The sequence below is a fragment of the Microbacterium sp. GW823-FHT02G05 genome, from assembly GCF_058797175.1.
Genome location: NZ_JBXAJK010000001.1, coordinates 851,755 through 908,749 on the forward strand (window position 1 = coordinate 851,755; position 56,995 = coordinate 908,749).

Sequence of the window (56,995 nt, forward strand, 5' to 3'; positions counted from 1 at the left end):
CCCGCCGCCACAGCTGCGGCAGCTTCGGCGGCCTTGATCGACGAGAGGTGCTTGCCCGAGGGGAAACCCACGACGGCGGCAAGATTGAGATCGCCGCGCTGCGCGTCGACAGGCAGCATGTTCGGTGAGAAGCACACGGCGTAGGTGCCGAGTTCTCGCGCCTCGGCGATCGCCGCAGCGATGTCTGCGGGACTCGCATCCGTCTTCAGCACGGTGTGGTCAATGTACTGCGCGAGCTGCGCGGGGGAAAGATCGCTCATGGCGATGCGTCTCCTTCAAGTGAGAAAGTGGGCGTCACCATCGACACGAGCAACCTCTATGGTTTCACGGATTGCTCGACGAAGGATGTGAGACGCCTACTTCTGGGGTGGCGTGACCCGCACGAGAACCCCGTCACCCTCGCCGCCGATCGCGACGATCCAGGCATCGTCCACCCAGTTGGCGGCGTTCGCGCCGCAAAGGAAAGGCAGCGGATGCGTGGCTTCTGCCGTTCGCAGCGTGAGGGCGTCCTTGCGGAAGGAGTCGGCGCAGTCCGTGTGACCCTCGATCGTCCTGCGCGCATCGGCTGATCCACCGACGAGCACGAAGGACTCGGATGACGCCTGCGCGCTGCCGCCCCACCACAGGGTCGAGCCGTCGGGGCCGGCGGCGACGATCGGCCGCTTGACGGTCTGGGAATCGCGCCACAATTCGGCGCCGGCCGCGTCGAGGGCGAACTGTTCGGAGAGAGTCGCGACGAAGATCGTCCCGTCCGCTCCCGTGGTGATAGACACGACGGGAGCGTCGAGAACCTCCTGAGGAAGGTCCGGCACGAAGGGCTCGCTGTGAAGGACGGCGGCGGGAGTGCCGTCGAGCGGAACCTTGAAGATGTCGAGCGTGGGTTCGCTGCCGGGCGTCGCGGCGACCTGCTGCAGGGCGAGGAACGCGGTCTCGTCGTGCACGGCCAGGTCGAGCACCCGGGCGAAGAGCACGTGCGGATCCTGCATGAACGGCGTGGGGATCGTGCGGATCTGCCGCGTCGTCGTATCGAGCACGCCGAGCGACGGTGGCCTGATTCCGGACGCGGCGCCAGCGTTGGACGCATCGTGCGCGATCCCCGCGCCACCGAAGGCCACGACGAGCGTGTCTGATCTGTACGCGGCGATGTGATCGACGGTTCCGAGCAGGGTTTCGGGTTCCGCGTTGAAGAAGTCGCGCGTGTCTCCCTCGATGTCAATGTTCATCCAGGTGATACCGGACACCGCCCAGAAGCCGCCGCGACCATCGTCGGCAAGCTCGTGCATCCCGAACACGAAGTCCGTCGACTCGCCATTCGGGAAGAGCATCATGATCGGTTCGAGTGTCCAGTCGCCCGGATCCGGCTGCGCGGTGCATCCCGCCAGCAGCAGCGCTGCGCCGGCGACGGCGGTTCCGCGCAGCATCCGCCCATGTCTCATGCCTCGACCCTAGAGCTCCGGGGTGCGCATCTGTCGGGCGATTGCACAGATGTAGGGCACACGCGCGTGAATCACCCTGCATCCGTGCATCCGCCCGGCAGACGTGCGCGAGAGTCAGTGCGTGGTTGTGACGCCGATCGTGTCGTGCACCATGACAGCGGCAGCGCGGGCGCCGGTGCCGGCGGCGACGATGAGCTGCTGCGGTCCGGGGGCGGTGGCATCCCCAGCGGCGTACAGGCCGGGGATGCTGGTTCGCCCCGAACCGTCGGTGATGAGGTGTCCTTCGACGTCACGCTCCGGATCGATGCCGAAGAGGAACGACAGATCCAGCGTCCAGTGCGGACGGATGAATCCGCCGGATGCGGCGATCACGCGCCCGTCGACGAGACGGACGCTCTCCAGACGCCCCTTCTCACCGACGAGATCTGCGACGAGTTCGCGTTCCACCGTCACCCCGAGCGTCGCGAGTTCGGCTTCGGCGACCGCGTCGATCACCTCGGCACCGTGTGTGAAGACCGTGAGATCGTCGCTCCACCGGGCGATCAGGCGGGCGCGGTCGGCGAGGTCCTCGCTCTGACCGAACAGCGCGAGCGGCTGGCCGCGCAGCTCCCATCCGTCACAGGCCGCGCAGCTGAACAGGGTCACGCCGTAGAAGCCGAGCAGATCCGGCACGGGTGGCAGGGTCTCGCGCAGCCCCGTCGCCAGGAGGACGGCCCTGGCCTGCACGGTCTCCGTCGCCTGGCTGCGACCGATCTCCGCGACGAAGACGTCACGGTCGTCACGACGCAGCGAGAACACGCGCTGCCGCGTGCGCACCTCGACGGTCGAGTAGGCCGCCACCTCCTCCCGGGCGAGCTTGCGCAGCTCGCTCGGGGGGACTCCGTCACGAGTGAGGAACCCGTGCGAGAACACGGTCGCCGCATTGCGCGGGCGATCCGCATCCACCACGAGCACGTCGACGAGCGAGCGCCCCAGGTTGAGGGCGGCGGACAGCCCCGCCGGGCCACCGCCGATCACGAGAACGTCGTATGGCTCGCTCATTCGTGCCCCTGCGGGGGGAGCGCGACGATGACAGGGTGGTCGAAGTCCAGGACGCCGGTCTTCGCGGCGCCGCCGGGGGAGCCGATCTCATCGAAGAACTCGACGTTCGCCTTGTAGTAGTCAGCCCATTCTTCCGGCAGGTCGTCTTCGTAGTAGATCGCCTCGACAGGGCACACCGGCTCGCAGGCGCCGCAGTCGACGCACTCATCCGGGTGGATGTAGAGCGAACGCTCGCCCTCGTAGATGCAGTCCACCGGGCACTCGTCGATACAGGCCCTGTCCTTCACATCGACGCAGGGCAATGCGATCACGTAGGTCATCGGACGACGGCCCCCGCGGATGCCTCGGAGATCTCGACCTGCTCGTCGCGGGGAACGACCTTGACGCGCTCGCGGGCGTACACGTGCGTCTCGCCCAGGGCGCGTTCGTGGGCGTCCAGCTGCAGCCAGCCGTCCCACGTGGTGACCGGGTGCTCCGCCAGCAGCTCCAGAAGATCGGATGCCTCGGTGGGCTCGGCGAGCAGGCCGGCCTCTGCATCGGCGACCAGGTGGGTGATCGTCTCGAGGGCGTCGGACTTCGTGTGGCCGATGAGGCCGACCGGGCCACGCTTGATCCATCCGGTCGCGTAGAGTCCCGGCTCGCCGTCGACGCGCCCGCCCGCATTCGGCACGACACCGCGCGCCTCGTCGAAGGGCGCATCCACGACGCGCGAGCCGAAGTACCCGACGGCGCGGTACACGGCCTGCACGGGGTAGTCGCGGAACTCGCCCGTGCTCACGGGACGGCCGTCTGCGCCCGAGGTGGTGCGCTCGAAGCGGATCGCCTCGACGCTCTCATCGCCGAGGATCTCGGACGGTGCGTGCCAGAAGTGCAGGTGCAGACGGCGCGACGCGGCCTCGGTGCGCTCGCCCTGCTCGGCCCGCCATGCGTTGAGGGTGCGCAGCATCACCTTCAGCTGGTTGGTCTCGGCGGCCGTGATGTCGACACCCTCGAAGTCCTCGTCATGCAGCACGATGTCGACATCGCGCACCTCGCCCAGCTCGCGCAGCTCGATGGGCGTGAACTTGATGTCGGCCGGGCCACGGCGACCGAAGACGTGCACATCGGTGACGGCGGATGCCTCCAGGCCAGCGAGCACGTTGTCGGGAACCTCGGTCGAGCGCAGGTCTTCGCCGTGCTTCGCGAGGATGCGGGCGACGTCGAGCGCGACGTTGCCATTGCCGATCACAGCGACGGACTGCGCCTCCAGCGGCCAGGTGCGCGGCACATCCGGGTGTCCGTCGAACCACGACACGAAGTCGGCGGCGCCGTACGAGCCGTCGAGCTGCACGCCGGGGATGTCGAGCTGCGCGTCGCGCACGGCACCCGTTGCGAGGATCACGGCGTGGTAGCGGCTGCGTAGCTCGTCGAGCGAGACATCACGACCGACCTCGATGTTGCCGAGGAAGCGGATGACCCGACGCCCGGCAGACGGATCGGCAGAGGGACGGTCGAGCATCTCGTGCAGCGAGTTGACGATGCCCTTGATGCGCGGGTGATCAGGGGCGACACCGTAGCGGATCAGACCGTAGGGGGCGGGAAGCGACTCGATCAGGTCGATCTCGACGCGGCCGCCCGCACTCGTGACGGTGGTGTTCAGGATGTCACCCGCGTAGATTCCGGCGGGGCCGGCGCCGACGATCGCGACGCGCAGGGTGGCAGGGGCAGAAACGGTCACGAGAGCGGAGCCTTTCGGTGGGTCGTGCGAGAAACGGGGACGGTCACGAGCACGCCGGTGTCGACGGCGAGGCCGGCGTCGAAGGCGTCGGCGAGACGGCTGCGAGCCGACAGCGGGGCATGCGCGGGCTCGGGAGTCGCATCGTCGAAGAGGACATCAGTCGCAAACGGACTGAGGCGCACCACATCGCCGATCACGATGACGGCAGGGTTGCGCACCTCGCGCTCGGCCGCGCGGGCGGCGATGTCCGACAGTGATCCGATGGTCACGCGCTCGCCGCTGCCGAAGCCGTCCTCGATGATCGCGACGGGGCAGTGCCCGCCGCGGGTGCCACGGGCGAGCGTTGCGGAGACCTGCGGCAGCGTGTTGACGCCCATGAGGAGCACGAGCGTGTGGTCGGAACCGCCCGGAACCTGCTCAAGCGGATCATGCGCGCTCGCGACGGTGAAGGCCGTCGCGACCCCGCGATGCGTGAGCGGAATGCCGGCCAGCGCAGGCACCGAAATCGCGCTCGTGACACCCGAGACGACGATGGAGGAGATCCCCTCGGCCTCGGCGTACAGCTGCTCTTCGCGCCCGCGGCCGAGGATGAAGGGGTCGCCTCCCTTGAGGCGTACGACGTTCTTGCCCTCACGCGTGAGGCGTACGAGCAGCGCGTTGATCTCAGTCTGCGATACGGGGTGATGCCCGGGGTTCTTGCCGACGTCGATCACCTCGGCGCGGATGGCGACGCCGTCGGCCGCAAGCTCTTCCAGTACGGCACGTGCGCCGAGACGGTCGGCGACGATGACGTCCGCAGCCTCGATCGCCCGCAGCGCGCGCAGGGTGAGCAGGCCGGCGTCGCCGGGACCTGCCCCCACCAGAGTGAGTGTTCCGATCATGAGGATGCCTCCGAGAGAAGTCCGCGACGGCGCAGCATCCGCCGTTCCAGCGGGCCGAAGAAGACCAGTTCGATGAGGATGCCGATCGCGAGGATCAGGATGATCGTCGAGAGGACGCCCGAGAGGTCGGCCAGTTCGCGCGACTGCTGCAGCATCGTGCCGAGGCCGAAGCCGATGGATCCGCCGATCGTGATGATCTCGGCAGCCATCAGCGATCGCCAGGAGAACGCCCAGCCCTGCTTGATGCCGGCGAGGTAGCCGGGCAGTGCCGCGGGCAGGACGATCCTCGTCGCCGCCTGCCAACGGCTCGCGCCGAGCACCGTCCCGACGCGGTGCAGCTGCGGCGGGACCTGGTCGATGCCGGCGAGGAGCCCGTTCACGATCGAGGGGATCGCGCCCATCAGGATCACGAAGTACACCGTGGCATCCGACAGGCCGAACCAGATGATCGCGGCCGGAACCCAGGCGACCGACGGCAGCACCTGCAGACCCGAGATCAGTGGACCGGCCGCACGGCGGAGGAACTTCCACTCGGCGAGCAGCAGCCCGATGGGTGTTCCCACCACGACGGCGATCGCGAAGCCGAGCACGCCGCGTTCGAGGCTCGTGAGCACAGCCTCCTGCAGACGCCCGCTCGACCAGGCCTCGCCGAACGCGCCGATCACCTGCGCCGGGCCAGGGATGATGTCCGGTCGGGGCTGAGCGATCACAACGTAGGCCTGCCACGCGGCGATCAGCACGAGCAGCAGCACGATCGGCGGCAGCGCCTTCGAGAGGATGTCGCGGGTGCGCGGCGTCGCCACGCGCTGCTCGGACTGCAGGCGATCGAGCCCCTGTTCGAGATCGCGCAGGTCGTCGGCCGGTGCCTCGCGGGTGACGGTGAGTGTCGTGTCACTGGGCATTGCGGCGGATCTCCTTGCGCAGTTCAGCGGTGATCTCGGTGGCGAGCGCCGCGACCTCGGGGGACTCGATGCGTCGGCCTGAGGTCGATGCGACCCGCCACTCGCCCGCGATCCGGCCTGGGCGGCTGGAGAGCAGGATGACGCGCTGCCCGAGTCGAGCCGCCTCGCGCACGTTGTGCGTGACGAACACGATCGTGCGTCCGGTCGCTCGCCAGACCCGTTCGAGCTCTTCGTGCAGCAGGTCGCGGGTGATGGCGTCGAGCGCTGCGAAGGGCTCGTCCATCAGCAGCACGGCGCGCTCCTGCGCGAGGGCGCGGGCGAGCGCGACGCGCTGGCGCATGCCGCCGGAGAGCTCGTGCGGACGCTTCTCAGCCGCATCCGAGAGGTTCACCGTCGCCAGCAGCCGCAGCGCCTCCTCGCGACGCTCAGCCCGCGCCACGCCACGCAGACGCAGCGCGAGCTCGATGTTGCCGCGTGCGCTCAGCCAGGGCATGAGCGCAGACTCCTGGAACATGACCGCTGCACCGCCATCGGGAGTGGTGATCTCGCCGGCACTCGGGCGCTCGAGCCCCGCGATGAGGTTCAGCAGGGTCGACTTGCCGCAGCCTGAAGCCCCCAGCAGGCAGACGAACTCACCCGGCGCTATATCGAGAGAGATGTCGTCGAGCACGACGGGTCCCGTCCCGTAGCGCTTGGAGACGTGGGAGATGCGCACCGAGGGATCGACCGGCTCCGACGGCGTCGCCGGGAGGGCGATGCCGTCGAAGCTCGGCGCGATCGGGACGGCGGTCCGCGGAGCATCCGTCGTCTCGACGCCTGTCATTTCTTGGCTCCCAGCCCCGCATCGTCGACCTCGTCGGCACCGGCCGCGGTGAGCAGACCGTTGAGTGCCCGCAGATCGAAGAGACCCTCGATAGAGCCGTTCTTCTGGGTTCCCGCGGCGACGCCGTTCTCGACGAGTGCGGCGAATGCCTCGGCGTGCGGGTCCGGAGAGAAGGTGACGTTCTCCAGCGCCCGGGCGAGCACATCGTCGGCGAGCGGTTTGCCGGTCGCGGCGTCGAGCGCGGCGTTGATCGTCGCCGGAAGGGCGTCGGGGTTCTCGTCGATCCAGGCGAGCGCGGCCAGATGGGCCTCGAGCAGGTCTTCGACGACATCCGGATGCTGCGCCGCGAACTCGGCACGAACCAGGAGCACCGTCGTGGGGAAGGCGCCGTCGGGCCACAGTTCGCGCTCATCGACGAGGACATGCGCACCGCCCTCGATCACGAGACGAGACACCCACGGCTCGGGGAGCCAGGCGCCGTCGAGCTTCCCCTGCTGGAAGAGGGTCAGCGTCTGCGCGTTCTCGGTCGGAGTGACCTGCACATCGCCTCCACCGGAGGTCGTCGTCTCGAAGCCCTCATCCTTCAGCCAGCTGCGCAGCGCGACATCCTGGGTGTTGCCGAGCTGAGGGCTGGCGAGCGTGGTGCCCGCGAGGTCCGCGGGGCTGTCGATGCCGTCGCGCACCACGAGCGCCGCGCCGCCGGACGTCGCACCCGCGATGACGCGGGCGGATGCGCCGCCGGACTGGATGAAGGTATTGATCGCCGGATTCGGTCCGATGTATGCCGCATCGATGGCCCCCGCCGAGAGCGCCTCGATGACCGCAGGACCCGCGTTGAAGACCTGCTCCTGCACGGTCACGTCTCCGAGAGCCTCATCGAACAGCCCTTCCTCGACGCCGACCAGCGCGGGCGCATGGGTGACGTTCGCGAAGTAGCCCAGGCGCAACTCAGAGACGGCGGTGGGCGCCGCATCCGCAGAGGTCGACGCGCACCCCGCGAGCATCGCCATGGCCAGTCCGAGCGTGACAGCGGTGGTGGTGATGCGGGTGGGGGTGTTCATAGTCGCCTCCTTAGGCGGTTGTGGGGATGTCAGTCGAGATCGACGACAGTGGCGGCGGCGAGTGTGGCGCCGTCGACAGGGTGGATGATCAGAAGGGCTCCGGACTCGCGGTTACGCGCGTACGGCTCCAGCGGCAGTTCGGCCGCGAACCGCAGGCGGACCCGACCGATCTCGTTGACGGCGAGAGCGTCGGCGCGCTCGTGCGACAGCGTGTCGAGCTCGCGGCGCGACAGGACCTCGGAGACCAGCCCCTGGACCGTCGCGGTGCCGTGCTTGACGAGCACACGATCGCCGCTTCGCAGCGGACGGGCATCGAGCTGGAACACCTCGACCTCGGCCTCTCGCAGGCCGACCGGCAGCGTCCCGGCGGCGGCGATCACAGCGCCGCGCGCCGCATCCACCTCATCCGCGAGGGTGAGCGCGACAGACTGCCCGGCGCGCGCAGCGGATGCTTCGGCACCGGCGACCCGGATGCCGGTGACGGTCGTCTGCCACCCGCCCGGGAACACGGTGACCGTCTCGCCCACCGTCACCGTGCCGGAGGCGATGCGCCCCGCGAAGCCGCGGTAGTCGCGCAGACGCTCGGCCTCGTCTGGGTCTGCCGCGTACTCGGGCGAGAGCCCTCCCTGCGGGCGGATGACCGACTGCACCGGCAGGCGGAAGTGCTCATCATCGCGCGCACCGATCGTGGGCAGCGTCTCGAGCAGGTCGAGCAGCGTGGGACCGTCATGCCAGGGCGTGCGCGGCGAGAGCTCGACGATGTTGTCGCCGTCGAGCGCCGACACCGGTAGGACGTGCGGAGCGTCCAGGCCGAGCGAGGTCGCCACGCGGTAGACATCATCCTCGATCTCGCGGAACGTGGTCTCGTCGAAGTCGATCAGGTCGATCTTGTTCACGGCCACGATCACGTGCGGAACGCGCAGCAGCGACACGACGGCGAGATGGCGGCGCGTCTGCTCGGAGACGCCGCGGCGGGAATCGACGAGCACGATCACGGCATCGGCGGTTGCGGCGCCGGTCACCATGTTGCGCGTGTACTGCACGTGTCCGGGGCAGTCGGCGAGGATGAAGCTGCGGGTGTCCGTCGCCAGGTACCGGTAGGCGACATCGATCGTGATGCCCTGCTCGCGCTCCGCCCGCAGGCCGTCGGTCAGCAGCGCGAAGTCGAACTCCCCGTGCGCGAAGCCGCGCTCGGCGGACGTGCGCGCGATCTGCGCGAGCTGATCGGCGAGGATCCCCTTGGTGTCGTGCAGCAGGCGTCCGACGAGCGTTGACTTGCCGTCATCGACCGAGCCGGCGGTGGCGAAGCGGAAGAGCGTGCTCTGGGTGGTGGTGCTCATCAGAAGTACCCGTCCTTCTTGCGGTCTTCCATCGCGGCCTCGCTGATGCGGTCATCTGCACGCGTGGCGCCGCGTTCGGTCAGTGTCGACTGGGCGATTTCCGCGACGATCGCGGCGATGTCGGCAGCATCCGATTCCACCGCCCCGGTGCAGCTCGAGTCGCCCACCGTGCGGTAGCGGACGCTGCGTGTGACGATCTCTTCGCCCTCGCGTGGCTGAGAGTGCTCGGTCACCGCCCACCACATGCCGTCGCAGCGGAAGACCTCGCGGTCTGCGGCGAAGTACAGCGGGGGAAGGGCGATGTTCTCGCGTTCGATGTAGCGCCAGATGTCGAGCTCGGTCCAGTTCGAGATGGGGAAGGCGCGCACATGCTGGCCCGGCAGATGACGACCGTTGTAGAGGCTCCACAGCTCGGGGCGCTGATTGCGCGGATCCCACTGCCCGAACTCATCGCGCAGCGAGATGATGCGCTCTTTCGCGCGGGCCTTGTCTTCATCGCGCCGCGCACCGCCGAAGACGGCGTCGTGCTTGCCCGCCGCGATCGCATCGCGCAGCGGCTGGGTCTGCAGGGTGTTGCGCGTGCCGTCCGGGCGCTCGGCGAGGCGGCCGTCGTCGATGTACGACTGCACGCTCGCGACTTCGAGGCGCAGACCGAGGCGGGCGACCGTCTCATCGCGGAAGGCGATGACCTCCGGGAAGTTGTGGCCGGTGTCGACGTGCAGCACCGGGAACGGTATGCGACCGGGCGCGAACGCCCGCGCGGCGAGATGCAGCACGACGACCGAGTCCTTGCCGCCCGAGAACAGCAGCACCGGGCGCTCGAACTCGGCGACGACCTCACGGATGATGTGGATGGCTTCTGCCTCTAGAGCGTCCAGCGTGCTGAGGCCGGGGCCTGCGTCGAGCTCGTCGGTGAGGGAGGCGATGTCGATGAGGGTCATACGTGGAGTCCGCATTCTGTCTTGGCCTGGCCTGCCCAGCGGCCGGAACGAGGGTCTTCGCCCGCCGCGACGGGGCGGGTGCAGGGCGCGCATCCGATGGACGGATATCCCTGGTCGATCAGCGGGTTGATGATGACGTCGTGAGCGGCCGAGTAGTCGGTGAGGTCATCGAAGCTCCAGGCGGCGACCGGGTTGACCTTGACCAGGCCGTTGCGCTCGTCCCAGACGACCAGGGGTGTGTTGGCGCGCGTAGGGGCCTCATCGCGACGGACGCCGGTGAACCACAGTTCGTAGCCGCCGAGCGCACGCTGCAGCGGCGCGACCTTCCGTCGGGCGCAGCAAAGTGCAGGGTCGCGCTCGAACAGGTTCGCGCCGAACTCGGCGTCCTGCTCGCGCACGCTCTGCTCGGGGAGCACGTCGACGATGCGCACGTCGAGCGTTCGTGCCACCTCGCTGCGCGTGAAGCTGGTCTCGAGGAAGTGGTATCCGGTGTCGAGGAACAGCACGTCGACGCCGGGCAGATGCTCTGCGACGAGATGCGGCAGCGCCGCATCTGCCATCGAGCACGCCACAGACACCTGCCGCACGTCGAAGTTCGCAGCGACCCAGGCCACGACCTCGGCGGGGCTCGCCTCATCAGGCTGGCCGCTGCGCAGCTCGTCGTTGCCGCGCGCAGCGAGCGCGCGCAGCTCTTCGGCGCTGCGGCGGGCGGGCGTGATCGCGATGGCGTTCACTGCAGGGCCTCTTCGTCTGCGCCGTGCGCCCAGACCGCGAATGATTCGCCCTCGGCACGGTCGGCGAGATAGCGGCGGATGACGCGCTCGGCATAGTCCGCGATGCCGGTCGCCTCGACCTTCAGGCCACGGACGGTGCGGCCGAGGCCGGCCTCTGCGCGCCCCTCGCTGGCGAGACCGCCGCCGAGGTGCACCTGGTAGCCCGGCACCTGCTCGCCGGCGGCGTTCGTGATGAGCTGACCCTTGAGGCCGATGTCGGCGACCTGGATGCGGGCGCAGGAGTTGGGGCATCCGTTCACGTGCAGCGTGATGGGGCGGCCGATCTCGGGCTCCAGGTGACCGAGTCGCTCTTCGAGCTGGGTGATCGCGTCCGCCGCGTTCGCCTTGGTCTCGACGATCGCGAGCTTGCAGTATTCGATGCCCGTGCACGCGATCGTGCCGCGGCGGAACAGGCTCGGACGGGCGGCGAGGCCCAGGCGATCGAGGCCTGCGATGAGTGATTCGACCCGATCTTCTGCGATGTCGAGCACGAGCAGCTTCTGGTGCGGCGTGGTGCGGATGCGCTGCGACCCGTGCGCCTCGGCCAGGTTGGCGAGGGCGGTGAGGATCGAGCCCGAAACGCGTCCGACGGCCGGTGCGGCGCCGACGTAGAAGAGCCCGTCCTTCTGGCGGTGCACACCCACGTGGTCGCCCTGACCGATCGGCTTGGGGGCGGCAGGACCGTCGGGAAGCGGGGAGTCGAGGTACTCGGTCTCGAGCACCTCACGGAACCGCTCGACGCCCCAGTCCGCGAGGAGGAACTTCAGCCGCGCCTTGTTGCGCAGGCGCCGGTATCCGTAGTCGCGGAAGATCTGTGTGATGCCGTGCCACACTTCGGCGACGCGCTCCGGCGGCACGAACGTGCCCAGACGCTCAGCCAGACGGGGCACGGTGGAGAGCGCACCGCCGACCCACAGGTCGTATCCGATGCCGAGTTCGGGGTGCTCGACGGCGACGAACGCGCAGTCGTTGATCTCGTGCACGACATCCTGGCTGGGGTGCCCGGTGATGGCGGTCTTGTACTTTCGGGGCAGGTTCGACAGCGACTCGTCGCCGATGAAGCGCTCGGCGATCTCGTGGATCTGCGGCGTCGGATCGATGATCTCGTCGGCCGCGATGCCGGCGACGGGGGAGCCCAGGATGACGCGGGGCACATCGCCGCAGGCCTCGGTCGTGCTGAGTCCGACCTCTTCGAGGCGACGCCAGACCTCGGGCACGTCCTCGATCGCGATCCAGTGCAGCTGCACGTTCTGGCGATCGGTCACGTCCGCGGAGTCGCGGGCGAACTCGGTCGAGATCTCACCGATCACGCGCAGCTGCTGTGTCGTCAGCTGGCCACCGTCGATGCGCACCCGCAGCATGAAGTACTCATCTTCGAGCTCGTGCGGTTCGAGCTGCGCTGTGCGTCCGCCGTCGATCCCGGGCTTGCGCTGCGTGTACAGACCCCACCAGCGGAAGCGGCCGTGCAGGTCGGTCGGATCGATGGATGCGAAGCCACCCTTCGCATACTCGTTCTCGATGCGCTCACGCACGTTGAGACCGTTGTCGGCGAGCTTGAACTCCTCGTTGCCATTGAGCGGCTCGGTGCCGTCGACGGCCCACTGGCCGTGCGGCTTCGTGGGTACGCGGGCGGTGCGGGTGCGGGCACCCCGCACGGCGATGGTGGGTTCGAGCGTCATGTCGCCACGCTAAAAAACGTGACGAGCGTGTGCATTCGGGGGTGACGTCGGAAGTCACGCACCGTCATACGGCGTCACACAGCGTGGACGAGCTCCGATTCGAGCAGTGCGACGCCCTCGAGGTAGCGCGCAACGATGAGGTCGACAAGCGCCGTCGGAGGTTCGGTGGGATTCGCGACCGTGCCGTCGAGAAGCGGGTCGCTGAGGAGTGCAGGACCGGCGAGGCGGCGGGCGACGTCGAAGAAGAAGCCGCGGCCGAGCAGATACGTCGCCACGACAGCATCCGGATGCTGCGCCCGCACGGCATCCAGTCGCGGTGCGCGTGCTGCGAGGAATGCCGGTATCACGGTGCGTCCGAGCTGTGCGCCGAGCAGCGCGGTCATCTGCTCGGCATCGTCGAGGGACGCGGGGTCACGGGAGCCCGCGATCGCGAGGATCACGGGAGCAGCCATGTCGTGGGGGATATCCGCGATGCGTGCTGCGAGCACTTCGGCGAGCCTCGGATCCGGGCCCAGCGGTGTGGTCGCGACGACCCCGCGGCGGTCGCGCACCGCGCGCCCGAGGTCGACGCGCACGTGGAAGCCGCGCGACAGCAGCAGCGGGATGACGACCGTGGGGCCGTCCATCTCCGCGAGAGCCGCCTCGGGATCGGGCTGCTGCACGTCGACGAATGCCGCCCGCACATCGACGTCGGGCAGCCGCTCGGCGACGCGGCGCACGAGCAGATCGATCGCGGCGGCGCCGTCCGGATCGGACGTGCCATGCGAGACGGCGAGAAGCGACGGGGACATGGCCACGGAGTCTATGGCGCAGCATCCTGAGCCACCATCATCGGCGTCATCCGGCGAAACGACCCGCAGTTCGCCCGACGTCGTGGGGCAGCGGGACGGATGGCGGGAGAAAGCACGGATGGCGGGGCGAAACAGCGTTTCGCGCCCGACATCCGGCAAGGCTCCCGCCATCCGTCCCTCGTGGGATGGCCGCCGCGCGGACGGTTACGCCTTCCGGGCGACCGCATCCTCCCAGCGCTGCGACGGAAGGTGCAGCAGGACGAGCCCGATGCCGGCGAGCACCGAGTTGCGGAATGCGGGGTCGAGCCCGTTCCACGCCTGTGAGCGCCACATCTGGAACCATTCGCCGCCCATCGTGATGAACCCGCCCACGAACAGCAGGATGATCATCACGAGACCGATCGACGACCACACGCGGGCGGCGGCGAAGCCATGGCCGAGGAATCCGCGCACGAAGAAGACCACCGCGGTGATGAGGACGAGCGCCGCTGCCGATTCCCAGATGATGATGCCGATGTAGCCGAGGTTCCAGATCACAGGGTTCGTGATCGCCCGCCACATGACGTCGGGGTCGAGGCCTTCGCCTGCGGCCTGACCGAAGTTGGTCGTGTCCATCGACAGCACATGCTGCACGAACGCGAAGTTGGTGTCGTAGTCGGTGATGTTCCCGAGCGCGACGAGGAAAATGTAGAGCCCGTTCACGAGAACGAGTGCCGCTGCTGCGAACGGGAGAGATCCGAGCAGGTGCCAGCGGGGCGTCTTTGCATCCGAAGCTGTCATGGCCACACCGTAGCGGCCTTCTCCACCTTTCGATGGATCTTCGCGCCCAGACGCGCGAGATGGCGCAGAACCATAGGCGCGCTGTCCTAGCGTGGAGGCAGACAACCCGAGGAGACCCGTGTTCACCCAACCTGCCCGTCTGTACCGAGTGCTCGCGATCGCCGAGGCGATCACCTGGACGATCCTGATCGGCGCGCTCATCGCTCGTGCGCTGGGGGCGAACCCGCTCGTTGTGACGATCGGCGGAGGCATCCACGGATTCGTCTTCCTCTCGTACGGGGCGACGGCGATCCTCGTCGCGCTCAACAACCGCTGGAAGCCGGGGGTTGCGATCGCCGCGGTCGCCAGCGCGATCGTCCCCTATGCGACGATCCCCATGGAGATCTGGTTGCACCGTACCGGCCGTCTCGCGGGCGAGTGGCGACTGACCGAGACCGATGACCCCCGCGACCGCACGTGGTTCGACCGGCTCATGCGCTGGTTCCTGCGCCGCCCGTGGGTGCTCGGCGCTCTCATCGCCGCGGCGATCATCGCGCTCTACACGATCCTGCTGATCCTGGGTCCTCCCGGGGGCAAGTAGGGAGCGACAGAGAGGAGGGCCGGATGCTGCGCAGCATCCGGCCCTCCTTGCTTCCCGCCTCAGAAGCTCGTCACCAAGTCGCCCAGAATCGCGGTCACCTTCGTCGGGTCCGTGGCGTCGTAGAAATGCGCCCCCGTCGTCGACGAGATCGCCCGCAGCGTGTTGACATCGGCGTTCGCGCCGTACGCGAGCGTGAATACGAGCACCGGCGAGGAGTGGTGCAGCTCGCTGAGCTTCGCGAGCAGCCCTGCCTGGTCGATCGTCGGCTCGGCTGTCTCGTTCGCTCCGTCGCTCAGCAGGACGACCGCGTTGATGCGGTTCGGATCGTGCTGGCTGGCATGCTGCGCCGTGAACTGATCGACCGCCGCGTACAGCGGTGTGAAGGTCAGCGGCGTCAGCCCCTGCACTCCCGAGAGCAGGGCATCACGGTTCGTGCCGATATCGGCGACGGGGGCCACGAGGCCCGGCGCGATCTCTGCGCCGCCGGCGGAGGAGAACGCCGCGAGCCCGACGGAGTCGCCCGGCGTGAAGTGATCGAGCGCCGCGATGATCGCCGACTTCGCCGCATCCAGCTTCGACTGCCCGCTGGGGATGGTCTCGGCCATCGAGCCCGACACATCGATCAGGAACAGCACCGACGCGCGCTTGCGCACTTCGGGGAAGGCGTAGTGCAATCCCGCGATGATCTCCTGCGCGGGCAGGTTGAGGGGCTGCGGGATGCGCCGCGGCAGGATCCCGATGTCCTGCACGGCGGGCGCGAGGCGTCCGTGCAGATCGCGATACCCCGAGTCCGTCACGATCTTCTGCCCCTCGGCGGTGCCCGCGAAGCGGATGAAGTCTTCCGCCGCCGCAGCCTCCTGCGGGTCGACCCAGTCGCCACTCAAGACGACGGCAGGGTTGTCGGCGACGTACACCCCCTCCTCCGGGTAGATCGCGACGAGCTCATCGCGCGGGGCGTGGCCCTTCGTGCGAGTGATGCCGTCATTGCTGGTCATTCCGCGGTTGTAGTCCCACACGGATTTCTCGTCGACGATGACGGCGGACAGGAAGTCGGCCGACGAGCCGCCGGCGTCCTCGGCCTGCCGGGCGTGCCAGAGGAAGTGCTCCGGAGTGGCCATGTAGTGACTCGTGGCGAGCTCGTTCTTTGTCACTCGCTCGATGATCTCGGGGTCGGCGAGGTCGCTGACGGTCGTGGTGCCGAAACCCGATCCGGATGCTCCGAAGGAGGCGAGCAGCGCTGCCTCTCCGGATGTCGCCACCAGAGGGCTGGTCTTGCCGAGCTTGAACTCACCCCATTCGGGGTGACCGAGGGCGCTCCAGATATCAGGATGATCTGCGGCTTCGAAGACCTTCTCCCAGGTCGGAGGATCGGTGTACCACCCGATTGCGAACGCCAGCGGCGCGGGCATCGCGAGGACGATCGCGGATTCGGCGATGCCGATGCCCTTGGCAGGAACGGCCGTAGCCCCGCTCGCATTGGCCATCGAAAGCCATGACGTCGAGTCGGGAATCCACACTGTCGGGCGCAGTTCGGGCGCGCTCTCGGTGAAGCCGTTTGCGGCACGCAGCGCTGCGTTGCCGGACTTGTCCTTGCTCGCGACCACCGTCACGCACTGCCCGTTGATATCGCGCGGCATGTCGTTGTAGCCCTTCGCGAGACGTTCGACCATCTCGGCGTTCTCGAACGACGACACCACGGTCACGACCGTGCAGGGGCCTGCGCCCGCTGCCGCGGCGGTAGTGTCAGCGGGGAAAGGTGGTGGGGGCGGCGTCGAAGGGTCGAGTTCTTCCTCGGCGTGCGAAGCATCAGGCTTGTTCGTCACGATCGCGAAGCCGAGGGTGCCCAGCGACACGGTGAAGACGGTGATGATCGACAGCAGCGTCCACAGCAGCGCCCGCCGTGGGGTTCTCGGCGGGGCGGCGTCGGGTTGGATGAGGCCGCCGGCAATCGGAAGGTTCGGGTTCTCCTCGGGCGGACGAGGGGCGATGCTCCCTCGAAACCTGATCGGGGGGTCGTCGGACATGGGTCTCCTCTTTGTCGGTGTGCCCCCTCATAGGCTCCTGTCACTGAGCAGCCCACACGGTACTGCCTGGCGAGCCCCGTGTGGCAGGTCCGCATCGCAACTGTGGATAACCCGTCGACTACGCGCCGCGGCTCGCCGTGTTGAGAGTGCCGAGGAGAACGGCCGACCACCAGGCCAGCTGCGAGACAAGGCCCGTCGCGAGCGACCAGCTGCGCAGCCGCCACGGCGCGCGTCGGAAGGGAAGGTCATCGGGCAGGCCGTGCAGGACGACCGTGAGCCGCGCCGTCGCCACGGCGTTGAGGCCGATCGCGAGGACGGCGATCATCTTGAGAGCGGTCAGCGGATTGGAGACGTCGGGGGAGAGGAACGTGCCCGTCAGGAGCATCCCGCCGAATCCGAGCCAGGCGAGGGGCGCCAGGCGCTCCTCGGTCGCGCGGACCTCGTGCAGGGTGCCACGGCCGATGGTCCACAGGAACCCGGCGTACTCGATCATGACGGCGGCGCCCAGCCCGACGACGAGCGCGGCAAGGTGGCCGACGAGCCAGATCCAGCGCAACTCTCCGGCTGGGAGGATTCCGCCGATGATGACCGAGGCCGCCCAGAGGATGGTGACGGTGATGCCGCGAAGCGCGAACGTGCCGCGCCCGACAGCGCGACGGTGAGAGGCAGGGCTGGGGGAGCGCAGGTCAGGCGCGACAGGCGCCCGTGTCGAAGTCTCTTCCACGGTTTCTCCGGTGTTCGTCGAATGCCGCGACATGCTGTCGGTCCCCCGGCACTGCGGGTGATCCGCGCTGGAACAGTAGCGGTTCGCTCGGGCGCTGCGCGGGGAGCATCCGTCACATGTGGAAAACCTTTGAAGTTGAGTCAAGTGATATCAAGTTTTTGACAGACTTGACGAAGCGAGGTACAGTTGAGTCATCGCGACTCAGGTTCTGTGGAGTCGCCCCCGAACTCAAAGAATCCGCCTCGGCAAAAGGAGAAAACATATGTCACGTGCTGTCGGTATCGACCTCGGTACGACGAACTCTGTCGTCAGCGTCCTCGAAGGTGGCGAGCCCAAGGTCATCGCCAACGCCGAGGGCTTCCGCACCACCCCCTCGGTGGTCGCATTCACCAAGGACGGCGAGGTGCTCGTCGGTGAGACCGCCAAGCGCCAGGCCGTCACCAACGTCGACCGCACGATCGCATCGGTCAAGCGCCACATGGGCACCGACTGGTCGTTCGACGTCGACGGCAAGAAGTGGACGCCGCAGGAGATCTCTGCGCGCATCCTCCAGAAGCTGAAGCGCGACGCCGAGGCCTACCTCGGCGACACCGTGACTGACGCCGTCATCACGGTGCCCGCGTACTTCAACGACGCTGAGCGTCAGGCCACGAAGGAAGCCGGCGAGATCGCAGGCCTCAACGTCCTGCGCATCATCAACGAGCCCACCGCTGCGGCTCTCGCCTACGGCCTCGACAAGGGCAAGGAAGACGAGCTCATCCTGGTCTTCGACCTCGGTGGCGGTACCTTCGACGTCTCGCTGCTCGAAGTGGGCAAGGACGACGACTTCTCCACCATCCAGGTGCGCGCCACCGCCGGTGACAACCGCCTCGGCGGTGACGACTGGGACCAGCGCGTCGTCGACTACCTGATCAAGCAGTTCAAGGAGACGACGGGTGTTGACGTCTCGGGCGACAAGATCGCGCTGCAGCGCCTGAAGGAAGCCGCAGAGCAGGCGAAGAAGGAGCTGTCGAGCTCGACCAGCACCTCGATCAACCTGCCCTACCTCTCGCTCACCGAGAGCGGCCCGGTCTCTCTGTCGGAGACGCTGACCCGCGCGAAGTTCGAGGACCTCACCAAGGATCTCCTCGACCGCACCAAGAAGCCCTTCGAGGATGTCATCCGCGAGGCCGGCGTCAAGGTCAGCGACATCGCCCACATCGTCCTCGTCGGTGGCTCGACCCGTATGCCCGCCGTGGCAGAGCTCGTCAAGCGCGAGACCGGCAACGAGCCCAACAAGGGTGTCAACCCGGATGAGGTCGTCGCGGTCGGCGCTGCCCTCCAGGCCGGCGTTCTGCGCGGAGAGCGCAAGGACGTGCTGCTGATCGACGTCACCCCCCTGAGCCTCGGCATCGAGACCAAGGGCGGCATGATGACCAAGCTCATCGAGCGCAACACGGCCATCCCGACCAAGCGCAGCGAGACCTTCACCACGGCCGACGACAACCAGCCGTCCGTCGCGATCCAGGTCTTCCAGGGTGAGCGCGAGTTCACCCGCGACAACAAGCCGCTCGGCACCTTCGAGCTCACCGGCATCGCCCCGGCTCCCCGTGGAATGCCGCAGATCGAGGTCACGTTCGACATCGACGCGAACGGCATCGTGCACGTGTCCGCCAAGGACAAGGGCACGGGCAAGGAGCAGTCGATGACGATCACCGGTGGCTCGTCGCTGTCGAAGGACGACATCGAGCGCATGGTGCGCGAGGCGGAGGAGAACGCCGCTGAGGACAAGAAGCGCCGCGAGGCGGCTGAGGTCCGCAACCAGGCCGAGTCGCTCGCGTACTCGATCGAGAAGCTTCTCAAGGAGAACGACGAGGCGCTCGCCGCAGACGTCAAGCAGAGCGTGCAGGCGGATGTCGACGCCCTCAAGACGGCCCTGGCCGGCGAGGACGACGACGCCGTGAAGACGGCCTTCGACAAGCTCAACGAGAGCCAGTCGAAGATCGGCGAGGCGCTCTACGCCAAGTCGCAGGCGGATGCTGCCGCTGGCGCCTCCGCAGAGGGCGACGCCCCTGCCGGTGACAGCGCCTCGGATGAGGACGTCATCGACGCAGAGGTCGTCGAGGACGAAGACGAGAAGAAGTAACCATGACAGACAAGAACTTCGACGAGAACGCCGAGGTTCCGGGCGAGGGGTCGGGTGCGCATGCACCCGGCCCCCAGCCGCAGAACCCGGCTGCCGCAGACGCGCAGGCCGCGGAGGGCTCGGACGACGAGCTCACGATCGACGACATCCTCGGCGCTGCACAGACCGCAGAAGCGGCCGGCGCGGAGGAGACCGACCCGATCCTCGCCGCCGAGAGCGCTCTGCTCAACGACCTCAAGCGGCTGCAGGCCGAGTACGCCAACTACCGTCGGCGCACCGAAGAGCAGCGTGGCGTCGAGATCGAGCGCGCGAAGGGCGAGGCCGTCAAGGGTCTGATCCCCGTGCTCGACGACCTTGACCGCGCCGCCCAGCACGGCGATCTGCAGGAGGGTACGCCCTTCTTCGTGATCGGCGAGAAGGTGCGCGCTGTGGTCGAGCGGCTCGGCGTCGTCGCGTACGGCACGGCGGGCGATGACTTCGACCCGCAGCAGCACGAGGCGATCTTCCAGCAGCCCACGCCGGGCGCCGAGAAGGCGACGATCCTCGAGGTCGTCGAGGTCGGCTACCGACTCGGAACGGTCGAACTGCGCCCTGCGAAGGTCGTCGTCGCCGTTCCCGCAGAGTAATCGGAGGAGGCCTATGGCAAGCCAGGACTGGTTCGACAAAGACTTCTACAAGACGCTCGGTGTCGACAAGAACGTCACCGACGCCGACCTGAAGAAGACCTACCGCAAACTCGCGCGCAAGTACCACCCGGACTCCAACCCGGGTGACGCGAAAGCCGAGGCGACGTTCAAGGAGATCAGCGAGGCGTACGCCGTGCTCTCCGACAAGGAGCAGCGCGCGGAGTACGACCAGATCCGTGCGATGGGATCGGGTGCCCGCTTCACTTCGGGCGCTTCCGGTGCCAACGGTGGCTTCGAAGACGTCTTCTCGATGTTCAATCAGAGTCGGGGTGGGCAGCAGTCCGCAGACTTCGAGGACATCTTCTCGATGTTCAACCAGGGTGGCAGCTCGTTCGGCTCGGGTCGTTTCGGCCAGCCGACGGGCGGCTACCGTGGACGCGGAGGTCCCCGTCGCGGCGCGGATGTCACAGCGCGCACGACGATCGACTTCATCACCGCGGTGAAGGGCGAGACGATCTCGCTGCAGGGCGAAGACGGCAAGCCGTTCAAGATCAAGATTCCCGCCGGTGTCGCCGACGGGCAGAAGATCCGCCTGCGTGGTCGTGGTCGTCCCTCGCCGGACGGCGGGGAGAGCGGCGACATCGTCGTTCAGGTGACCGTGCGTCCGCATCCTGTGTTCACCCGCGATGGGCTCAACCTTCGCGTCACCGTCCCCGTGACTTTCACGGAGGCAGTGCTCGGCGCGACGATCGAAGTGCCGACTCTCGGCGGCGACCCGGTGAAGCTGCGCGTGGCGGCGGGCACTCCCTCGGGGCGCGTTCTGCGCGTCAAGGGGCGTGGCGTCGAGACGAGCAAGGGTACGGGCGACCTGCTCGCCCAGTTGGAGGTGGCTGTGCCCAGTCATCTCGACGAGGCAGCGCGTGAGGCGCTCGCGAAGTTCCAGGAACTGGAGCCGAAGGAGAACCCTCGCGCCGACCTGATGGCGAAAGCACGGGCATGAACACCCGTTTCCGGCCGTTGAGCGGGGCGCGAGGCGTCTCGCTCAACGACCGCACCCAGGAGGTGATCTGAATGGCTGATGCGCGCATGAACGCGGACACTCCGGTCTTCGCGATCGCCGTCGCCGCGGAGCTTGCCGGCATGCACCCGCAGACGCTGCGCCAGTACGACCGCATCGGTCTCGTGGTGCCGGGGCGCACTCGCGGCGGTTCTCGCCGCTACTCCACGCGCAATATCGAGCAGCTGCGCGAGGTCGCGCAGCTCTCCGCAGAGGGCATGAGTCTGCCGGCGATCGCGCGGCTTCTCGACCTCGAGGACGAGGTGCGGATGCTCCGGCAGCGCGTCGCCGAGCTCGAGGGCGCCCTTCGTGTGGAGCGCGAGAGCCGCCCGGGCGTTCGTGTGTTCGCCGCCGGCTCGAGTGGCCAGGTGACTCCGGTCCCCTCGGGGCGCCGCATCCGCCGTTCGACCGAGGTGGTGCTCTGGAGCCCCCGCGCGGGCGGCTAGCTCGTTTCCGGGCCCAGCACGGTATCGTGGCGACACCATGAGGATGACGCGGCGCACTCTGCTGATCGGTGCCGGAGCCGGGTTCGTGGGGGTTCTTCTCGCCTCCTGCACACCCGAGCCGGTGCCGACGCCCACGCGTACCCCCTCGCCGTCGCCGCAGCCGACGGGCGACACGATCACGCCCCTCGCCTTCGCGCGCAGCGCCTGGACGACCGATCCCTTCTCGCTCGGAGCCGCCAGCTTCACTCCGGTCGGCGTGCAGAAGAGCGTTCGGGGGGCACTGGCGCAACCCGTCGTCGACCGGGTCTTCTTCGCCGGCGAGGCGACGGATGACGAGCTGCCGGGAACTCTGGAGGCTGCCCTCCGCTCCGGGCGACGCGCCGCCGCGGAGGTGCGGGACGCGTCGGGGCCGGGTGAGCGCATCGCGGTCATCGGCGCCGGGTTGGCCGGTGCGGCCGCGGCGTCAGTCCTGGGCGGCACTGATCTTGAGGTGACCGTCTTCGAGGCGCGCGAGCGCGTCGGAGGGCGCATCCTGTCTCACGTCGACGAGAAGAAGTGGCCGTTCCCGGCTCAGCTCGGCGGATGGCTGCACAGCGCGCAGGACGCCGAGTGGATCGAGCAGTTGAACTCCCTCGACATCCGCAGTGCGGTCCTCGCGTCGTCGGCCTGGCGTTCGAGACAAGGCGCCGTCGAGCCCGCATCCACGGAGGCGGTCGCATCGGCGGTGGTCACGGCCCAGGAGCTGCCGGGCGACGTCTCGCTGGCTCAGGCGCTGTCCGACGCCGGATCCGACCTTGAAGATCCGGCACTCGCGACGCTCCTCGCAGCGGTCGCAGCGGCAGCGGGAGCGGATGCCGACGAGCTGTCTTCGTGGTTCCCGCCATCTCTTCCGGCAGCGGAGCCGATCGCGCCCCTCGCTGATCTCGACGCCGTCGTGCGCGACCTGCTCGGCGACGTGCGGGTCAGTCTGTCATCACCGGTCGCCCGCATCGTCTACGACGACGCAGGTGTGAGCCTGGCGATGGCGACGGGGGAGTCCCTGTCCTTCGACCGCGTGATCGTCACGGCTCCCCTTGGCGTACTGCAGAGCGAGGGCATCGAGTTCTCGCCCGCCCTGCCATTCGGTCACCGCGGCGCGATCGCGACGCTGGGTATGGGACGCATCGAGACGGTGTGGCTGCGTTTCGAAGAGCCGCTTGTCGAGAGCGAGGCGGAGATCTGGCATGTCGTCGGCGGAGATGCTCTGATCCGCACGTGGATGAATCTGGCCCCGGCCACCGGGGAGACTGTGCTGGTCGGCGTGGTCGGCGGCACCGCTGCAGAAGAGTTCGCTGCTCTCGATGATGACGGCGTCCTCGAGGCGGCGATCGCCTCGCTCGCCCCGTTCATGCAGGCCGACGCACCCGGCTGATCACGACGAGAACTGCGGCGACGACGGCGAAGATCAGAAGCGCGAGGGCGCTCGTCAACGCGAACTCTGCAGGACCGGAGACCTGCCGCGGGTCGAGGAAATAGTACGGGTACCAGCCGACGCGAGGCCCTCGCCACAGGGTGACGACGCCCCAAACGATAGGGAAGGCCAGGGATGAGGGGACCACCCACCACGGGACTCCGCGGTGTCCGGGTGTGAGGACCCAGGCGATGGCTGTGCACGTCGGCAGCCAGAAGTGGAGCAGATGATCGGACCAGGGGACGTCGACGCGGATGCCGCGAAGTCCTGCCTGCCAGACGATCAGCGCGAAGGCGAGCCCTGCCGTGACCGTCCACGTGAGCACGAGTGCGAGCGCGACGCTGAACCACCGCGGGTCGACCGGGCGGAGGAAGGCGAGAAGCGCCCCCAGGGTGAGCACCGCGACCAGTGCGAGGTTCGACTGCACTGTCAGGTAGGCGAAGAAGTTGTCTCCCGCGATGCTGCGTGAGCTCAATCCCCATAACAGCCGGTGCACGAGAGCGATCACGCAGACGACCGCGGCGGCCAGACGCAGCACACCGAAGATCGTCCGAGCCTTCACAAGCCGTCTGCTCTCCTCTCTGCGCGGAGCCCGCGCCATCCGGTGAGTCTACGGAGTCGCGTGAGGAGAAGGGCGCGCGGTCGGAGGGCGTGCCGACATCATCGCTCGCTCCCGGATCCCCGACCGCGGCAGCGGTCAGGTAATCCCGAAAGCGCGGCGCAGTGACTGCTCGACCTGGGCGGGCACATCGATCGCACCAGGATGCAGTGCGCTGTAGACCTGCAGCCCCTCCCAGGTGGCGATGATCAGACCGGCACCCTGTTCCGGGGTGAGTCCGTCATCGAGCACCGCGCCCTTCTCGCGCTGCGTGCGGATCATCGAGCCGATGATCTCGATGAGCGCCTCATGCCGGGTTCGAAGCGCGTCGCGAGCGGGATGACCCGGTGTTCCCGCCTCGGCGGAGAGCGTGGACAGCAGAGCCACGAGCCCGGGGGATTCCTCGTTCTGCCTGGCGACTTCCGTGAATCCGGCGACCAGGAGTTCAGGAGTGATCTCGGTGGGCAACTCGTCCGGCATGCTCTGGAGATCATGCCATTCGAGCACGGCGAGCAGCAGGGCGACCTTGTTGCCGAAGTGGTGCAGCAGCGTCGAATGATCGACGCCCGCTTCGCGGGCGATCGCCCGCATGGATGCGCCGTAGAAGCCCTTCTTTGCGAAGGCCTCTGAAGAGCGCGAGACGATTAGCTGCTTCGTGGCGTGTCCTGTTGCGTATCCCTGGGTGCGCCACGACGCGGGCAGTTCGGTCATGATCCTCCTTCGGCGCGGACAAACCAGCGTATCGAGGCAATACTCGTTCAACTTCCACCAGGTGGTGGAAGTTGGGCTAATGTAGCCAATCATGGCTACTTCCCGCAATGCTGCGCGCACGATCGAGGGCATGACGCTGGCCGAGAAGGCGTCGCTCACCTCGGGAGCGAACTTCTGGAACACGAAGGCGATCGACCGTCTCGGCGTGCCGTCGATCATGCTCACCGATGGACCGCACGGTCTGCGTAAACAGGGCGGTGCCGCCGACCATCTCGGCCTCAACGCGAGCATCCCCGCCACCTGCTTTCCCACCGCTTCAGCGCTGGCGAACAGCTGGGATCGTGCGCTGGTCTCTCGTGTGGGGGGAGCGCTCGGAGCCGAGGCTGCCGCAGAGAGAGTCAGCGTCCTGCTGGGGCCGGGTCTCAACATCAAGCGCAACCCGCTCGCGGGCCGCAACTTCGAGTACTTCTCGGAAGACCCGCTGCTGTCAGGCGCACTCGCTGCGGCGCTGATTCGCGGCATTCAGTCCCAGGGGGTCGGCGCGAGTGTGAAGCACTTCGCGGTCAACAGCCAGGAGAAGCACCGCATGAGCATCGATGAGATCGTCGATGCTCGGGCACTGCACGAAACGTATCTCGAGGGATTCCGCATCGCGATCACCGAGGGCGGCGCCTGGACGGTCATGAGCGCCTACAACAAGGTCAACGGCGTCTACGCGAACGAGAATCAGCCGTTGCTCGATGACATCCTTCGCACGCGCTGGGGTTTTGACGGGCTGATCGTCACGGACTGGGGTGGCAACAATGACCGCGTCGCCGGGCTCATCGCGGGCAACGCGCTCGAGATGCCGTCAACCGACGGTGTCACCGATCGCGAGGTCGTCGCCGCCGTCGAAGCCGGCACGCTCGATGAGGGCGTGCTGGATGAACGGGTCGGCGAGGTGCTCACCCTGATCGAGCGATCACTGCCGGGCAAGGCATCCGCCGTCGATCACGATGCGCACCACGAACTCGCCATCGAAGCGGCCCGGCAGTCAATCGTGCTGCTCGAGAACCGTGGCGGCACTCTGCCGCTCGACGCGAGTTCCGGACGGGTCGCCGTCATCGGCGACTTCGCCGCCACGCCGCGATACCAGGGCGCGGGCAGCTCGCTCGTGAATCCGACCAGGGTCGACTCCGCGCTCGATGCACTGCGGGCGACGGATCTTCGCATCGTGGGCTATGAGCCCGGGTTCGCGCGGATGGACCGCCCCGCGAAGCGCCGTCGTCGACGCGCGGTGCGCCTGGCGCGGCAGTCCGATGTCGTCCTGCTCTTCCTCGGCCTTGATGAGTCGGCTGAGGCCGAAGGTGTTGACCGCGCGCACATGCGTCTGGCCGACAACCAGCTCGCACTGGTACGCGATCTCACGGCGCTCGATGTGCCCGTCGTCGTCGTGCTCGCGGGAGGGGCGCCGGTGGAGCTGCCCTTCGCCGATGATGTCGCAGCGATCGTCCACAGCTACCTCGCGGGTCAAGGCGGTGGGCGCGCAGTCGCCGATGTGCTCACCGGACAGGTCAACCCCGGCGGGCGTCTGGCCGAGACCTACCCGATCCGCTACGAGGATGTCTCCTCGGCCCGCACCTTCGGTCTCGCCGATGCCACCTCAGAGCATCGCGAGCATCTCTACATCGGCTACCGCTATTTCGACAAGGTGGGCGCCGCCGTGCGCTTCCCCTTCGGGCACGGTCTCAGCTACACGTCGTTCGCGTACTCCGATCTGCACGTGGGTCGGGATTCGGCGCGGGTCACGGTGACGAACACCGGCGATCGCGCAGGCACCGAGACAGTGCAGCTGTACGTCGAAGCTCCGGATGCTGCCGCGAACACGATTCGCGCACCACGCGAGCTGCGCGGCTTCACTAAGGTCGCGCTTGCGGCAGGAGAATCGGCGTCGGTCGAGATCGCCTACGCGGACCACGCGTTCGACGTCTTCGACGCCGATCTCGACGACTGGAGAGAGGTCGGCGGCGCGTACACGGTGCTGGTCGGTGCGTCATCGCGCGACATCCGACTTCGTGCGCCTCTCGACGTGGATGCCGCGCCGCTGGGCGTGCCAGAGGAATCCGCTCTCTCTCGCTACGTGAGCGGGCAGGTCACCGAGGTCACGAGCGATGAGTTCGCCGCACTTCTCGGCCGCGAACTGCCCGACTCCGCATGGCTGACGGGTCGGCCGCTCACGCGCGACGACATCGTCGCCCAGACGCGCGGGCGCGGTGGTTTCGCCAGCGTGCTCTACGGGGCGATCGATGGAACGAGTCGCCTGCTCATGCGCCTCGGACGCCCACTCGCCGCGAACAACACCCGGTTCGCCCTCGACCTGCCGTTCCGATCGATCGCTCGGCTCTCGGGCGGATCCGTGACCGACGACATGCTCGAGGGCCTGCTCCTCATGGTCAACCGACATTTCTGGCGTGGGGCGCGACACTTCGTGCGCGCATGGATCGCCCAACGACGAACCGCTCGTACGCGGAGGAAGGACTAGGTCGTGGCAACACGCAAAGAGATCAAGCAGGAGGCGCTCGTACGCGTCGCCGCGGAGCGCGAGCAGGCGAAGCAATGGCGTGCCGAGCTGAAGGCGATGACGCCGGAGGACCGCAAGGCCGCCAAGGCGCAGCGTCGCGCCGAGGAACGCGCGGCGAAGCGCGAAGCGAAGCAGCAGCGTGCCGAGGCACGGGCCGGGATGACCCGGGCGGAGCTCCGTGAGGACAAGCGTCGCGAACGCGTCTACCGCAAAGTCAAGCACCGTCCTCGCCGCATCGTCGGCTGGAGCATCGTGGTCGCCCTCATCACGGTCATCGCCGTACTGCTGGCGCCGATCGTCTCGGACATCAGCCGCCTGATGTCGATCACCATCGACTCGTCGTCGAAAGCAGGCGTCGCCGCTCGCGAGCACGGCGGCGTCGTCGCAGAGCAGATCAGCGATGAAGGTCTCGTGCTGCTGAAGAACGACGGTGCGCTGCCGCTGGCAGACGAGAACGTCAATGTGTTCAGCTTCGCGTCGTTCAATCTGCGTTTCGGCGGATCGGGGTCGGGCTCCTCGGACCAGTCGCGCTCCGTCGGCCTCTACGAGGCGCTCGAAGACCAGGGAATCCGGTACAACACCGACCTCTACGCAACGATGCAGGATGCGGGCGCGAAGACCGAGCAGGCCAGCGCCAACGGTCTGTTCGCGATCATCAGCATGCTCGCCGGCGGCGGAGTCGAAGAGCCGGCACCCGACTACCTGACCGACGAGGTGATGGCTCAGGCCAAGGACTACTCCGACACGGCGTTGCTGGTGATCGGCAACGACGGCGTCGAGAGCGCCGACATGACGGCGCAGCAGCTGACGCTGACTGACGAGCAGCGCGCCCTGTTCGACACGGTGACCGCGAACTTCGACGACGTGATCGTCGTCGTGAACTCGGGCAACCAGATGGAGCTCGGCTTCCTCGATGAGTACCCGCAGATCACGGGTGCGATCTGGATCGGAACCCCCGGGCCGCGCGGTGCCGTCTCGCTCGCGAAGATCCTCACGGGCGACCTCAACCCGTCGGGGCGCCTGACCGACACCTACGCCTACGAGATCGACAGTGCTCCGGCGACCGAGAACTTCGGCGACTACCGCTACGACAACGCGAACCGTGCGCTGCTCGAGTACGAAGAGGGCATCTACGTCGGCTACCGCTACTACGAGACCCGGTACGTCGACGATGAGGCCGGCTACCAGGCCGCGGTGCAGTATCCCTTCGGCTACGGCCTCAGCTACACCAGCTTCAACTGGGTTGCCACGGCGCCTGTCGTGAGCGATGAGGGTGTGAGGGTCGACGTCACGGTGACGAACGCCGGTGACGTCGCCGGCAAGGACGTCGTCCAGGTCTACGCTGCAGCTCCGTACACGCCGGGCGGGATTGAGAAGTCGGCGATCACCCTGGCGGGTTACGCGAAGACCTCGCTGCTTGCGCCGGGCGCTTCGGAGACCGTCGCGGTGGAGTTCGCGCTGCGCGACATCGCCTCGTGGGACACCTCGGGCGGTGGCGGATACGTGCTGGATGCCGGTACGTATGACATCGCGATCTCGACCGATGTGCACACACCCGTCGCCTCGTTCCCGATTCAGATCGCAGAGACCGTCGCGTACGAGACAGACGACGTGACGGCGGCCGCGCTGGAGAACCGCTTCGGCTACGCCGAGGGTGACCTCACGTATCTGTCACGCGATGACTGGGAGGGCACGTGGCCGACCGCGGACGACGTCACGAGCGAGGCATCCGACGCGGTGCTGGCAGCGATGAACCCCGAGATCACGCCGTCAGAGGGAAACGCACCCACGACCGGCGCCGATAACGGCCTGAAGCTCGAAGATCTCGCCGGTCTCGACGTCGACGACCCGCAATGGGATCTGTTCCTCGATCAGTTCACCGTCGACGAGCAGATCCGCATGTTCGCGACCGGCGCCTACCGCACCGCCGCCATCGAGCGCCTCGGCATTCCCTCGGCCGAGCTGCTCGACAGCCCCTCCGGGCTGAGCTTCGTGTTCGGCGAGGTCATCGCCGCGGCCTATCCGACAGCCGTGGTCGTCGCATCGACCTGGAACGACGAGCTCGCCTTCGCGCTCGGTGACGCGGTCGGCGCCGAGGCCAACGCCTACGGCGTCGAGGGATGGTACGCACCGGGGCAGAACCTGCACCGCACCCCGATGGGCGGTCGCAACTTCGAGTACTTCTCTGAGGACCCGCTGGTCTCGGGGAACATGTCTGCCGGCATGATCGCTGGCGCGCAGAGCAAGAACGTGCTCACCTTCATGAAGCATTTCGCACTCAACGAGCAGGAGGTGAACGCCCGGGCTCCGGGAGTGAACGTCTTCCTCGACGAACAGGCATTCCGTGAGCTGTTCCTGCGGCCGTTCGAGATCAGTGTCAAGGATGCCGGGGCGAATGGCGCGATGTCGTCGTTTATCAACATCGGCGGGCGGTGGGCTGGCGGCAACGAGCAGCTGCTGCAGGAGGTCCTGCGCGGCGAGTGGGGCTTCGACGGTGTCGTATCGACGGATGCGGTGCTGGGCGGCTTCATGGATCCGGCTCTCGCCGTGCGCTACGGCAACGACTGGATGCTGGCCATGCTGCCGAGCTCCACGATCAAGGCCACGAAGCAGGCGTACGACGCCGACCCGGTGGGCGTCGGCGAGGGGCTGCGCGACCGTGTGCATGCCATCAGCTATGCGCTGCTGCGTACCGAGCTGTTCGACTGATCCTGGTCACGGCGCAGGGCCCGGATGCTCCTCGGAGTGTCCGGGCCCTGCGCCGTGTGTGGACGGTGGTCAGGCGGGCTTCGCCGCGAACGCACCCTCGTCGATGGTCGTGTCGGTCGAGACGCGCCCGCGAATGAGAAACAGTGCGACGGCGCCGAAGATCATGACCGCCCAGTTTCCTGTTCCGGCGATCGTGAGCCAGATGTTCTGCGAGCCTTCCACGGCCGTGTCGATGCCGCCCGTCGCGAGGAAGAGCGTTGGGTCGGTCAGCGCGTGCAGCACGATGGCCCAGACGATGGATCCGGTCGCACGCATGACGACGTACATGCAGATTCCGTAGAAGAACGTGTAGACGACGGTGAGGGCGACGGTGATCGTGAAGCCGCTTCCGATCGCGTTGACCAAATGCATCGAGGCGAAGAGCGCGGCAGACAGCACCGCGACGACGAGTTCCTTGTACCCGCCCTTGCGCAACAGGGTCACGGCCGCGCCGCGCGTGACGAGTTCTTCGGCGATGCCGATGAAGAGTCCCGCCAGCAGCGTGAGTGCGACGACGCCCGGTTCGAATCTGCCGTAGTCGATGCCGATGAAGCGCAGGATGATCGGATAGCCAACGACCCCCACAGCGATCCACATCCACGGTCGGCCGGCGATCGGCTGACGGCCGAAGACCGGGGTGAGCCAGTGGATGGCTGCGAGGAACGCGACGATGAGAAGCGCACCGACCCCGATGGGGAGCACGAGCAGCAGGAAGACATTCCATGCGTTGGCGAATGGCCCGCCATCTGCAATGGTGTGGCCGAGCGTGAGTCCGATCAGCTGGCCGATGGCGACGTACGCGACAAGGTAGACGGCGACCACGAGGACCGCTTTCCACCACCCTCCACGGTTCCAGAATCCTTCGCGGTTTGTCCAGAAATCGCTCATGGTTCCCCTTGCTCTCCGCGCTGCACCGTTATGTGCGCGTCGGGAACATGGTGACGGAAGTGCTCTCGACCCACAAGAGCACACTCGCCTGAAATCGATTACGGATGCGATGAGGGCACGCGGATGCTCTCGGGAAGAACAAGGGCACCGAGGGGTCGCGTTGCAGGTAGGGGCGCAGGGCCGATCTGAAGATCCATAGCCGGGACTGCTCGGCGACTCTTCCTGCGTGCCCTGGCGAGGTGGAGGACTAGCTTCGTGAAATCGATTGCGAAGATCGCTCGATTCGGATACTCTCTCAATCATTGACCGATGTGGATCATGACGTGAGGCGGGCAAACATGCGCTGGTGCTACTTTGCGATTCTCATTGTCATCGGTTTCATAGCCAGCGTTGGCTGTGCAGCAGGAGGCGTGACAGTGGACAAGAATCAGGACAAGCCCTTCGTCTTGCAGGGCGTGAGCGGATTGACGCAGATCGCTCAGCTCACGGGCCCCGGTGCGATCAATGACACCGAGAGCTTCGGGGTGGTCGGCACGGACCTCGGCTCGATGGTCAATCTCGGCGACAAGACCTTCTTCCTTTTCGGCGACAGCTACGGCATCCGCGAAGACGACGCGTGGGGCGGCGGGGGAGACCTGTGGCGCTCCAACCTCGCTGCGTGGTCGACGGACGACGACCCGCGGGACGGGATTGCGTTCGACGGATGGACGCCCACGGACGAGTTCGGCCTCGCGGCGGCACTCGCGGAGGGAGACCATGCGCCGAACGACGGCACCGGTGAGGTGACGAAGATTCCAACCTACGGTTTCGCCGTCGACGGCGTGCTCTACGTGCACTACATGTCCGTCTCGCACTGGGGTGTCTCCGGTGTATGGGATGCCAATCATGCCGGACTGCTCCGTTCGACGGACGAGGGGGCGACCTGGTCCGAGCTGACCGGCGTTCGCTGGGACGGCGGGTCCGGTTTCGTTCAGGTCGCCGCGGCGACGGTGAACGAGGACGGCGCCGACTACGTCTATCTCTGGGGCATCCCCGCGGGTCGATACGGAGGCGTGCAACTCATGCGGGTCGCCGCGGAGAATACCGCGGTGGAGAGCCTCAACGCCTACCAGTACTTCGCAGGTGTCGCGGAAGACGGCGATCCGACCTGGTCGGCGGAGATCGCCGACGCGGTCACTGTCGTGGACCCCCGGGTCGGTGAGCTTTCGGTGATGTGGTCGAGCCATCTCGACCGATGGCTGATGACGTATGCCGACGAGGGCACGGCATACATTCGTGAGGGCATCACGCCCTGGGGGCCGTGGGGTGATGCCATCGAGCTTGCATCGCCCGAGGAGTACCCCGTGCTGTACTCGCCCTACATGAACCCGCGGTACACGACCGACGGTGGACGGACGATCTACTTCACCCTGTCACTGTGGGGGCCCTACAACGTCTTCTGGATGTCCGTCGATCTCGACCGACTCGATGAGGGCGCTGCGCAGTAGCGCGACGGGGCGCAACCCGGATCAGATTTTCGCGACGATGACGATCCCGAAGTCATATCGAACCGTCGCGCACCAGCCGGCTCATGGGTGAGTCGGCCCAGTCGAAGGAGAAGCACACATGACATTCACATCCCGCTCACGGCGCTGGGTCACCCTCGGTGCGTTGACGACGGCGGCAGCCCTGGCCCTGACAGGCTGCGGATCGAGCACGCCGGGACAGGCGGCAGGAGACGCGGCGGAGGACGGCGTCGAGACCGTCAACTTCTGGTATCGCACCTTCTCCGAGCCCGAGAACAAGTGGTATCGGGACGTCGTCGCGCAGTTCAACGCCGCGCAGGATGCGGTCAAGGTGGTCGTCACCGAGGTGCCCGGCGACGCCTGGGACCAGAAGATGAAGGCCGCGCAGGCCGCCGGGAAGGCGCCGGATCTGTACCCCGTTCCCGGTGCGATCGAGCAGGCGGTCTCCGCCGGCCAGTACCACGAGCTCAACGGCATCGTCTCGGACGCCGCGCTTGCGGAGATCGTCGACGAGGCCAAGCCGATCGCGGCCATCGGTGACACCTACTATTCCTATCCGCTGCTGCTCGAGCCGCAGGTCGTCCTCTACTGGAACAAGGACATGCTCGAAGCTGCAGGGCTGGACCCCGAGGTTGCTCCGAAGACGTGGAACGACCTGTTCGCCGCGTGCGAGAAGATCCAGCCGACCCTCAGCGACGGGCAGTTCTGCCTTTCCACAGCGCAGGACGCCGGTGACATCGCCTGGACCAGCTGGGGCCAGCAGGTCAACGCTACCGGTGGCCTCGCACTCACCGACGACTGGTCAGAGCCGAACGTCGACAGCGAGGGATACCGCGCCCTCGCGGGGAACTACAAGAAGCTCTGGGATGAGGGCTTCATCCCGAAGCAGGCGCTCGCGCACTACAACGTGGTCAAGGACTTCGGAGAGGGAAGCGTCGCCTTCAAGGTCTCAGGCTCCTGGATGATGTCTGAGATGAGCGTCGACTATCCCGAAATGCTCGACCGCGTCGGGATCGGCGCCTTCGTGAGCATGCCGGGCAGCGAAGGTCAGACGACCAGCACGCTGGGCAACTACAAGTGGGTCATCGATGCGAAGACGAAGCACGCCGAGGCTGCCGGGAAGTTCGTGGAATGGGCGCTCGCCGGCGACCCCGAGCTCCTCGTGCCCTTCTTCGAGGAGACCCAGTTCACCAAGGTCCCTGTGCGTCAGTCCGTGCGCGACCTGGTGACAGCTGGGGCCGCTGAGGCCGGTGTGCCGTGGACCTCTGTGCTGCTCGATGACATCGCCCCGGTGGCCATTCCCGAGCCGACCTACCCGTGGGATGTCTCGTTCGCCGTCGGGACGATGATCGAGTCGATCATGAAGGGCGCCGCCTCCCCCGACGATGCCGTTCGCACCGCTGAGGAGGCCATCCGCCTTGTGATCGAGCGCGACGACCTGCCGGCGCAGGTCTCCAAGTGAACCCCGGCGGGGCGCGGGTGACCGCGCCCCGCCATATCCTGTGAGGTGAGACAGTGACCGGAATCCGAATCCGAGCTCAGCGGTCCGGTCCGGGCCGGGCAGGCAACCGTTCTCTGCGCGACGCCAAGGTCGCCTATGTGCTGCTCCTGCCCGCCGTGGCGCTGTTGGCAATCTTCATCATCTGGCCAGCCGTGTACGCGGGGTTCCTGTCGTTCCAGGACTGGAGCTTCTACTCCGATCCCGAGTTCGTCGGCTTCCGCAACTATCAGAACGTCCTCGCAGACGGTGCGTTCTGGGCTGCCATCGGTCGAGGATTCGTGTTCGTCCTGCTCACAGTGCCTCCGATGCTCGTCCTCGCGTTCCTGTTCGCGAGCCTCGTGGTGAGCGTCTCGCGGCGATTCGCCGACGTCCTCAAGGTCAGCATCTACATCCCGACGATCATCTCGGGTGTGATCACGTCGATCGTGTTCGCGATCATCTACAACTACTCGGGCGGCGTTCTGAACTGGATGCTCGCGCGTTTCGGGGTGGAACCCATCGCATGGTTGGGCGATCCCGCGTGGGCGCTGCTCGCGATCGCAATCCCCGCAGTGTGGCTGGGGATGGGCCTGACCTCGCTCATCATGATCGCCGCGATGGTCGACGTTCCCCAGGAGTTCTACGAGGCCGCCGCGATGGAGGGGGCGAACTGGTGGCAGAAGACGCGATTCATCACGATTCCGCAGATGAAGAACGTTCTCCTCTACCTTCTGATCACCGGCATCGTGGCCGCGATCCAGCAGTTCGAACTGCCGCTGGTGATGACCGGTGGGGGGCCGTTGGATTCGACAATGCTCCCCAATCTCTTCATCTTCAACCATTTCCGATTCGACATGAACGCCGGATACTCGATCGCTGCCGCCCTGCTGCTGTTCGTCGTGCTGGGCACCGTATCCGCCGTCGTGTTCCGCTTCGTAAACTCCGAGAAACTGGTCGACTGATGGCTGTAACCCCTGATTCGCGTATGAGTGCCGGAAGGATCGCCGGCGCGCTCGCCAAAGGCCTCGTCGGTCTCGTGTTCATCGGCGCGGCGCTCTTCCCGCTCGCGTGGCTCGTCATCGCCGGATTCAAGTCGAAGACCGAAGTCGTGGCGAGTCCCTTTCAGTTCTTCCCCGAAGTGTGGCTGTGGAGCAACTACGTCGAGATCCTGACGGATCCGACCTTCCTCCGTACGCTGGTCTGGACCTTGTTCGGTGCGATCCTGTTCACACTTCTCTCGTTGACGGTCAACTCGCTTGCCGCGTACGTGTTCGCCCGACTCGAGTTCCCATTCAAACGCGCCCTCTGGGTGGTCGTGATCACGACGTTGTTCGTCCCCGGCATGACGATTCTGCTCACAAGCTTCATCGTCGTCACCAAGCTGTCGATGCTCGACACGCTCGCGGTACTGGTGATTCCCGGTGCCGCGACCGCGGGGAGCATCTTCTTCATCCGCCAGTATTACCTGAGCATCCCGGCGAGCCTCGAGGAGGCGGCCATGCTCGACGGCTGCGGTCGCATCCGGATCTTCGCCTATCTCTTCCTCCCCCTGTCGAAGCCTCCTTTCGTGGTGATGGGCATCGCCGCGTTCCTCGCCTATTGGAACGCCTACGTCTGGCCGATCCTCACCATCACCAGCCCGGAGCAGTTCGTTCTCCAGCAGTACCTGGCGACGTTCCGCTCGGAGAGAGGAACGGAGATGGGGATGCTCATGGCGGGATCTGCGCTGGCCGCAGCCCCCGTGATCCTCCTCTTCCTCATGTTCCAGAGGCAGATCATCGGCAACATCAAGATGGCTGGGCTGAAGTAGCCCCGCCTTCCGCGGGCGCGATCAGCCGAAGAAGGGGAACCGCGAGCAGCAACGCGGCTGCGGTCGCGACCGCAGCCACCCAGACTGGCCCCAATGCCCCGGGAACAACGCCGAGTGCGCCGACAGCGAGGGCGGGGCCGACCGCGGCCCCCACGTTGAGTGCCGCTGTCGCGTAAGATCCGGCCATTGTCGGCGCACCCGCCGCCGCGTAGAGCACTCGCGTGATCAGTGTGCTCCCTACAGCGAACCCCAGGACGCCCTGCGTGAGAACGAGCCCGAGCAGGGCAACGGGGTTCGTCGCGAAGAGCGCCAACGCGATCCACCCGAGCAGGAGAATGCTTCCGCCGGTCACGATGACAAGTCTGGGGCGGGCATCCGAGAGTCGTCCCGCAACAGTGACACCGATGAAGGAGCCGACGCCGAAGAACACGAGCGTCACTGACACCCACCACTGGCTCAAACCGGCGACATCCGTCACGATCGGTGCAAGGAAGGTCAGCATGGCGAAGGTCCCCGCATTCACCAGAGCGGCGAGCAGCATCGTCAGAATGAGACGCGGAGACGCAAGCTGAACCAGGTCCTCCCGCAGTGGTGGCGGGGACGCTTCCGTTTTCTGCGAACCCTCCGCGGGGGCGGTGAAGCCCGTGGCGATGCCGATCGCAGCGGGCGCGCAGAGAAGTGCGACCGCCCAGAACGTCGACTGCCAACCGAGCGCCGTGCCAAGAAGCGCACCCGCGGGAACGCCCGCGACTGTTGCGACAGTGGTACCCGCTAGCAGAACCGCCACAGCCCGACCCTTGGCATCGGGTGCCACGAGTTTCGACGCTGCCCCCAGCGCCACTGCCAAGAAGCCCGCATTGACGATCGCCGCGACCACGCGTGTGATGAACAGAACAGTGAAGTCCGGTGTGAGCGCCCCCACGACGTGAGACAGCGCGAATACGAGCACGCAACCCAAGAGGATCGCTTTCGCTGGGAGGCGGCGAGTAGACGCGGCCATCGCAGGTGCGCCGATCACCATCCCGGCGGCGAACGCCGATGTCAGAAGACCGGCTGTCCCGACGGAAACACCGAAGTACGCGGAAATGTCGGGCACGAGGCCTGCGAGCATGAACTCAGAAGTGCCCATGGCGAAGACCACCAGGGCAAGAAGATAGAGAGTGAAAGGCATCGAGAGAGCTCCGAAGCGAGAGTACGAACAAGTGAACGTCTCGTCACCACGGTCAGCGCCCAAAGGGCACCCGAGCGTCGTGCTCCGCGCAACGCGAAGAGCAGCAGGACTAGGAACTCAACTGGGGTGAGGGGCTGACGGCGTGACCGAAAGCCCCTGAGTGTCCGATTCAGGGCTCGACATACCGCTCATCGTACCCGCCCGCGCCACCACCACTCAGAAGCGTCAACAGCCTCCTGATCAGCAGCAGCAGCAGCTAGCTGCCGGCCATCGACTGAATCTGGCTGTGCAGGACGACCGTTCGTGTCGGCTGCAGATCGCCGCGGATGCGGTCCAGCAGCATGTTCGCCGCAGTCACACCCATGTGGCGGGCCGGGAGGTTCACGACGGTGAGTGCGGTCGGTGACAGGGTGCTGAAGGGCAACGGCCCGAAGACCGCGACACCGAGCTCCGGTGGAGTCAGTCCCCGTTCGGTGAGCACTTGGATCGCTCCGACGCCCATCAGATTGTTGGTCACGACGACGGCATCCGGGGGCGTGGGGAGAGCGAGAAGTCGCTCCATGCTCTCTCGGCCGCCCGCGACGTGATAGTCGGAGAAGACCAGCAGCTCGTCGAGATCGGCGCTGCTCATTGCTTCCGATACCGCCTGTCGCCAGCCGGCTGCACGCTCCGTTGCCGTTTCGATGTGCTCGGGGCCGGTGATGCAGGCGATGCGCTGGTATCCGGCGCGGAGCAGATCGGATGCCGCGGTGCGGCCAGCGGCTCGATCGGGCATGAGCACCCCATCGACGTCGAATCGCGTGGCGCGGTCGACCGCGACAACCGGCCGTCGGGCGTTCAGAACGGGGGTGAGGTCGCTGCTGTCGGCGGCGGCCGCGAGGATGATGCCCGCCATCTGCTCGGAGACGGCGATCTGTAGATATGTGCTCTCCTTGGAGGGCTGAGAGTCGGAGTTGCAGAGAACGACCGAGTATCCGGCTTCGGAGGCGACGTCCTCGACGCCCCGTGCGAGCTCGGTGAAGTAGGGGTTCTCGATGTCGGGGATCACAAGCGCGATGAGCTCGGATGCCTGGCGGCGCAGGGTGCGTGCCGTGCGGTTCGGTGTGAAGTTCAGGGTGTCTGCAGCCGTGCGGACGGCGCGGATCTTCTCCTCGGAGACGCGGAGTCCGTTGAAGACCCGGGAGACCGTCGCAGGGGAGACGCCGGCCAGCTGCGCAACCTCGTAGATCGTGGACACGATGCCTCCTGTCGCTTGGCAGCGATCGTTGACAAACCAATGGCTCCATCCTACACTTATGAAATCGATTTCTAGTCTCTCCAACGAGGAAGAGGTAGAGGAAAGTGAAGATGAAAAGCGATTTTGTCGTCGGTGCCCTGAATGGAATCTCCTCTCTGAGGAGTGTTCAGACGCGATCGATATCACCAGAGAACTTCGATGGGGCCGCCGGTGGCGGGGGGCGGGCGACCGAGGGGACCGGGGCCGCATGCGCGCGCGACCTGGGGCCCGGCTGGAAGATCTCGCCCAGCGTCGACGTGAAGGCGGGTCAGACGCTGGAACTCGCGAACATCGAGGGTTCGGGCAAGATCACCCACATCTGGATCACCACGCACGTCGACAACTGGCGCACCCTCGTTCTCCGCGCCTACTGGGACGGCTCAGAGGAGCCGGCCGTCGAGGTTCCCTACGGTGACTTCTTCTGCAATGGCTGGGGAGTTTTCACCCAGGTCGACTCGCACGTGATCGCCGCAAACCCGCACGGCGGCTTCAACTCCTACTGGCCGATGCCCTTCCGCGACGGCGCGCGTCTCACCCTGGAGAACACCTCGGTCGTCGACGTCCGCGTCTACTACCAGGTGACCTACGAACTGGGCGGTGACGTGTCGAACGACGCCTACTTCCACGCCCAGTGGCGCCGCTCGAACCCTCTTGAGGAAGCGGTTCCGCACGTGCTCCTGGAAGACATCGAAGGCCAGGGGCAGTACGTCGGCACCTACATGGCCTGGGGTGTGAACTCGAACGGCTGGTGGGGTGAGGGCGAGATCAAGTTCTATCTGGACGACGATGTCGACTATCCCACGATCTGCGGCACCGGCACCGAGGATTACTTCGGTGGAGCATGGAACTTCGACATCCCCGGAAAGGGGTACACCGAGTTCTCGACGCCCTATCTGGGGATGCCGCAGGTAATCAAACCCGACGGCCTCTACATCAGTCAGCAGCGCTTCGGCATGTACCGCTGGCACCTCCCTGACCCCATCCACTTCGCATCCGGCATTCGAAAGGTCGACATTCAGGCGCTCGGATGGCGCAGTGGATGGCGCTACCTGCCGCTGCGTGACGACATCGCGTCGACGGCGTTCTTCTATCTCGATCGCCCGACGGCGAAGCGACCTGCGGCGCCGACTGCGGACGCCATGGAGATCCATCTCGGAACCGCTCCCGTTCCTGACGTCGGAGCGACTCCGCCCCGCCACCCCCAGGACTGAAGCACCCCACCGACCGCGCACTTCCCTCGTGAAAGGATTCCAATGAAGAAATCGATTTCATGCATCTCCGTGCTTGCTGCCGCGACCGTGGTACTCGCGCTCGCCGGACCGGTTCCCGCAACCGCGAGCTCTGGAACGACGCCAGCGGTGCTCGTCGAGCGCCTGACGGGGCCGAACCTGCCGAACGACACAGTCGGCCGGTTCGCCGTCGGAGCGACAGATCTCGGTGTGCTCTGGGACAACGGCGCCGGCGAGACGCTCGCCGCGTTCGGGGATACCTACGACGGCGCCTGGCTGAGCCATGCGAACGACGGGCACAACGGCGCGGACTGGCGAAGCAACGTCCTTCTGCGGAGCACGGACACGGATCTGTCCGATGGAATGCGCTTCACATCGGCGGCGACGGATGTCGCCGGGCATGCGAAGCAGATCATCCCCTCGCAGCACGGCGGGACCATCGCAGACGGGCGATGGGAGGAGACGACCATCCCAACGGCGGGTGTGTCGGTGGGCACCCGACAGTTTCTGAGCTACATGTCGGTGCGCAGCTGGGACTTCCCGGGGGAGTGGGCCACGAACTACGCCCGAATCGCCTACTCGGATGACAACGGTGAAACCTGGGACAGCACGAGCGGGCCGACCTGGGACAACGGAACGACGGATCTCAGTTCGTTCCAGATGCATGCGCTGGTGCGCGATGGTGGCTATGTCTACATGTTCGGCACGCCCAGCGGGCGATTCGGCAGTGTGAAGCTCGCTCGGGTGCCTGAAGCGCAGGTTCTCGTGAAGAGTGCCTACACGTACTGGACCGGCTCAACCTGGTCGAGTACCGAGTCGGCCGCTGTCGCGCTGTTCACGGGGCAGGTCTCCGAGATGTCCGTGATCCACGACACGGCCGCCGGCAGATGGATCATGATGTACACCTCGGCGAACGAGGACGTCGTCCTTCGGACTGCGAGTGCGCCGACAGCGGCGTGGACGGCCGCACAGACCGTCGTGACGACGGCTGACTACCCGTGGGTGTACGCGCCTTTCCTGCATCCGTCATCGTCGAACGGCGAGCTCTACTTCACGATCTCGCAGTGGCACCCCTACAACGTGTACCTCATGAAGGTGCGTCTGGATGCGGGCGGGACAGTCACCACGCCGAATCTGATCGCTGACCCCAGCTTCGAACGCGACACGATCGGCACGACCTGGGAGTGCATGGGCGGGTGCGGCCTCGATGAGGAGACCTGGGGACTCTCGGGAATCAACAACGCATGGATCGCTGCAGAGACGGGATGGACGGACATCCACCAGAGCGTGGTGGTCACGCCGCACACCAACTACACGCTCACGGCATGGGTGAGAACCTCAGCGAACAGCACGGCCGGCTACTTCGGAGTGCGCAGTTCGACAGCCATCGTGGCGGAAACCCCGTACGGTCCCTCAACCGGATGGACGCGACTCGTCGTCCGGTTCAACAGCGGCTCATCGACATCGCTCGATGCGTTCACGGGGCTGTGGGGTGTGACAGCGAACACCTGGGCACAGGTCGATGACGTCACATTGACAAAGGACTGATGCATGTCTCAATCCGTGACCCTCGGGGTCGATATCGGCACGTCCAGCAGCAAGGGCGTGTTCGTCGACCCCGAGGGTGTGATTCTGGCAACAGCTGTGCGGGCGCACGAAGTGAGCCGCCCGCAAAGCGGCTGGGTCGAGATGGATGGACGCATCTGGTGGGACGAGTTCGTCGCGATCACGCGCGAACTGCTCGCTGCGGTGCCGGATGCGGTGGTCGCCGCCGTCGGCGTGAGCGGTATGGGCCCGTGCGTGCTGCTGGCCGATGAGAACGACGAGCCCGTGCGGCCCGCGATCCTCTACGGCGTCGACACCCGCGCTGGCGCGCAGATCACCGAGATGTCTGCGGAGCTGGGCGACGAAGAGATCGCGCGCGTCGGCGGCTCGCTGCTGACCTCGCAGGCTGCAGGTCCCAAGATCGCCTGGGTCGCGGAAGAGGACCCGGATGCCTGGGCGCGTGCGGTCCGGCTGTTCATGCCGGCCTCGTGGCTGGCGCGCAAGCTCACGGGCGCCTATGTTCTCGATCACCAGTCGGCCAGCCAGACCACGCCGCTCTACGACATCGAGCGCGAGGCCTGGCACGAGCCGTGGTGGCAGCGCTATGCCGGGAGCATCGAGCAGCCGCCGCTGGGGTGGGCGGGGGACATCGTCGGACACGTCACGGCCGAGGCATCCGCGCTCACCGGTCTTGTTGAAGGCACCCCTGTGATCATCGGCACGGTCGACGCCTGGACCGAGGCCGTCAGCGCCGGCGCGCACGAGGTCGGCGACCTCATGCTCATGTACGGCACGACGATGTTCATGGTCTTCACCGGCGCAGAGACCCTGCGCACTCCCTCGATGTGGACGACGGTGGGTGCCTTCGCGGGAACGCGGAACCTCGCGGGCGGTCTGTCGACTTCGGGCGCTCTCACCTCGTGGCTCAAGGGCCTCACGGGACGCGACTATCCCGAACTCCTGGCGGAGGCCGAGGCATCCGGACCCGGCGCCCGCGGTCTCGTGATGCTGCCGTACTTCGCGGGGGAGCGCACGCCGATCCAGGATCCGGATGCCCGCGGGGTGATCGCAGGTCTCACCCTCGATCACGGTCGCGGCGACCTGTATCGCGCCGCGCTCGAGGCCACCGCGCTCGGGGTGCGGCACAACGTCGAGACCATGCGCGCCGCGGGAGCGGACATCCGCCGCATCGTCGCCGTCGGCGGAGGCACCCAGGGGCAGCTCTGGCTCCAGGTGGTCTCCGACGTCACGGGGCTCGTACAGGAGGTGCCGCAGATCACGATCGGGGCGAGCTTCGGTGCGGCGTTCCTTGCAGCATCAGCGCTCGCCGCTCGCGATGGCGCCACAGCGCCCGTCATCACCGACTGGAACCCCGTGGCGCAGACCATCACCCCGAACCCCGCGCTCGCCAGCCTCTACGACCAGCTCTACGACCGCTATCTGCGCCTCTACACCGGCACGCGCGACGTCGTGCACGAAATCGCTGCCGACCAGCGCGGCGCCTGAGCGCAGCATCCGATTCCCCACACTCACCACTTTCGCAATTCATCACGGAGACACCATGACGTACCTGCTTCCCGCACCGATCGCGCGCCCCTCGGCGGCACCGAAGACCGCGTACCTGATCGCCTCGGGTGATCTGCGCGAGGCGGCCAATGTCGGCGGCTGGCCCGTGCAGGCCGCGATGGAAGCCGACGTCACCGCCGCATTGGCTGACCTCGGCTGGACCGTCATCCGCGCACATGAGGTCGACCCCGCCACCGGCCACGGCTTCATCTCCAGCCAGCGAATGGGTCTTGAGGTCTTCAAGAGCATTCCGACCGACGCGCCCCTCATCGTCGCCGAGGCCGTCTGGCAGTACTCGCATCACGTGCTCGCAGGTCTCCGCACGCACGAGGGACCGATCCTGACGGTCGCGAACTTCGCGGGCGACTGGCCGGGCCTCGTCGGACTGCTCGGACTCAACGCGGGCCTGACGAAGATGGACAAGCCCTACGCAACGATCTGGTCGGTCGACTTCACCGACGACTGGTTCAAAGCCGGCCTCAAAGAGTGGACCGAGACCGGCGCCATCACCCACGACGCCTCGCACGTGCGCGCTCTGCCGACGCTGCCCGACAGCCCCGAGAAGCAGCTCGGTGAGGCGCTCGCCGCAGGGCTGCTCGCCGACAAGGCCATCATCGGAGTCTTCGACGAGGGCTGCATGGGCATGTACAACGCCATCTTCGACGACGAGCTGCTCAACCACACAGGCATCTACAAGGAGCGCCTGTCGCAGTCGGCGCTCTACGCCGAGATGCTCGAGGTCACCGAGGCCGAAGCCGACGCGGCATACGACTGGCTGATCGCCGCGGGTATGACGTTCGTCTACGGTGAGGACGCTGCGACCGAGCTCACCCGCGAGCAGGTGCAGTGGCAGCTCAAGATGTACATCGCGGCCCTCCGCATCTCCGACGACTTCGGCCTCGATGCTGTCGGCATCCAGTACCAGCAGGGGCTCAAGGACCTCGTTCCGGCGTCTGACCTCGCCGAAGGCATCCTCAACTCGACCGAGCGCCCACCGGTGTTCTCTCGCGACGGGCAGCGGGAGCTGTTCGCCGGTCGTGCATTCCCGCACTTCAACGAGGCGGATGAGGGAGTCGCCGTCGACGCCCTCGTGACCGACCGTGTCTGGACCGCGATGGGCCTCGTGCCCGACAACACCCTGCACGACGTGCGCTGGGGTGAGGACTACGACGGCCAGTTCGTCTGGGTCTACGAGATCTCGGGCTCGGTGCCGGCATCGCACCTGGGCGGATGGCAGAACGCCGAGGGATGGCGCCAGGGGCACGTGTTCTTCCCTGCGGGCGGCGCGACGATCAACGGCGTCTCGAAGCCGGGTGAGATCGTGCTCTCGCGCGTCTTCATCGCCGACGGCATCCTGCAGGCCGACATCTTCCGCGCCTCCGTCATCGAGCTTCCCGAGGAGGAGACCGAGCGCCGCAAGCAGGCGACGAACCCCGAGTGGCCGATCGCGCACGTCGTGCTGCACGGGGTCTCGCGCGACCAGTTCATGGCCCGCCACAAGGCCAACCACGCCCAGCTCGTCTATGCACCCGACGCCGAGACCGCTGACAAGGCGCTGATCGCGAAGGCGGCTATGTTCGCAGGTATGGGCATTGCGGTGAATCTCGTCGGAGACGTGGCGGTCTGATCATGGGCGGGGTCGTCGTGCTCGGCAGCGCCAACATGGATCTGGTGGTGCGGATGCCACGGCGACCGGAGCCGGGGGAGACCCTGACCGGAACGCGCTTCGAGGCCGGCGCCGGAGGCAAGGGCCTGAATCAGGCCATCGCCGCCGCGCGCGCCGGCGCCGATGTCGCGTTCATCGGGGCGGTCGGATCCGACTCCTTCGGCGAACGGCTGCGGGCGCGGCTCGTCGACGACGGTGTCGACGACTCGCGCCTGCAGACCCTCGAAGCGGCGACCGGCATCGCGCAGATCAGCGTGACCGACGACGGCGAGAACACGATCGTGATCGTTCCCGGTGCGAACGGGCACGAGGGTTTCGATGCGGCGGATCGCGCGCTCGTTCAGGGCGCATCCCACCTAATCGTGCAGCTGGAACGTCCCGCCACGGTGATCGCGGAGGCGATGCGCTTCGCTCGCGAACAGGGCGTGACGACCGTGCTGACCCCGGCGCCGGCGCGCGGGGGCATCGACGACCTCATCGACCTGAGTGACATCCTCGTGCCGAACGAAGGGGAGGCGATGCTGCTCTCGGGCGCCCCGGACGCCGAGTCCGCGGCGATCGCGCTCAGCGAGAGGGCCGGCACCGTCGTCGTGACACTCGGATCGCGGGGCGCGATCGTCGCTGAACGCGGTCAGATCGTGCGACGGGTCGCGCCGCGGCCGGTGGAGGCCGTCGACACGACCGGTGCCGGCGACACGTTCGTGGGCGTGATGGTCGCATGGCTCGTCGCCGGGCGTCCGCTCGCCGAGGCGCTCGACGCCGCGACCGCTGGCGCATCCATCGCCGTGACCCGCCGGGGCGCGGCCTCGTCGATGCCGATGCGGAACGAGATCGTCGCCGCGCTCGCGTAGTGCAGGGGCGGACGTCAGCGCGCCGCGACGAATGCCGCGTAGTCGGCGAGTGAGACCTCGGCGTAGGCGCGCGCCCATGCGAGAAGCGCCTGGCCGACGACCCGGCCGTTGCCGATGTACCCGGCGACCTCACCGGAGGTGACCGACTGGCTGTGGGCGCGAGCGATCACGGCGGCGCACGACTGCGCGTAGGTGATGAAAGGGCCGTCATCGAGTTCCTCGATCTCGATGCTGCCCTTCATATCGTGGAACTGGCGCGAGTAGTAGTCGAAATTCGGCCCGCGGAGTGACCCGAGGAAGGGATCGGAGAGCGCCTGCAGAATGCGCTGCATTGCGACGACGCGACCGCCCTCGCCGTGGCTCTCGATGATGTCTCTGATGTCGCGCGGCTGCTCGATCCGCCCGTACTCGACGAGCACGCTCTGCGCTGCCTGCTTCGGCTGCATGAGAAGCGCGTTGCCGTCGCCGTCCTGGAAGAGCACGAGGTAGCAGCGCGTTCCGACGCTCCCCACGCCCACCACCCGGCGGGCGACGTCGCTGATCGCGTAGTGCTGGAAGAGGAGAGCGACGTCCGGCGTCGCGGTCACCCGGTACTGCGCCACGAGATCGTGCACGCGCTCCAGGATCTCCGGCTCGACGGGTCCCGTCGTCGGCGGCTGGTGGATGAACCGGAGGCGGCCCGTGTCATCCGCTTCCGTCAGCTTTCGCACGGCGCGCTCGCCGGTGCGCTTGACGGCGTGCTTCACCGCAGCGCGCGTGGCCTTCTGCGAGGCGCGATCGAGCATCGAGGTGGTCGATTCGACGTCGAAGTGGGTGAAGTAGCGTTCGGTGGGGCTGAGGGCGGAAGCGCGTGCGATGTTGCGCGCATACGCGGTGATGGCCGCGAGGACAGCCTGGTCGACGACGCTGTCTGCGCGTCCCGAGGCCTGTCCGCCGATCACGATGCTCGCCGCCAGGCGTTTGACGTCCCACTCCCACGGTGCCCAGGCGGCTTCGTCGAAGTCGTTGAGGTCGAACATGAGGCGGCGCTGCGCCGAGGCGTAGAAACCGAAGTTCGACACGTGCGCATCTCCGCAGGAGGCAACCATGATGCCGCTGTGCGGCGCCTCTGCGAGGTCTGCGGCCATGAGCGCCGCGGTCCCACGGTAGAACGCGAAGGGGCTCGCAGCCATGCGTTCGATGCGGAGCGGGACAAGTTCGGGGATGCGGTCCGCGTTCTGTCGGGACAGGATCCCGAGTGGATCGCGGCGGCCGGGGTTCATCTCAGCGAGGGCGCGCCGCGGTGTCGTCTTGCGGGCGGCCATGCCTGCTTCGCGATGCTCGGCCAGGGAGAGGGGTGGCGCCCATGCGGAGATCATGGCGACATTCTGGCAGGTGTCGTCCGCGCTGCCTCGGGACGTCGAGGTCCGCGCGTCGTCAGTTGCCGAGGAGGCGCTCGGTCGCGCCGATCACGTGCGCGCGCATCGCCGCGGCGGCTGCGGGCCCGTCGCCTTCGACGAGTGCGTCGAAGATGGCGCTGTGCTCGGGTGCCGCCTTGCTCGCTCCGGTGCGTCCGAATTTGGAGAACAGACGGAAACGTTGGATCTGACCGCCGAGCGCGGCGTAGGACATCTCGAGGAAGCGGTTGCCCGACTGGGCGGCGATCAGCATGTGGAAGCGGTCGTCGGAGCGCCAGTACAGATCGAAGCCCTCCGTCTCGACGTCCGCGAGTTCCGCGGAGCGGTGGAAGTCGTCGACGGTCTCCTTCAGCTTCCGGATGAACTCGTCGGTCTTGCGCAGCGCGGCCTGCTCGGCGAGGGTCGGCTCGAGAATGAGGCGCGCCTCCATGAGCTGCTGTACTTCGGTGCGAGTCATCATGGGCGCAACGCGGTAGCCGCGCAGTGCCTCGCGCTCGACCAGGCCGGTGTGCTCGAGCCGGGCGAGCGCCTCGCGGAGCGGAGTCTGGCTGACATCGAGTTCGCGGGAGAGAGCGCCGATGTTGAGGCTCTGCCCCGCGCCGCGATCCCCGGACATGAACTGCTGCAGCAGAACGTCGTACATCTGATCGGCGATCGGCTTCTTCGTCGTTGTCTGCTCGATCATGCCCTCATTCTAGGCGGACGGCTCGCACCCGCCTGTGATGCCGTGGCCGCGACGCGCGGGGGCGTGGCGGCTGATGGATTGTGGTCTGTCGCCTGTGCGCGGATCGACGGAGCGGCGGTCAGCCAGCGGTAGGCCCAGAGGAACGTGGTGCCGGTGAGTGTCGTCGCGATCGCCACCAGCAGCGAGACCGGGATGCTGTCGGGCACAGGAGCGAATCCGCCCAGATGCACTGCGAGCAGCGTGGAGAACCCGATGAACATCCCCGGAACCGAGGAGAAGCGGGGGTGGCGGCCGAGCGCGATCATGAGCGGATTGGCGATCGCGAGAGTGAGCAGGCTGCTCACCCATTCGGGCACGGAGGGTCCGAATGCCGGGATGAGGGCGGCCTGCGCGGCGAGTGTTGCTGCGCCGAACGCGCCGCCGACCGCGAGGCAGAGCATGAGGACCGAGATGCGGGCGCGGGGGATGCCGAAGGTCAGTGATGCAGCGGCCCAGCCGAAGAAGATCCCGAACGCGGGCACGTGGAGGATCACGCCGAGGAGTACGGCGGAGAGTGCCAGGAGAGTGGCGGCGAGCTCCGGGGGAAGTCCCTGACGGGAGGGCGCGGGGTCAACCGTGTGCAAGACAGCGTCGTCTGTCGTGGTCGTCATCGTTCACCTCGGCCTCGATGGGGAATTCAGGGGGAGAATCGAGTGCGAGCGCGTGAGCGTTCCGAAAAGCTCACCCCTGGACTTTTCCTATACTATAGTTCATAGTATTGAACGGAGGCGATGATGCACGGAGCAGTGTCGACGGCGGTGAAGTCGTCATGAGCGAGTACCAGGCGCACCCGCTTGTCGAGGGATTCCCGGGCAAGTCCTCCTCGCACGGTGCCTTCGGCTGGAGCAGTCTCTGGCTCCTCGATGACGGCACCCGCCGCGTCCTCATCGATGCAGGCCAGCCCGCGTACATCCCGCTCATCCATGACGGCCTCGCCCGGCTGGGCCTCACCACTGACGATGTGACCGACGTCGTGCTCACCCACATGCACTGGGATCACGTGTCCAACTTCACGATGTTCGCCCATGCGACCACCTGGGTGGGGGAGAAGGAGCTCGCGTGGGCTGCCGAACAGCCGGCGGGCACGAAGTTCATCCCGGACCTGCATGTGCAGGAGCTGCTGCGACGCACCGAAGGTGTCGAGCGCATGTCGCCGGGGCAGGAGATCATCCCGGGCATTCATGCGATCGCGAGCCCCGGGCACACCCCGCACCACCTGGCGTTCCTGACCGAGCGCACCAGTGAGGCAATGATCTTCGCCGGTGACGCCGTCAAGAACATCCATGAGCTCACGACGCTGCGCGCCGACTCGAGCATGGACGACGACCAGAGCACGCGCACGATCGACCGGCTGCGCTCCCTGCTGTCCGCGACCTCGGGAGTGCTCCTCCCCGGGCACGACACGGGGCTCTCCCTGACCGACCGTGAGGTGCACCGCGTGCGCCCCCAGCGCGCCGCCATCGGCTTCTTCGCCGACGGCGCCGGCGGCGAAGAAGACCGCAGCATCGGCTGACGCCGCTGCCGACGAAAGGACCAAGATGACGACAGTGCTCTACACCGGTGGCGCCGGACGCATGGGGCAGGTGATCCGCGAGGGACTCGCGGGCCGTTATGACCGCGTCGTGCTCTACGTGCGCAGCGCGCCGACGGAACCGCTGTTCCCGCGCGAAGAAGTCATCATCGGAGACCTGGTCGACCTTGACCGGCTGACGGAGGCCGCGCAGGGTGTCGACGTGATCGTGCACCTCGGCGGCGTCGCCGACGAAGCATCCTACGAGGCCATCCGCACTGCCAACATCGACGGCACCTACAACGTGTATGAAGCAGCTCGCCGCGCCGGCGTGCGCCGTGTGATCTACGCGAGTTCCAACCACATCGTCGGGTTCCACCCCGCGAGTGAACTCCTCGACGAATCGGCCCCCTTGCGTCCCGACACGTATTACGGAGTCTCGAAGGCCTTCGGTGAGGCGATGGGCAGCCTGTACTGGGATAAGTGGGGAGTGGAATCGGTCCTGCTGCGGATCGGCACGTTCCGGCCGGCGCCCGAGGACCGCCGTCAGCTCGCCCTCTGGCTCAGCTGGGCGGACGGCGTCGAACTCGTCCGCGCATCGATCGAGAGCGGCCCGGTGGGATGCCAGGTCGTCTACGGCACGTCGGCGAACACCGAACGCTGGTGGAACGCGGATGCCGGATGGTTCGCGATCGGCTACGTCCCGAAGGACAACGCGTCTGATCATGCCGACGCCGTCGATCATGACGCCCCGGCCCCGCAGTTCCACGGCGGCGCCTTCACGGCTGTCGACTACGCAGGAGGTATCTGGTGAACGACGTCGCCGATGTGCTGATCACAACCGCATACCTCCACCCGGGCGACGAGGTCGACCAGATGCTCACGGATGCCGGATTGCGTACGCGCCATGTCGCCGACATCGAGGCGCTCGACGCCGGCGACCGGGCTCGACTGCTCTCGTCGGTGCGCGCCATCATCGCCGGAACCACGCCGCTCACGGCCGAAGCCCTGAGCCAGGCCGAACAGCTGCGGATCATCGTGCGCACGGGCGTCGGCTACGACAGTGTGGACCTGGACGCCGCGACGGCGAAGGGCATTCCCGTCTGCATCACGGCCGGCGCGAATCGGCAGGCCGTCGCCGAGCAGGTGTTCGCGCTCATGCTCGCGGCATCTCGGACACTCCCCGAGAACCTGCGCATCGTCTCGGAAGGTCCATGGACCCAGCCCACGGGGCGCGAACTGCGTGGCGCGACCCTCGGCATCCTGGGGCTCGGATCGATCGGAAAGGCCGTCGCCGGCATCGCGATCGGCTTCGGCATGAAGGTCGTCGCCTTCGACCCCTACTTCGATGAGGCGTTCGCCGCGGCGCACGACATCCGCCGCGCCGATCTCGACGAGGTGCTCGCCGAGTCTGACTTCGTCACTCTGCACCTGTTCCTCGACGATTCGACACGCAATCTCATCGACGCCGAGCGGCTGCGACAGATGAAGTCGGATGCCGTCATCGTGAACACGGCACGCGGAGGGATCATCGACGAGGATGCTCTTGTCGAGGCTGTGCGCGAAGGAGTGATCGGCGGTGCCGCGCTCGATGTCTTCGCCACCGAGCCGCTCCCGCACGACAGCCCGCTCCTGCACACGCCCGGGATCATCGCGACGCCGCACGTGGCGGGTGCCACGCGCGAAGCGCGGGGCGAGTCCGGGCGGATGGCCGCGCGCAACGTGATCCGCGTGCTCACGGCGTCCGAGGAGCCGCAGTTCGTCGTCAATCCCGCGTACGAGGGCGTCCGAGCATGATCATCGAAACGGACGGCGGCGGAGTGATCCGCCTCGCTGCGAATCTGAAGTGGATGTACACCGAGCTGCCCTTCGAGCAGCGATTCGACGCGGCTGCCGCCTCAGGGTTCACCGCGGTCGAGTTCGCATCCTCGTACGAGCTGCCGGCGTCGCAGGTGCGCGCACTGCTCGATGCTGCCGGAGTTCAGCAGGTCCTCATCAACACGCCGCCGGGAACGCCGAAGACCTCGACCGCGATGGGGGCGGCGTTCACCCCGTCGGCGCGAGCCGAGTTCCGTGCGGGCGTTGAGACCGCCTTCGAGTACGCGGCTGTCATCGGTGCCTCGGTCGTGCACGTGATGGCGGGGCACCAGCCCGATGACGTCTCAGACGAGCTCGCCTTCGCGAACTACGTCGCGAACATCGGCTGGGCGGCGGAGCAGGCGCGCAGTGCCGGCATCCGCATCGTGCTGGAGGCCATCAACAAGCGGGACCAGCCGGGCTACGGGCTGCGCTCGATGGAGATGGCCGCGAGCGTCGCCGCATCGATCGACCCCGAGACGGTCGGCGTGCTGTTCGACGTGTACCACGCACAGGTCGACCGGGGAGATCTCCTCGAGAGGTACGACCACCTGCTGCCGAACATCGGGCACATCCAGATCGCGGACAACCCGGGCCGGGGCGAACCCGGCACCGGGGAGATCGCCTATGAGCGCGTGCTCGCCCACATCGCAGCCAGCTCCTACGACGGCTGGATCGGTTGCGAGTACGGCCCGCGCGCCGGAACCGTCGAAGGACTGTCATGGATCGAAAGGATCATCCGATGACCACCGTTCGCATCGCGCTCATCAGCGCCACCCCGCTCGCCATCCCCCCTGCCGCCGCGGCGATCAGCGATGCCTTCCCCGGCGGAACCGTGTGGAACCTGCTCGACGACCGTCTGCTGGCCGATGCGCAGGATCAGGGCGGAGTCACCCCGGAGCTGGCGACGCGCATGGATCGTCTCATCGACTCCGCGATCGCGGGCGGTGCGGATGGCGTCCTCATCACGTGCTCGCAGTATGGGTCGCGCGCGGATGTCCGCGACGGCGTTGAGGACGGCATCGCCGTGCTCTCGCCGGACGGATCGATGTTCGCGGAGGCGGTTGCCGCGCGCCCGGCGCGGGTGCTGCTCGTCGCGTCTCTGGAATCGTCCTCCGCGGACAGCTCCGCGCGCCTGTCCGCAGCCTTCGAGGCGGCCGGTGTGAGCACGGACCTGCGCGCACTCGTCGTCCCGGCAGCCGCGAAGCCACTGGACGCTGTGCAACTCGCGGCGGCACTGGGCGACGCGATCGCCGAGGCCGAGGGGGGCTACGAGATGATCGTGCTGGCGCAGTTCTCCCTCGCACCCGCCGCGCCCGCACTCGCGGAGCGCTTCGGTGTGCGCGTGCTCGAGGCACCCGGCGCCGCAGCCCGCCGACTCTCGGCGGAGATCGAAAGCCGACGTCCATGATCGGCGTCATCGCAGACGATGTCACCGGGGCGACGGATGTGGCCGCAGCGCTCAGTCGGGCCGGTCTGCGGACGCTCCTGTCGCTCACGACGGAGATCGACGGTGACGCCGGGGAGGCGGACGCCATCGTCGTGGGGTTGAAGACCCGCTCGATTCCCGTCGCTGAGGCGACCGCACAGAGCCTGGATGCGCTGCGCGCACTCCAGGGCGCGGGCGCGGACACCTTCTACGTGAAGTACTGCTCGACGTTCGACTCGACCGAGACCGGCAACATCGGTCCGATCACGGATGCGCTCGCCGAGGCGCTCGGTGTTCGCACCGTCGTCACGACCCCCGCCGCTCCGCTGCACGGACGTACCGTGTACCAGGGGCACCTCTTCGTCGACGGTCGTCCGCTGCACGAGACGCACATGCGCGAGCATCCCGTGACACCCATGCGCGACTCCTCGGTTCTGCGGCTGCTCGCCCCGCAGACGCCGGGAGAGGTGCAGGGCCTTGCTCTGCCCGCGATTCACGGGGGTGCGGACGCCGTTCGCGACGCGATCGCGAATGCGCAGAGCGCGGACATCTCGCATCTCGTCGCCGACGCGATCACCGAATCCGATCTCGCCACACTCGCCGAGGCCGTGGAGGATCATGGACTCGTCGGTGGCTCGGCGGGCCTCATCGGTGCGCTCGCCCAGCGCCAGGAGGCTCGCGGGGACCGTATCCCTGGTCCCCCCGCGGGTCCTACCGTCATCCTCGCCGGAAGCTGCTCGGCGCGCACGCTGGAGCAGGTCGCCCGGTTCCGGGAGAGCGGAGGCGCGTCGTACCGACTCGCCGCCGAGCCCGGTGACACGGCGGAAGAGCTGGCGGCGAATGCGCTCGCCTGGTGGGCGACGCAGCCGAGCGGTGTCTCGGTGATGATCTACTCGTCCAGTCCCGCGGAGGAGCGCGATCCTCGGATTCCGCACGCGGGCGAACTCTACGAACGTGCGGCCGGGCTCACTGCGCGCAGCCTCTCGGACGCGGGAGTGCGCCGCATGCTCATCGCCGGAGGCGAGACTTCGGGCGAGGTCGTCAAGCAGTTGGGGCTGCGGACGGCCGTCGTGGGGGAGGAGGCCGCGCTCGGTGCACCGTGGATTCACGATCAGGCCCGCGGACTCCATCTCGTGCTGAAGTCCGGGAACTTCGGCGCGCCCGATCTGTTCGTTGACGTGTCCCGCAGCGGAGCGACCTCGTGAGTGAGCCCGTCCGCGACAGCATCGTGCGGGTCGCGCACTCGATCCACCGGCGCGGACTCACCCACGGTCGCACCGGCAATCTGGCGGTGCGCGACGGAGAACGCATCATCGTGACTCCCACGGGGATCGGACTCGACGCCGTGACGGCCGAGGAGCTCTCGGTCATGGACGAGTCGGGGCGCCATCTGGAGGGCCCGCCACCGACCAAGGAAGCCTTCCTGCACGCCGCGGTCCTGCGCGCACGACGCGACCTGGGCGCTGTCGTGCACACTCACTCCGCCTACTCCGCCGCGCTGTCCTGTCTGGACGACCTCGACGCGCAGCATCCGCTTCCCGCGCTCACCGCGTACTACGGGATGCGAGTGGGAGCGCTCCGGGTGCTGCCCTACTACGCGCCAGGGGACGCAGCGGCAACCGCGGCGATCGAGAGCGCCGCGGGAGACACTCACGCGCTGCTGCTGCGCAATCACGGTCCTGTCATCGCCGGTGTCGACCTCGATGCGGCGTTGGACGCGCTCGAAGAGCTGGAGCACACCGCGCAGCTCTTCTTCATCACCCGCGGACTTCCGACGGCGCCACTCACCGACGAGATGCTCGCCGCACTCCGTCCGCCCTCTGGAAGGAAAACGACCCCATGATCACTCTGTACAGCGGACTGGTCGTCCGACAATCACTCGTCGAACGACTGATTCCGGCCTTCGAAGACGCCACGGGCGAGCGCATCGTTCCCACCTTCGAGCCCACGACGGTGCTGTTGAAGCGCATCGAGGCCGGAGAGCGTCCTGATCTCATGCTCGGCGTGACCTCCTCGGTGCTCGATCTTGCCGATCGCGGCATCCTCGACCCTCGTTCGGTGACCGAGATCGCGGTGTCGGCCGTCGGATTCGCTCGGCTGCCGGAGTCGCCCGCGCCTGCGGATGAGTCTGCAGAGGCGTTCCTTGACTATCTGCTCACCGCGGATGCCGTCGCCTACTCGCTGTCGGGGGCGAGTGGGCTGCACTTCATCGAGGCCATGCGTCGACGAGAGAAGCTCGACCGGATCGATGAGCGCGCCGTCCGCTTCCCCGACGGGCTGACCGCCGAGGCCGTCGTGGACGGCCGTGCGAGTGTCGCGATTCAGCAGGTCAGCGAACTGCGGTCCGTTCCCGGCGCGCACATCGTCGCGCCGATCCCGCATGAGCTGCAGTCGTACGCGCGCTTCGCGATCGGGGTGCGCCCCGGAGCGCCGGAAGCCGCCGCCGCCTTTGCGGCATCACTCACGAGTGTGCGCGCGAACGCCGCATTCGCCGACGTCGGACTGAGCGCTCCCTGAGCGTCAGGGAGCAAGAAGGAGATCTCATGAGAAAAGTCATCATCGACACCGACACGGGCGTCGACGACGCGCTGGCCATGATGCTGCTGGCGGCAGACCCTGAGGTGGAGATCCTCGCCGTGGTCAGCGTGTTCGGCAACACCTACGGTGAACGCGCCGCGAACAACGCCCGCTACGTGCTCGACACCTGCGGTCGTCAGGATGTGCCGGTGTACCGCGGCAGCGACGCTCCGCTGAAGCAGGAGCTGAAGCTGTCCTCCGGTGTGCACGGAGACGACGGCTTCGGCAACACCGACCTGCAGCCGGAGGTTCCCGTACTCGCCGAACCCAGCGGCATCCCGATCGTCGTCGACCTGATCAACGCCCACCCGGGGGAGATCGACTACATCGCGCTCGGCCCGCAGACGAACCTCGCGCGGGCGCTGGAGATCGACGGCGCGTTGATCGACAAGCTCAAGAGCGTCATGATCGTCGGCACCCTCGGCCCTGCGCTGTACAACGACACGGAGCCGTGGGCGGATCGCCGTTTCCGTGTCTCGCGCGACCCGAACGTCTCGTTCGACATCGATGCTGCGCAGATCGTGGCGCAGCGGCCGGGCGACATCACCTGGTGTGGTCCGTATGTGACGCGTCAGGCACTCGTGCCGGAGCAGTTCTTCCTCGCAATCGCCCAGGAGACGGGGTCCGCTCCGGCAGAGTTGATCACCGCCATCAGCCGGGACTACTCGACGTTCTACTCGCGCTCCTACGGGCGTTCCGAGGACGAGCGCGTCATGGGCATCAACGACAGTCTCGCTGTGGCGGCGCTGCTGCGACCTGAGCTCGTCGCGGGCGCCGTACAGCGGCCGTTGCAGGTGTTCGAGGACGCCGAGACCGGCGACCGCTTCCTCGCAGGCGTCCACCCGGAGCAGGGCGAGACCCGCCCTCAGCATCGCATCATCTTCGACATGGACTTCAACGGGGTCCTGGCGTTCATCGAGGAGGTTCTGCGGCGTCCGTTGCCATGGCGCTGACACCCGTTCATCGACCTGCGGATCGGTTCACACCCCTAGGTGAATCGTATAGTGTCCGCTATAGTATTTCTTGCTAAGACTCTGAGCGAAGGAGCTCGTTGCTATGTCCCACCTGAAGGAACAGCCGTCGGTGACCCCCACCGGTGCCACGGCCGTCAAGAAGAAAAGTCACGCGAAGATGCTCTTCGCGCTCAGCGCCGGTCACGCTCTCGAGTGGTACGACTGGGCAATGTTCGGTCTGCTCTCGGTCTACCTGGGGCAGGCGTTCTTCCCGGGTGACAGCCCGGTCGCAGCGACGCTGAACGCCCTCGCGATCTTCGCCGTCGGCTTCGTCGTGCGCCCCATCGGCGGCGTCGTGTTCGGCATGATGGCCGACCGCTTCGGCCGCAAGCCCGTCATGATCGGAGCGGTCGGCGCCACCGCGCTCGGCAGCCTTGTCATCGGCATCACCCCGACGCACGAGACCATCGGCATCTGGGCCGGTGTGATCGTCCTTCTCTGCCGCATCCTGCAGGGCTTCTCGACCGGCATCGAGGGCTCGTTGGGCGCTGCCTACGGCGTCGAGCTCGTCCCGGACCGCCCCGGCTACGTCGCCGGCTTCATGGCCACGTTCAACAACTTCGGCAACATGCTCGCGCCGCTCACCGCCTTCGTCGCGAGCGCGACGCTCGGCCCGGAGAACATGGCGGAGTTCGGCTGGCGCATCCCGTTCATCCTCGGTGGCCTTCTCGGCATCATCGTGCTGTGGCTGCGCCGCAGCCTGCCCGAGACCCTTCCCTCGGGTGGGGCGAAGTCCTCGGGCGCGGCGCTCACCCCGACGCGCACGGAGTCGATCGAGGTCTGGCGCGGCGTGCGTCACTACTGGCTCAGCATCCTCGCCGTCGTGTTCATCGTCGGCGCCCTCCAGGCCTACAACTACACCTGGCTCTCGGGTCTGCCCTCGGCCGCGACGGGATCGTACGGAGAGGACCCGACCGGCGTCTTCGCCGTCTCGACCACGCTCGGCATCATCCTGACCGTCGGTGCTTTCGTGCTCAGCCGCGTCCTCGACAAGTTCGACCTGTCGCGCTGGTTCGTCTGGGGCCGCATCGCCGCCATCCCGACGATCTTCCTCGTGCTGCTCTACACCGGCAACGGCGTGGGCACCCTTGCGGGCGTCATGCTGGGCGGATCGCTCGTGCTGCTGCTGAACCTCACGATCTTCAGCACCGTCGCGAACCTCATGATCCCGCAGCGCTACCGCGGCACGGCCGTCGGTCTCGGCTACGGCATCGGCGTGGCCGTCTTCGGCGGCACGGCGTCGTACCTTTTCGTGTGGCTGCGCAGCATCGACCTGGGCTGGGTGTTCCCGTTCTACGTGGCGACGCTCTGCACCATCAGCGTCGTGCTCTACCTGGTCGCGAAGCGCCGCAACGGCGTCTTCACGGCAGACAGCTGAACCTGACCGCATTCATGAAGAAGGCCCCCTCCGCGCGGAGGGGGCCTTCTTCTCGTCCAAGGAACGCCGTCAGTGCGCGGCGGTGTCGTCATCTGGATGCGCGGCGCGCTCGTCCGTGAGTGTGCGCTGTCGCGCCTTCTCGACATGCGCCCGCATCAGCTCGCGGGCACGGTCATGGTCTGCCTGCGCGATCGCGTCATAGATCTCGCGATGCTCGTGGGCGGCTTCTAGCGCGTGCGTGCGCCCGGCGGTGCCGCTGAGCCGGAAGCGCTGGAGCTGGCTGCCGAGGCCTTCATACGCGCGGCGTGT

53 protein-coding genes (2 of these 53 running past the window's edge) are annotated in these 56,995 nt (G+C 67.2%); 27 read left to right on the forward strand and 26 right to left on the reverse strand.

Translation table 11 applies throughout. The features are described 5' to 3' along the window. The 15 genes from deoC to AC1REM_RS04080 all read right to left on the reverse strand — a co-directional run. Positions 1 to 260: the 5' end (the start) of a deoxyribose-phosphate aldolase gene (gene deoC / locus AC1REM_RS04010; protein ID WP_492513434.1), read on the reverse strand. The gene continues 424 nt to the left of window position 1, outside the view; 260 of the gene's 684 nt are visible here — the first part of the coding sequence; its start codon is at positions 258 to 260; the stop codon falls past the left edge of the window. 96 nt (positions 261 to 356) lie between these two features. Beyond that, positions 357 to 1,436 carry a hypothetical protein gene (locus AC1REM_RS04015; RefSeq protein ID WP_492513435.1) on the reverse strand — a complete coding sequence of 360 codons (1,080 nt, stop codon included), beginning with the start codon at positions 1,434 to 1,436 and terminating at the stop codon, positions 357 to 359. Between the two features lie 114 nt (positions 1,437 to 1,550). Then, positions 1,551 to 2,477: an NAD(P)/FAD-dependent oxidoreductase gene (locus AC1REM_RS04020; RefSeq protein ID WP_492513436.1), complete on the reverse strand. Its 927-nt coding sequence runs from the start codon at positions 2,475 to 2,477 to the stop codon at positions 1,551 to 1,553. Further along, positions 2,474 to 2,797, reverse strand: a complete 324-nt coding sequence (fdxA, locus tag AC1REM_RS04025) for a ferredoxin (protein WP_492513437.1) — start codon at positions 2,795 to 2,797, stop codon at positions 2,474 to 2,476. Before fdxA ends, AC1REM_RS04020 begins: the two co-directional genes overlap by 4 nt. Continuing rightward, entirely contained in the window at positions 2,794 to 4,194 is a 1,401-nt protein-coding gene (locus tag AC1REM_RS04030) for an FAD-dependent oxidoreductase (protein WP_492513438.1), read from the reverse strand. Before AC1REM_RS04030 ends, fdxA begins: the two co-directional genes overlap by 4 nt. After that, complete coding sequence (cobA, locus tag AC1REM_RS04035; RefSeq protein ID WP_492513439.1) at positions 4,191 to 5,075, reverse strand: uroporphyrinogen-III C-methyltransferase; 885 nt, start codon at positions 5,073 to 5,075, stop codon at positions 4,191 to 4,193. Before cobA ends, AC1REM_RS04030 begins: the two co-directional genes overlap by 4 nt. After that, positions 5,072 to 5,977: an ABC transporter permease gene (locus AC1REM_RS04040; protein ID WP_492513440.1), complete on the reverse strand. Its 906-nt coding sequence runs from the start codon at positions 5,975 to 5,977 to the stop codon at positions 5,072 to 5,074. Before AC1REM_RS04040 ends, cobA begins: the two co-directional genes overlap by 4 nt. After that, positions 5,967 to 6,800: an ABC transporter ATP-binding protein gene (locus AC1REM_RS04045; protein ID WP_492513441.1), complete on the reverse strand. Its 834-nt coding sequence runs from the start codon at positions 6,798 to 6,800 to the stop codon at positions 5,967 to 5,969. The genes AC1REM_RS04040 and AC1REM_RS04045 overlap by 11 nt, the downstream gene beginning before the upstream one ends. Next, positions 6,797 to 7,861, reverse strand: coding sequence for an ABC transporter substrate-binding protein (locus AC1REM_RS04050; protein WP_492513442.1), 1,065 nt, complete (start codon positions 7,859 to 7,861; stop codon positions 6,797 to 6,799). Before AC1REM_RS04050 ends, AC1REM_RS04045 begins: the two co-directional genes overlap by 4 nt. 29 nt (positions 7,862 to 7,890) lie before the next feature. Beyond that, entirely contained in the window at positions 7,891 to 9,201 is a 1,311-nt protein-coding gene (locus tag AC1REM_RS04055) for a sulfate adenylyltransferase subunit 1 (protein WP_492513443.1), read from the reverse strand. Beyond that, on the reverse strand, positions 9,201 to 10,142 hold the full coding sequence (gene cysD / locus AC1REM_RS04060) for a sulfate adenylyltransferase subunit CysD (RefSeq protein ID WP_492513444.1): 942 nt from the start codon (positions 10,140 to 10,142) through the stop codon (positions 9,201 to 9,203). The genes AC1REM_RS04055 and cysD overlap by 1 nt, the downstream gene beginning before the upstream one ends. Beyond that, the gene (locus AC1REM_RS04065) at positions 10,139 to 10,876 is read right to left on the reverse strand and encodes a phosphoadenylyl-sulfate reductase (RefSeq protein ID WP_492513445.1); all 738 of its coding nucleotides are present in this window, start codon (positions 10,874 to 10,876) and stop codon (positions 10,139 to 10,141) included. Before AC1REM_RS04065 ends, cysD begins: the two co-directional genes overlap by 4 nt. Further along, positions 10,873 to 12,594 (reverse strand): nitrite/sulfite reductase, encoded by a 1,722-nt coding sequence (locus tag AC1REM_RS04070; protein ID WP_492513446.1) that lies wholly within the window; start codon positions 12,592 to 12,594, stop codon positions 10,873 to 10,875. The genes AC1REM_RS04065 and AC1REM_RS04070 overlap by 4 nt, the downstream gene beginning before the upstream one ends. A gap of 74 nt (positions 12,595 to 12,668) precedes the next feature. Further along, the gene (locus tag AC1REM_RS04075; protein ID WP_492513447.1) at positions 12,669 to 13,385 is read right to left on the reverse strand and encodes a sirohydrochlorin chelatase; all 717 of its coding nucleotides are present in this window, start codon (positions 13,383 to 13,385) and stop codon (positions 12,669 to 12,671) included. Between the two features lie 204 nt (positions 13,386 to 13,589). Further along, positions 13,590 to 14,165 (reverse strand): DUF2165 domain-containing protein, encoded by a 576-nt coding sequence (locus AC1REM_RS04080; protein WP_489968362.1) that lies wholly within the window; start codon positions 14,163 to 14,165, stop codon positions 13,590 to 13,592. Positions 14,166 to 14,283: 118 nt separating this feature from the next. Between AC1REM_RS04080 and AC1REM_RS04085 the strand changes: the two genes are divergently transcribed. Beyond that, positions 14,284 to 14,745, forward strand: a complete 462-nt coding sequence (locus AC1REM_RS04085; RefSeq protein ID WP_492513448.1) for a DUF3817 domain-containing protein — start codon at positions 14,284 to 14,286, stop codon at positions 14,743 to 14,745. A gap of 59 nt (positions 14,746 to 14,804) precedes the next feature. Here AC1REM_RS04085 and AC1REM_RS04090 read toward each other — a convergent pair whose 3' ends face one another. Beyond that, positions 14,805 to 16,769 carry a vWA domain-containing protein gene (locus tag AC1REM_RS04090; protein ID WP_492513449.1) on the reverse strand — a complete coding sequence of 655 codons (1,965 nt, stop codon included), beginning with the start codon at positions 16,767 to 16,769 and terminating at the stop codon, positions 14,805 to 14,807. Positions 16,770 to 16,887: 118 nt separating this feature from the next. Beyond that, the gene (locus tag AC1REM_RS04095; RefSeq protein ID WP_492513450.1) at positions 16,888 to 17,493 is read right to left on the reverse strand and encodes a hypothetical protein; all 606 of its coding nucleotides are present in this window, start codon (positions 17,491 to 17,493) and stop codon (positions 16,888 to 16,890) included. Between the two features lie 262 nt (positions 17,494 to 17,755). Here AC1REM_RS04095 and dnaK point away from each other — a divergent pair, with 262 nt between their 5' ends. The 5 genes from dnaK (at position 17,756) to AC1REM_RS04120 (ending at position 23,158) form a co-directional block, all read left to right on the forward strand. Then, the gene (gene dnaK / locus AC1REM_RS04100; protein WP_492513451.1) at positions 17,756 to 19,618 is read left to right on the forward strand and encodes a molecular chaperone DnaK; all 1,863 of its coding nucleotides are present in this window, start codon (positions 17,756 to 17,758) and stop codon (positions 19,616 to 19,618) included. A 2-nt stretch (positions 19,619 to 19,620) separates the two neighbouring features. Further along, positions 19,621 to 20,244 (forward strand): nucleotide exchange factor GrpE, encoded by a 624-nt coding sequence (locus AC1REM_RS04105; RefSeq protein WP_492513452.1) that lies wholly within the window; start codon positions 19,621 to 19,623, stop codon positions 20,242 to 20,244. 13 nt (positions 20,245 to 20,257) lie between these two features. Beyond that, positions 20,258 to 21,244, forward strand: coding sequence for a DnaJ C-terminal domain-containing protein (locus tag AC1REM_RS04110; RefSeq protein ID WP_492513453.1), 987 nt, complete (start codon positions 20,258 to 20,260; stop codon positions 21,242 to 21,244). A 71-nt stretch (positions 21,245 to 21,315) separates the two neighbouring features. Further along, positions 21,316 to 21,747 carry a heat shock protein transcriptional repressor HspR gene (locus AC1REM_RS04115; RefSeq protein WP_492513454.1) on the forward strand — a complete coding sequence of 144 codons (432 nt, stop codon included), beginning with the start codon at positions 21,316 to 21,318 and terminating at the stop codon, positions 21,745 to 21,747. A 43-nt stretch (positions 21,748 to 21,790) separates the two neighbouring features. Next, positions 21,791 to 23,158, forward strand: coding sequence for a flavin monoamine oxidase family protein (locus tag AC1REM_RS04120; RefSeq protein ID WP_492513455.1), 1,368 nt, complete (start codon positions 21,791 to 21,793; stop codon positions 23,156 to 23,158). On the opposite strand, the gene AC1REM_RS04125 is transcribed toward AC1REM_RS04120, so the two are convergent. After that, positions 23,133 to 23,798 carry a Pr6Pr family membrane protein gene (locus tag AC1REM_RS04125; RefSeq protein ID WP_492513456.1) on the reverse strand — a complete coding sequence of 222 codons (666 nt, stop codon included), beginning with the start codon at positions 23,796 to 23,798 and terminating at the stop codon, positions 23,133 to 23,135. The genes AC1REM_RS04120 and AC1REM_RS04125 overlap by 26 nt on opposite strands. Positions 23,799 to 23,894: 96 nt before the next feature. Further along, positions 23,895 to 24,506: a TetR/AcrR family transcriptional regulator gene (locus AC1REM_RS04130; protein ID WP_492513457.1), complete on the reverse strand. Its 612-nt coding sequence runs from the start codon at positions 24,504 to 24,506 to the stop codon at positions 23,895 to 23,897. Between the two features lie 91 nt (positions 24,507 to 24,597). On the opposite strand from AC1REM_RS04130, the gene AC1REM_RS04135 reads away from it, so the two are divergent. After that, the gene (locus AC1REM_RS04135; RefSeq protein ID WP_492513458.1) at positions 24,598 to 27,027 is read left to right on the forward strand and encodes a glycoside hydrolase family 3 C-terminal domain-containing protein; all 2,430 of its coding nucleotides are present in this window, start codon (positions 24,598 to 24,600) and stop codon (positions 27,025 to 27,027) included. A gap of 3 nt (positions 27,028 to 27,030) precedes the next feature. Then, a complete protein-coding gene (locus AC1REM_RS04140) occupies positions 27,031 to 29,775 on the forward strand; it encodes a glycoside hydrolase family 3 N-terminal domain-containing protein (RefSeq protein WP_492513459.1) in 2,745 nt (914 codons plus the stop codon). A gap of 69 nt (positions 29,776 to 29,844) precedes the next feature. On the opposite strand, the gene AC1REM_RS04145 is transcribed toward AC1REM_RS04140, so the two are convergent. After that, a complete protein-coding gene (locus tag AC1REM_RS04145) occupies positions 29,845 to 30,702 on the reverse strand; it encodes a CPBP family intramembrane glutamic endopeptidase (RefSeq protein ID WP_492513460.1) in 858 nt (285 codons plus the stop codon). 416 nt (positions 30,703 to 31,118) lie between these two features. Between AC1REM_RS04145 and AC1REM_RS04150 the strand changes: the two genes are divergently transcribed. The 4 genes from AC1REM_RS04150 to AC1REM_RS04165 all read left to right on the forward strand — a co-directional run bounded on the left by AC1REM_RS04150 (position 31,119) and on the right by AC1REM_RS04165 (position 35,497). Further along, positions 31,119 to 32,189: a glycoside hydrolase family 183 protein gene (locus AC1REM_RS04150; protein ID WP_492513461.1), complete on the forward strand. Its 1,071-nt coding sequence runs from the start codon at positions 31,119 to 31,121 to the stop codon at positions 32,187 to 32,189. A 118-nt stretch (positions 32,190 to 32,307) separates the two neighbouring features. Beyond that, positions 32,308 to 33,669, forward strand: a complete 1,362-nt coding sequence (locus AC1REM_RS04155; RefSeq protein WP_492513462.1) for an ABC transporter substrate-binding protein — start codon at positions 32,308 to 32,310, stop codon at positions 33,667 to 33,669. 53 nt (positions 33,670 to 33,722) lie between these two features. Continuing rightward, on the forward strand, positions 33,723 to 34,649 hold the full coding sequence (locus AC1REM_RS04160; protein ID WP_492513463.1) for a carbohydrate ABC transporter permease: 927 nt from the start codon (positions 33,723 to 33,725) through the stop codon (positions 34,647 to 34,649). Continuing rightward, a complete protein-coding gene (locus AC1REM_RS04165; protein ID WP_492513464.1) occupies positions 34,649 to 35,497 on the forward strand; it encodes a carbohydrate ABC transporter permease in 849 nt (282 codons plus the stop codon). The genes AC1REM_RS04160 and AC1REM_RS04165 overlap by 1 nt, the downstream gene beginning before the upstream one ends. Here the strand turns inward: AC1REM_RS04165 and AC1REM_RS04170 are convergent. Together AC1REM_RS04170 and AC1REM_RS04175 are read right to left on the reverse strand one after the other, a co-directional pair. Beyond that, positions 35,475 to 36,668 (reverse strand): Cmx/CmrA family chloramphenicol efflux MFS transporter, encoded by a 1,194-nt coding sequence (locus tag AC1REM_RS04170; protein ID WP_492513465.1) that lies wholly within the window; start codon positions 36,666 to 36,668, stop codon positions 35,475 to 35,477. The genes AC1REM_RS04165 and AC1REM_RS04170 overlap by 23 nt on opposite strands. A gap of 256 nt (positions 36,669 to 36,924) precedes the next feature. Then, a complete protein-coding gene (locus AC1REM_RS04175; RefSeq protein ID WP_492513466.1) occupies positions 36,925 to 37,905 on the reverse strand; it encodes a LacI family DNA-binding transcriptional regulator in 981 nt (326 codons plus the stop codon). Positions 37,906 to 38,201: 296 nt separating this feature from the next. Here AC1REM_RS04175 and AC1REM_RS04180 point away from each other — a divergent pair, with 296 nt between their 5' ends. The 5 genes from AC1REM_RS04180 to AC1REM_RS04200 are packed head-to-tail and all read left to right on the forward strand — an operon-like array spanning position 38,202 to position 44,801. Next, positions 38,202 to 39,155: a glycoside hydrolase family 172 protein gene (locus AC1REM_RS04180; RefSeq protein WP_492513467.1), complete on the forward strand. Its 954-nt coding sequence runs from the start codon at positions 38,202 to 38,204 to the stop codon at positions 39,153 to 39,155. A 42-nt stretch (positions 39,156 to 39,197) separates the two neighbouring features. Then, the gene (locus AC1REM_RS04185; protein WP_492513468.1) at positions 39,198 to 40,721 is read left to right on the forward strand and encodes a glycoside hydrolase family 183 protein; all 1,524 of its coding nucleotides are present in this window, start codon (positions 39,198 to 39,200) and stop codon (positions 40,719 to 40,721) included. A 3-nt stretch (positions 40,722 to 40,724) separates the two neighbouring features. Then, complete coding sequence (locus tag AC1REM_RS04190) at positions 40,725 to 42,224, forward strand: FGGY-family carbohydrate kinase (RefSeq protein ID WP_492513469.1); 1,500 nt, start codon at positions 40,725 to 40,727, stop codon at positions 42,222 to 42,224. Between the two features lie 55 nt (positions 42,225 to 42,279). After that, positions 42,280 to 43,911 carry a fucose isomerase gene (locus AC1REM_RS04195; protein ID WP_492513470.1) on the forward strand — a complete coding sequence of 544 codons (1,632 nt, stop codon included), beginning with the start codon at positions 42,280 to 42,282 and terminating at the stop codon, positions 43,909 to 43,911. Between the two features lie 2 nt (positions 43,912 to 43,913). Then, positions 43,914 to 44,801 (forward strand): ribokinase, encoded by an 888-nt coding sequence (locus AC1REM_RS04200; protein WP_492513471.1) that lies wholly within the window; start codon positions 43,914 to 43,916, stop codon positions 44,799 to 44,801. Positions 44,802 to 44,815: 14 nt separating this feature from the next. Here the strand turns inward: AC1REM_RS04200 and AC1REM_RS04205 are convergent, their stop codons facing one another. The 3 genes from AC1REM_RS04205 to AC1REM_RS04215 are packed head-to-tail and all read right to left on the reverse strand — an operon-like array spanning position 44,816 to position 47,533. After that, positions 44,816 to 46,159, reverse strand: a complete 1,344-nt coding sequence (locus AC1REM_RS04205) for a DUF2252 domain-containing protein (protein ID WP_492513472.1) — start codon at positions 46,157 to 46,159, stop codon at positions 44,816 to 44,818. 58 nt (positions 46,160 to 46,217) lie between these two features. Beyond that, positions 46,218 to 46,883 carry a GntR family transcriptional regulator gene (locus AC1REM_RS04210; protein WP_492513473.1) on the reverse strand — a complete coding sequence of 222 codons (666 nt, stop codon included), beginning with the start codon at positions 46,881 to 46,883 and terminating at the stop codon, positions 46,218 to 46,220. Then, positions 46,880 to 47,533, reverse strand: a complete 654-nt coding sequence (locus tag AC1REM_RS04215) for a DUF1097 family protein (protein WP_492513474.1) — start codon at positions 47,531 to 47,533, stop codon at positions 46,880 to 46,882. Before AC1REM_RS04215 ends, AC1REM_RS04210 begins: the two co-directional genes overlap by 4 nt. Before the next feature lie 107 nt (positions 47,534 to 47,640). Here AC1REM_RS04215 and AC1REM_RS04220 point away from each other — a divergent pair, with 107 nt between their 5' ends. The 10 genes from AC1REM_RS04220 (at position 47,641) to AC1REM_RS04265 (ending at position 56,686) form a co-directional block, all read left to right on the forward strand. Further along, positions 47,641 to 48,435 (forward strand): MBL fold metallo-hydrolase, encoded by a 795-nt coding sequence (locus AC1REM_RS04220; protein WP_492513475.1) that lies wholly within the window; start codon positions 47,641 to 47,643, stop codon positions 48,433 to 48,435. 25 nt (positions 48,436 to 48,460) lie between these two features. Continuing rightward, positions 48,461 to 49,246, forward strand: coding sequence for an NAD-dependent epimerase/dehydratase family protein (locus AC1REM_RS04225; RefSeq protein ID WP_492513476.1), 786 nt, complete (start codon positions 48,461 to 48,463; stop codon positions 49,244 to 49,246). After that, positions 49,243 to 50,229, forward strand: coding sequence for a phosphoglycerate dehydrogenase (locus AC1REM_RS04230; RefSeq protein ID WP_492513477.1), 987 nt, complete (start codon positions 49,243 to 49,245; stop codon positions 50,227 to 50,229). Before AC1REM_RS04225 ends, AC1REM_RS04230 begins: the two co-directional genes overlap by 4 nt. Beyond that, entirely contained in the window at positions 50,226 to 51,035 is an 810-nt protein-coding gene (locus AC1REM_RS04235; RefSeq protein WP_492513478.1) for a hydroxypyruvate isomerase family protein, read from the forward strand. Before AC1REM_RS04230 ends, AC1REM_RS04235 begins: the two co-directional genes overlap by 4 nt. Further along, the gene (locus tag AC1REM_RS04240) at positions 51,032 to 51,700 is read left to right on the forward strand and encodes a hypothetical protein (protein ID WP_492513479.1); all 669 of its coding nucleotides are present in this window, start codon (positions 51,032 to 51,034) and stop codon (positions 51,698 to 51,700) included. Before AC1REM_RS04235 ends, AC1REM_RS04240 begins: the two co-directional genes overlap by 4 nt. Beyond that, complete coding sequence (gene otnK, locus AC1REM_RS04245; RefSeq protein WP_492513480.1) at positions 51,697 to 52,923, forward strand: 3-oxo-tetronate kinase; 1,227 nt, start codon at positions 51,697 to 51,699, stop codon at positions 52,921 to 52,923. Before AC1REM_RS04240 ends, otnK begins: the two co-directional genes overlap by 4 nt. Then, the gene (locus AC1REM_RS04250; protein WP_492513481.1) at positions 52,920 to 53,561 is read left to right on the forward strand and encodes a class II aldolase/adducin family protein; all 642 of its coding nucleotides are present in this window, start codon (positions 52,920 to 52,922) and stop codon (positions 53,559 to 53,561) included. The genes otnK and AC1REM_RS04250 overlap by 4 nt, the downstream gene beginning before the upstream one ends. After that, positions 53,558 to 54,235 (forward strand): substrate-binding domain-containing protein, encoded by a 678-nt coding sequence (locus AC1REM_RS04255; protein WP_492513482.1) that lies wholly within the window; start codon positions 53,558 to 53,560, stop codon positions 54,233 to 54,235. The genes AC1REM_RS04250 and AC1REM_RS04255 overlap by 4 nt, the downstream gene beginning before the upstream one ends. A gap of 26 nt (positions 54,236 to 54,261) precedes the next feature. Further along, complete coding sequence (locus AC1REM_RS04260; protein WP_492513483.1) at positions 54,262 to 55,248, forward strand: nucleoside hydrolase; 987 nt, start codon at positions 54,262 to 54,264, stop codon at positions 55,246 to 55,248. A 103-nt stretch (positions 55,249 to 55,351) separates the two neighbouring features. Continuing rightward, entirely contained in the window at positions 55,352 to 56,686 is a 1,335-nt protein-coding gene (locus AC1REM_RS04265; protein WP_492513484.1) for an MFS transporter, read from the forward strand. 69 nt (positions 56,687 to 56,755) lie between these two features. Here AC1REM_RS04265 and AC1REM_RS04270 read toward each other — a convergent pair whose 3' ends face one another. Then, positions 56,756 to 56,995, reverse strand: partial view of a GntR family transcriptional regulator gene (locus AC1REM_RS04270; protein WP_492513485.1) — the end only. Its footprint extends 480 nt past the window's final position; only the last 240 of its 720 coding nucleotides appear in the window; its start codon lies beyond the right edge, outside the window; its stop codon occupies positions 56,756 to 56,758.

Bases quoted from the DNA above. Each gene is read 5' to 3' on its own strand.
- AC1REM_RS04015 (WP_492513435.1), bottom strand. From the start codon at position 1,436: ATGAGACATGGGCGGATGCTGCGCGGAACCGCCGTCGCCGGCGCAGCG.
- AC1REM_RS04020 (WP_492513436.1), bottom strand. From the start codon at position 2,477: ATGAGCGAGCCATACGACGTTCTCGTGATCGGCGGTGGCCCGGCGGGG.
- fdxA (WP_492513437.1), bottom strand. From the start codon at position 2,797: ATGACCTACGTGATCGCATTGCCCTGCGTCGATGTGAAGGACAGGGCC.
- cobA (WP_492513439.1), bottom strand. From the start codon at position 5,075: ATGATCGGAACACTCACTCTGGTGGGGGCAGGTCCCGGCGACGCCGGC.
- AC1REM_RS04040 (WP_492513440.1), bottom strand. From the start codon at position 5,977: ATGCCCAGTGACACGACACTCACCGTCACCCGCGAGGCACCGGCCGAC.
- AC1REM_RS04045 (WP_492513441.1), bottom strand. From the start codon at position 6,800: ATGACAGGCGTCGAGACGACGGATGCTCCGCGGACCGCCGTCCCGATC.
- AC1REM_RS04050 (WP_492513442.1), bottom strand. From the start codon at position 7,861: ATGAACACCCCCACCCGCATCACCACCACCGCTGTCACGCTCGGACTG.
- AC1REM_RS04055 (WP_492513443.1), bottom strand. From the start codon at position 9,201: ATGAGCACCACCACCCAGAGCACGCTCTTCCGCTTCGCCACCGCCGGC.
- cysD (WP_492513444.1), bottom strand. From the start codon at position 10,142: ATGACCCTCATCGACATCGCCTCCCTCACCGACGAGCTCGACGCAGGC.
- AC1REM_RS04070 (WP_492513446.1), bottom strand. From the start codon at position 12,594: ATGACGCTCGAACCCACCATCGCCGTGCGGGGTGCCCGCACCCGCACC.
- AC1REM_RS04075 (WP_492513447.1), bottom strand. From the start codon at position 13,385: ATGTCCCCGTCGCTTCTCGCCGTCTCGCATGGCACGTCCGATCCGGAC.
- AC1REM_RS04080 (WP_489968362.1), bottom strand. From the start codon at position 14,165: ATGACAGCTTCGGATGCAAAGACGCCCCGCTGGCACCTGCTCGGATCT.
- AC1REM_RS04090 (WP_492513449.1), bottom strand. From the start codon at position 16,769: ATGTCCGACGACCCCCCGATCAGGTTTCGAGGGAGCATCGCCCCTCGT.
- dnaK (WP_492513451.1), top strand. From the start codon at position 17,756: ATGTCACGTGCTGTCGGTATCGACCTCGGTACGACGAACTCTGTCGTC.
- AC1REM_RS04105 (WP_492513452.1), top strand. From the start codon at position 19,621: ATGACAGACAAGAACTTCGACGAGAACGCCGAGGTTCCGGGCGAGGGG.
- AC1REM_RS04110 (WP_492513453.1), top strand. From the start codon at position 20,258: ATGGCAAGCCAGGACTGGTTCGACAAAGACTTCTACAAGACGCTCGGT.
- AC1REM_RS04115 (WP_492513454.1), top strand. From the start codon at position 21,316: ATGGCTGATGCGCGCATGAACGCGGACACTCCGGTCTTCGCGATCGCC.
- AC1REM_RS04120 (WP_492513455.1), top strand. From the start codon at position 21,791: ATGACGCGGCGCACTCTGCTGATCGGTGCCGGAGCCGGGTTCGTGGGG.
- AC1REM_RS04125 (WP_492513456.1), bottom strand. From the start codon at position 23,798: ATGGCGCGGGCTCCGCGCAGAGAGGAGAGCAGACGGCTTGTGAAGGCT.
- AC1REM_RS04130 (WP_492513457.1), bottom strand. From the start codon at position 24,506: ATGACCGAACTGCCCGCGTCGTGGCGCACCCAGGGATACGCAACAGGA.
- AC1REM_RS04135 (WP_492513458.1), top strand. From the start codon at position 24,598: ATGGCTACTTCCCGCAATGCTGCGCGCACGATCGAGGGCATGACGCTG.
- AC1REM_RS04145 (WP_492513460.1), bottom strand. From the start codon at position 30,702: ATGAGCGATTTCTGGACAAACCGCGAAGGATTCTGGAACCGTGGAGGG.
- AC1REM_RS04155 (WP_492513462.1), top strand. From the start codon at position 32,308: ATGACATTCACATCCCGCTCACGGCGCTGGGTCACCCTCGGTGCGTTG.
- AC1REM_RS04165 (WP_492513464.1), top strand. From the start codon at position 34,649: ATGGCTGTAACCCCTGATTCGCGTATGAGTGCCGGAAGGATCGCCGGC.
- AC1REM_RS04170 (WP_492513465.1), bottom strand. From the start codon at position 36,668: ATGCCTTTCACTCTCTATCTTCTTGCCCTGGTGGTCTTCGCCATGGGC.
- AC1REM_RS04185 (WP_492513468.1), top strand. From the start codon at position 39,198: ATGAAGAAATCGATTTCATGCATCTCCGTGCTTGCTGCCGCGACCGTG.
- AC1REM_RS04190 (WP_492513469.1), top strand. From the start codon at position 40,725: ATGTCTCAATCCGTGACCCTCGGGGTCGATATCGGCACGTCCAGCAGC.
- AC1REM_RS04195 (WP_492513470.1), top strand. From the start codon at position 42,280: ATGACGTACCTGCTTCCCGCACCGATCGCGCGCCCCTCGGCGGCACCG.
- AC1REM_RS04200 (WP_492513471.1), top strand. From the start codon at position 43,914: ATGGGCGGGGTCGTCGTGCTCGGCAGCGCCAACATGGATCTGGTGGTG.
- AC1REM_RS04205 (WP_492513472.1), bottom strand. From the start codon at position 46,159: ATGATCTCCGCATGGGCGCCACCCCTCTCCCTGGCCGAGCATCGCGAA.
- AC1REM_RS04210 (WP_492513473.1), bottom strand. From the start codon at position 46,883: ATGATCGAGCAGACAACGACGAAGAAGCCGATCGCCGATCAGATGTAC.
- AC1REM_RS04215 (WP_492513474.1), bottom strand. From the start codon at position 47,533: ATGACGACCACGACAGACGACGCTGTCTTGCACACGGTTGACCCCGCG.
- AC1REM_RS04225 (WP_492513476.1), top strand. From the start codon at position 48,461: ATGACGACAGTGCTCTACACCGGTGGCGCCGGACGCATGGGGCAGGTG.
- AC1REM_RS04235 (WP_492513478.1), top strand. From the start codon at position 50,226: ATGATCATCGAAACGGACGGCGGCGGAGTGATCCGCCTCGCTGCGAAT.
- AC1REM_RS04240 (WP_492513479.1), top strand. From the start codon at position 51,032: ATGACCACCGTTCGCATCGCGCTCATCAGCGCCACCCCGCTCGCCATC.
- otnK (WP_492513480.1), top strand. From the start codon at position 51,697: ATGATCGGCGTCATCGCAGACGATGTCACCGGGGCGACGGATGTGGCC.
- AC1REM_RS04255 (WP_492513482.1), top strand. From the start codon at position 53,558: ATGATCACTCTGTACAGCGGACTGGTCGTCCGACAATCACTCGTCGAA.
- AC1REM_RS04260 (WP_492513483.1), top strand. From the start codon at position 54,262: ATGAGAAAAGTCATCATCGACACCGACACGGGCGTCGACGACGCGCTG.
- AC1REM_RS04265 (WP_492513484.1), top strand. From the start codon at position 55,352: ATGTCCCACCTGAAGGAACAGCCGTCGGTGACCCCCACCGGTGCCACG.